33 protein-coding genes, 11 tRNA genes and 2 pseudogenes (1 of these 46 running past the window's edge) are annotated in these 57,671 nt (G+C 23.9%); 39 read left to right on the plus strand and 7 right to left on the minus strand.

The genetic code is table 4. The features are described 5' to 3' along the window. On the plus strand, positions 1-2,812 hold the 3' portion of the coding sequence (gene potCD / locus SGLAD_RS00815) for a spermidine/putrescine ABC transporter permease/substrate-binding protein (protein WP_134297157.1). It extends 323 nt beyond the left edge of the window; the window shows 2,812 of its 3,135 coding nt (coding positions 324-3,135); its start codon lies beyond the left edge, outside the window; its stop codon occupies positions 2,810-2,812. A 2,841-nt stretch (positions 2,813-5,653) separates the two neighbouring features. On the opposite strand, the gene SGLAD_RS00820 is transcribed toward potCD, so the two are convergent. Next, a complete protein-coding gene (locus tag SGLAD_RS00820) occupies positions 5,654-6,268 on the minus strand; it encodes a flavodoxin (protein ID WP_166739145.1) in 615 nt (204 codons plus the stop codon). 91 nt (positions 6,269-6,359) lie between these two features. Continuing rightward, positions 6,360-6,725, minus strand: coding sequence for a MerR family transcriptional regulator (locus tag SGLAD_RS00825; protein ID WP_134297159.1), 366 nt, complete (start codon positions 6,723-6,725; stop codon positions 6,360-6,362). A 122-nt stretch (positions 6,726-6,847) separates the two neighbouring features. Between SGLAD_RS00825 and SGLAD_RS00830 the strand changes: the two genes are divergently transcribed. The 17 genes from SGLAD_RS00830 to mgtA all read left to right on the plus strand — a co-directional run bounded on the left by SGLAD_RS00830 (position 6,848) and on the right by mgtA (position 18,062). Continuing rightward, complete coding sequence (locus SGLAD_RS00830; protein ID WP_134297160.1) at positions 6,848-7,717, plus strand: aldo/keto reductase; 870 nt, start codon at positions 6,848-6,850, stop codon at positions 7,715-7,717. Between the two features lie 665 nt (positions 7,718-8,382). Further along, positions 8,383-8,838, plus strand: coding sequence for a transposase (locus SGLAD_RS00835; protein ID WP_134297161.1), 456 nt, complete (start codon positions 8,383-8,385; stop codon positions 8,836-8,838). 519 nt (positions 8,839-9,357) lie between these two features. Continuing rightward, positions 9,358-9,540: an IS3 family transposase gene (locus SGLAD_RS05505; protein WP_134297162.1), complete on the plus strand. Its 183-nt coding sequence runs from the start codon at positions 9,358-9,360 to the stop codon at positions 9,538-9,540. 83 nt (positions 9,541-9,623) lie between these two features. Continuing rightward, a tRNA-Cys gene (locus tag SGLAD_RS00845) sits at positions 9,624-9,698 on the plus strand. 272 nt (positions 9,699-9,970) lie between these two features. After that, positions 9,971-10,047 (plus strand) — tRNA-Arg (locus SGLAD_RS00850). Positions 10,048-10,097: 50 nt separating this feature from the next. Beyond that, positions 10,098-10,174, plus strand: a tRNA-Pro gene (locus SGLAD_RS00855). A 31-nt stretch (positions 10,175-10,205) separates the two neighbouring features. Continuing rightward, positions 10,206-10,281 (plus strand) — tRNA-Ala (locus tag SGLAD_RS00860). 7 nt (positions 10,282-10,288) lie between these two features. Then, positions 10,289-10,365: transfer RNA gene (locus SGLAD_RS00865), tRNA-Met, on the plus strand. A gap of 17 nt (positions 10,366-10,382) precedes the next feature. Next, positions 10,383-10,459: transfer RNA gene (locus SGLAD_RS00870), tRNA-Ile, on the plus strand. Positions 10,460-10,515: 56 nt separating this feature from the next. Continuing rightward, positions 10,516-10,608, plus strand: a tRNA-Ser gene (locus SGLAD_RS00875). Between the two features lie 5 nt (positions 10,609-10,613). Further along, a tRNA-Met gene (locus tag SGLAD_RS00880) sits at positions 10,614-10,689 on the plus strand. A gap of 4 nt (positions 10,690-10,693) precedes the next feature. Next, positions 10,694-10,770: transfer RNA gene (locus tag SGLAD_RS00885), tRNA-Asp, on the plus strand. Between the two features lie 8 nt (positions 10,771-10,778). Next, positions 10,779-10,854: transfer RNA gene (locus SGLAD_RS00890), tRNA-Phe, on the plus strand. Positions 10,855-11,051: 197 nt separating this feature from the next. Next, on the plus strand, positions 11,052-12,905 hold the full coding sequence (locus SGLAD_RS00895) for a lipoprotein (protein WP_134297163.1): 1,854 nt from the start codon (positions 11,052-11,054) through the stop codon (positions 12,903-12,905). A 292-nt stretch (positions 12,906-13,197) separates the two neighbouring features. Continuing rightward, a tRNA-Ile gene (locus tag SGLAD_RS00900) sits at positions 13,198-13,274 on the plus strand. Between the two features lie 59 nt (positions 13,275-13,333). Further along, positions 13,334-15,145, plus strand: a complete 1,812-nt coding sequence (locus SGLAD_RS00905) for an MATE family efflux transporter (protein WP_134297164.1) — start codon at positions 13,334-13,336, stop codon at positions 15,143-15,145. 202 nt (positions 15,146-15,347) lie between these two features. Then, complete coding sequence (gene mgtA, locus SGLAD_RS00910) at positions 15,348-18,062, plus strand: magnesium-translocating P-type ATPase (protein ID WP_134297165.1); 2,715 nt, start codon at positions 15,348-15,350, stop codon at positions 18,060-18,062. Between the two features lie 19 nt (positions 18,063-18,081). Here the strand turns inward: mgtA and SGLAD_RS00915 are convergent, their stop codons facing one another. Further along, positions 18,082-18,492 (minus strand): hypothetical protein, encoded by a 411-nt coding sequence (locus SGLAD_RS00915; RefSeq protein ID WP_134297166.1) that lies wholly within the window; start codon positions 18,490-18,492, stop codon positions 18,082-18,084. Positions 18,493-18,667: 175 nt separating this feature from the next. Between SGLAD_RS00915 and leuS the strand changes: the two genes are divergently transcribed. From leuS to SGLAD_RS00980, 13 genes are all read left to right on the plus strand, one after another. After that, positions 18,668-21,085: a leucine--tRNA ligase gene (leuS, locus tag SGLAD_RS00920; RefSeq protein WP_134297167.1), complete on the plus strand. Its 2,418-nt coding sequence runs from the start codon at positions 18,668-18,670 to the stop codon at positions 21,083-21,085. Positions 21,086-21,262: 177 nt separating this feature from the next. Next, positions 21,263-21,676: a hypothetical protein gene (locus SGLAD_RS00925; protein ID WP_134297168.1), complete on the plus strand. Its 414-nt coding sequence runs from the start codon at positions 21,263-21,265 to the stop codon at positions 21,674-21,676. A gap of 191 nt (positions 21,677-21,867) precedes the next feature. Continuing rightward, positions 21,868-23,454, plus strand: a complete 1,587-nt coding sequence (locus SGLAD_RS00930; protein ID WP_166739146.1) for an ATP-binding cassette domain-containing protein — start codon at positions 21,868-21,870, stop codon at positions 23,452-23,454. An 11-nt stretch (positions 23,455-23,465) separates the two neighbouring features. After that, positions 23,466-25,076: an ATP-binding cassette domain-containing protein gene (locus SGLAD_RS00935; RefSeq protein ID WP_134297170.1), complete on the plus strand. Its 1,611-nt coding sequence runs from the start codon at positions 23,466-23,468 to the stop codon at positions 25,074-25,076. 3,667 nt (positions 25,077-28,743) lie between these two features. Next, positions 28,744-29,433 carry a hypothetical protein gene (locus SGLAD_RS00940; protein ID WP_134297171.1) on the plus strand — a complete coding sequence of 230 codons (690 nt, stop codon included), beginning with the start codon at positions 28,744-28,746 and terminating at the stop codon, positions 29,431-29,433. Between the two features lie 32 nt (positions 29,434-29,465). Next, a complete protein-coding gene (locus SGLAD_RS05290) occupies positions 29,466-31,292 on the plus strand; it encodes an ATP-binding cassette domain-containing protein (protein ID WP_166739147.1) in 1,827 nt (608 codons plus the stop codon). A 133-nt stretch (positions 31,293-31,425) separates the two neighbouring features. Continuing rightward, positions 31,426-35,274, plus strand: a complete 3,849-nt coding sequence (locus tag SGLAD_RS00950) for an AAA domain-containing protein (RefSeq protein ID WP_134297172.1) — start codon at positions 31,426-31,428, stop codon at positions 35,272-35,274. Between the two features lie 9 nt (positions 35,275-35,283). Continuing rightward, a complete protein-coding gene (locus SGLAD_RS00955; protein ID WP_134297173.1) occupies positions 35,284-37,551 on the plus strand; it encodes an RNA polymerase beta'' subunit family protein in 2,268 nt (755 codons plus the stop codon). A gap of 1 nt (position 37,552) precedes the next feature. Beyond that, positions 37,553-38,644 (plus strand): hypothetical protein, encoded by a 1,092-nt coding sequence (locus SGLAD_RS00960; protein ID WP_134297174.1) that lies wholly within the window; start codon positions 37,553-37,555, stop codon positions 38,642-38,644. A gap of 8 nt (positions 38,645-38,652) precedes the next feature. After that, positions 38,653-40,446, plus strand: coding sequence for an AAA family ATPase (locus tag SGLAD_RS00965; protein WP_134297175.1), 1,794 nt, complete (start codon positions 38,653-38,655; stop codon positions 40,444-40,446). Next, complete coding sequence (locus SGLAD_RS00970) at positions 40,446-41,042, plus strand: 4Fe-4S single cluster domain-containing protein (RefSeq protein WP_134297176.1); 597 nt, start codon at positions 40,446-40,448, stop codon at positions 41,040-41,042. Before SGLAD_RS00965 ends, SGLAD_RS00970 begins: the two co-directional genes overlap by 1 nt. Before the next feature lie 57 nt (positions 41,043-41,099). Further along, positions 41,100-41,747 carry a nitroreductase family protein gene (locus SGLAD_RS00975; protein ID WP_134297177.1) on the plus strand — a complete coding sequence of 216 codons (648 nt, stop codon included), beginning with the start codon at positions 41,100-41,102 and terminating at the stop codon, positions 41,745-41,747. An 11-nt stretch (positions 41,748-41,758) separates the two neighbouring features. Continuing rightward, positions 41,759-42,406 carry a nitroreductase family protein gene (locus SGLAD_RS00980; protein WP_134297178.1) on the plus strand — a complete coding sequence of 216 codons (648 nt, stop codon included), beginning with the start codon at positions 41,759-41,761 and terminating at the stop codon, positions 42,404-42,406. Between the two features lie 13 nt (positions 42,407-42,419). Here SGLAD_RS00980 and SGLAD_RS00985 read toward each other — a convergent pair whose 3' ends face one another. Further along, complete coding sequence (locus SGLAD_RS00985; RefSeq protein ID WP_134297179.1) at positions 42,420-43,259, minus strand: bifunctional 5,10-methylenetetrahydrofolate dehydrogenase/5,10-methenyltetrahydrofolate cyclohydrolase; 840 nt, start codon at positions 43,257-43,259, stop codon at positions 42,420-42,422. A gap of 67 nt (positions 43,260-43,326) precedes the next feature. Between SGLAD_RS00985 and SGLAD_RS00990 the strand changes: the two genes are divergently transcribed. The 4 genes and pseudogenes from SGLAD_RS00990 (at position 43,327) to SGLAD_RS05445 (ending at position 47,376) form a co-directional block, all read left to right on the plus strand. Further along, positions 43,327-44,892, plus strand: coding sequence for a formate--tetrahydrofolate ligase (locus SGLAD_RS00990; RefSeq protein WP_134297180.1), 1,566 nt, complete (start codon positions 43,327-43,329; stop codon positions 44,890-44,892). 34 nt (positions 44,893-44,926) lie between these two features. Then, on the plus strand, positions 44,927-46,456 hold the full coding sequence (locus tag SGLAD_RS00995; protein ID WP_166739148.1) for an APC family permease: 1,530 nt from the start codon (positions 44,927-44,929) through the stop codon (positions 46,454-46,456). 136 nt (positions 46,457-46,592) lie between these two features. Then, positions 46,593-47,135, plus strand: a pseudogene (locus SGLAD_RS01000) (class II fructose-bisphosphate aldolase). A gap of 85 nt (positions 47,136-47,220) precedes the next feature. Then, positions 47,221-47,376 carry a hypothetical protein gene (locus SGLAD_RS05445; protein ID WP_341785885.1) on the plus strand — a complete coding sequence of 52 codons (156 nt, stop codon included), beginning with the start codon at positions 47,221-47,223 and terminating at the stop codon, positions 47,374-47,376. Between the two features lie 44 nt (positions 47,377-47,420). On the opposite strand, the gene SGLAD_RS01005 is transcribed toward SGLAD_RS05445, so the two are convergent. Further along, on the minus strand, positions 47,421-48,779 hold the full coding sequence (locus tag SGLAD_RS01005) for an FAD-dependent oxidoreductase (RefSeq protein ID WP_134297182.1): 1,359 nt from the start codon (positions 48,777-48,779) through the stop codon (positions 47,421-47,423). A 133-nt stretch (positions 48,780-48,912) separates the two neighbouring features. Here SGLAD_RS01005 and SGLAD_RS01010 point away from each other — a divergent pair, with 133 nt between their 5' ends. From SGLAD_RS01010 to SGLAD_RS01025, 4 genes are all read left to right on the plus strand, one after another. Beyond that, complete coding sequence (locus SGLAD_RS01010) at positions 48,913-49,635, plus strand: hypothetical protein (RefSeq protein ID WP_134297183.1); 723 nt, start codon at positions 48,913-48,915, stop codon at positions 49,633-49,635. 14 nt (positions 49,636-49,649) lie between these two features. Next, positions 49,650-50,378 (plus strand): glucosamine-6-phosphate deaminase, encoded by a 729-nt coding sequence (gene nagB / locus SGLAD_RS01015; RefSeq protein WP_134297184.1) that lies wholly within the window; start codon positions 49,650-49,652, stop codon positions 50,376-50,378. 157 nt (positions 50,379-50,535) lie between these two features. Next, complete coding sequence (locus SGLAD_RS01020) at positions 50,536-53,085, plus strand: hypothetical protein (protein WP_134297185.1); 2,550 nt, start codon at positions 50,536-50,538, stop codon at positions 53,083-53,085. A gap of 182 nt (positions 53,086-53,267) precedes the next feature. Then, positions 53,268-55,847: a hypothetical protein gene (locus tag SGLAD_RS01025; RefSeq protein ID WP_134297186.1), complete on the plus strand. Its 2,580-nt coding sequence runs from the start codon at positions 53,268-53,270 to the stop codon at positions 55,845-55,847. A gap of 159 nt (positions 55,848-56,006) precedes the next feature. On the opposite strand, the gene SGLAD_RS05510 is transcribed toward SGLAD_RS01025, so the two are convergent. Both SGLAD_RS05510 and SGLAD_RS05515 read right to left on the minus strand, forming a co-directional pair. Next, positions 56,007-56,105 (minus strand): IS3 family transposase, encoded by a 99-nt coding sequence (locus tag SGLAD_RS05510; RefSeq protein ID WP_134298390.1) that lies wholly within the window; start codon positions 56,103-56,105, stop codon positions 56,007-56,009. A 398-nt stretch (positions 56,106-56,503) separates the two neighbouring features. Next, positions 56,504-56,662, minus strand: a pseudogene (locus tag SGLAD_RS05515) (IS3 family transposase); the annotation flags it as partial. Positions 56,663-57,671: the final 1,009 nt, after the last annotated feature.

Below are 57,671 nucleotides of genomic sequence, written 5' to 3' on the forward strand. Positions count from 1 at the left end.
AATTACAGCTGTTGGATTAATGTTATTTTTCATATTTGCAGGATTAAAGTTTGGAATATTTTCATTAATTTGTGCACACGTTTCATTTAACGTACCATATGTTATCATTACAGTTCTACCATTTATGAATAGAATTGATAAAAACTTAATTGATGCATCAAAAGACTTAGGAGCTGCAGGAACAAAAACTGTTAGAAAAATTGTTTTACCAATTTTACTACCTTCTATAATTACTGCAACTGCTATTTGTTTTGCAATGAGTTTTGATGATTTTATTATCTCTTATTTTACAGGTGGAGATCAAACTAACGTTTCTACATTTATCTATACAGCAAAAAGAATGCAACCATACATAAATGTATTTGGAGTGTTTTTAGTTTTAGTAACAGTTTTAGTTGTTTTACTTTGAAATGGTTATCAAATCATTAACAATAAAGCAAAAACTAATAAAGAACTTATTAAAAAAGGTGATTACAAAATTAAAATGAGAAATGCTTTACAAAATAAAATTAATATTTTGCAAGCATCAATTGAAACGGAATTAAAAACAAGAAAAAGTAAAAGTGTTGTAAAGTGAACTAAATTTAAAATACTAGATTTACATTTAAAAATTAAAAGAAATAGAAGTTTTAATTCCAAAATAAGTAAGTTAGAATGAAAAGTGGCTTTACTAAATGAAGAAATAGCAGAATCAAAACGTCTAACAACAATTATTACTAAATTGAATGAAAAAAAATTACAATTACAATCAAAAATAGAAAAAATTAATAATATTAAAAAGTCTGAAAAGCTTCAAGCTGTTATTTATAAAATCGATAAAAAACTTGATAAATATCAAAAAGAAGTTGATTGAATTAAAGAAAGAGAATTAGCTGACAAACAAAAAGCGATTGAAATAGGAAATGAAATTAATGTTCTTAATAAAGAATTCTTAGTTTTAACTCAAGAAGACAAAGATTATCAATGATATAAAGACAAAATTAATAGTTTAACAAAAAAACAACAAGAATTAAATGAAGGAAGAAATATTGCAAAACTTCGTGAAACAATTCAAAAATTACAATCAATGAAAGAAAAAAGTGTTGAAAGTATCGAAAAAACTTATCAAGAGTGATTAGCTCAAAAAAAATTAGTATTAAAACAAGTTTCAATCGTTGAAAGTTTAGATAAAAAACTAAATAATCTTAAAATAGCAAATGCAAGTGATGAACAAATCAATAATTTGGTTGCTTTAAGAAATCAAAAAGTAAGTGAAGTAAAAGAATTATATAGTGCAAAAATTCAAAAATTACAAACAAAACTTAATTCTTTAAATGATGAATTAAACAAAAAAAGAGAAAAATACTTTCCAGATGTTACAGCAGAAGGTTATGTTTCAAAGAGAGCAAGTTGATTTCAAAGAAGTTGAAAACGTCTTGGTTTAGGAGTTTTATTAGTAGGTTCATTTGGACTACTAACAACAGCTTATATTAAAAACAATGTTTATGACTTAGTAATTGGAAACTGAGGAAGTTATATTGATCCAACTCTAATTACTGATTTTGAAAAAGAAAATAATGTAAAAATTAATTATCAACAATTTGATTCTAATGAAACACTATATAATAAAACTTATACATTTAGTTATGACATGATGGTACCAAGTGACTATATGGTAAAAAAATTAGCACAAGAAAATAAATTACAAAAATTAGATTGATGTAAAATTGATGTGTTACAAACACCAAAAAATGTTCAAGGACTACCAAATAGTTGTCCAAAAGATCAAAGAACCGATTTTGACGAAAACTTTGATAAAATTGATGATACTTTAGTAGAAGTTTTAAATAAAACAGTTATTGCTCCAGATGATACTCCAATCTTAAATTATGGTATTCCATGAATTTGAGGTGATGTTAGAATGGTTTGAAATTTAAATAATGATAAAGTAGTAGAATTGTTAAAAAACAAAAATATTTATGATCAAGACGAACAAAAAGAAGGTCAAGAAAACTTAGTAACTCATGAAGAAAATTTAAGTTGAGGACTTTTATGAGAAGCTGCTAATGCTGGAATGGATGTAAAAGTAAATAGTGACCCAAAAAACGTATTTATGTTTGCTTTTGAAAAACTATTTGGACAAATTATGGCAATGCCCCCATCTGAAGAAAATGGAAAATTATCTAAACAAGAACAAATTGATAAAGCTGAAGTTGAAGTAAAAAGTTTAGTTTCACACAAAAATGTTGGACTTTATGGAGATGAAATTGTTGATAAAATTGCTAAAGGAGACTTTGACGTTGCTGTTGTTTATAATGGTGATGCACTTTATTCACATACAAGTGATTATGAGTCTGAAACTGAAGATGGAGAAGAAGATCAAGAAGAACCAAATTCAGAAGAATCTGATGGAAATGAATCAACTAGTGATGATTTAAAAATTACTCATAAAATTGATGGAGGTAATCCTGATTTAAACTCAATTTCACTAATACCTGGAGGTTTAGCAGAAGATAAAGTTTCAGAAGAAAAAGGTGTAAGACAAAGCACTAATATTTGAAGTGATAATTTAGTTTTGAGTGCCGATAATAGAAATTTAGATTTATCTTATAAATTTATTAACTTTATTTTTACAAGAGAGTCACAAGAAAGAATTGTTGAAGAAACAGCTTCATCAACACCTCTAAGTTACTTAATTGAAAATCCTCCATATGAGGGAGAATTAGCAAAATGGTTTAAACCTACAAATAAGGGAGAACCTTTTGATTTAGACAAAGTATGAGATAACTACATGGTTGATAAATTTAACAATATAATAGCAACAAAAAACTAGGTAACTTGAACATCTAAAATAAAATTGACAGTAAAAAAGTACTTTTATTGTTAAAATTTTATTGAAAGGTGTTCTTTTTATATGGCCACCTTCAAAGAGATATATCAATTTTTTTATATTTTGATACTTAAAAATGATAAATAAATGTTTTTAAAAATACTTATGTTATAAAGATTTATAAAATATGTATATTTTTTTATTTGGCAGTTTGAAGGTTGTGTATATATTTAGAAGCTTTTGGAAACAACTAACGCATTTAAAAAACTACAAACATAATAAGCACAATGGAAAATATGAATTAATTCAAAAAATTAATAGATAAAAAAATGCAAAGCTTAAAAAAATAACTGACCAAAAATAGAGAATTTGGTTTTAAAAAGTTTAATAAATTAATGGATAATTTATAAGAAAAATAATTAATCATAAATAAATATAATTATAAATGTAACGTTTTTTTTATGTAAATTTCTCTATATAACTCGAACTAGTAATTATTGTGATAAAAAGAAATAAATCTGATTATGACTCGAAAATATACATAAATAGGACTTATCTTATAAAAGATTTTTTTTAAATAATAATAAATTTATGGATGCCTAAAATAAAAAATATTTTTAATAATATAGAGATTATTGTAAGTCAAGCAAAAATCACTGGAATTATATGAATATTTAAATTTTATTCAATAATCACTATAAAAAAAATTTATGGAAAACAAAAAGAAAGTTAAACAATAACTAACGGTCTTGACCATGTTAATAGAAATTAATCTTTTTATCACAAAAATAAACTGTGAGTTATATATATTACTTACGTACCTTTCGATAAAAAAGTTCTTAATTAAGTGTTATAAAAAATGCTGGTATTAAATTTATATTAGGTGATTAAATATCTTTAAAAACGATTTAGATATTATAAAACAAGCACTTGAAAAAGCTTGTTTTATAGAATAGATATATTTAAAACTTATTATTAATTCTGATAATAGAAATCAAAATACTTCTATTGTTGTTAAAAGATGCGCTAAAAAAACGACATCATAGTATCAATATATAGACCAAGAAGTTCAATTGATAATGCAATACGCGAAACTTTTTCTCATTCTTTTTCGAAAAAGAATGAGAAAAAATTCTAAAACAAAACAGCTATGATTATTTAAAATTATAATTGAGAATTACATAAAATTTTACAATAATACAAGAACAATAATAAACATAATAGTTCTTCAGTATATCTTATTTAGATCGTATCGAAACAAATAATAAAGTTCATAAATATTGAAGTATTTTTATAAAATACATTTTGTATACTTGATAAAGTATATTTATTGTTAAATATATGTAATGTTTATTTTTATTTTAAATAGAATTTTAAATTTTTTGTAACTTGTTTTGCGATATTTGACAAATTGACAAAAAACTATAATTTTTTTATTTTAATTTAAAATTTTTTTACATTTATAAGATATTTATATCTAACAAACACCAACGATTGCAAAGTGAAATTTGTATATATTTTTTTTCTGCAAAAATTTTTGTTGTAGTTTGATTTATATTAAAAGCATTGACAAAATAAGTTATATGTTTTTTATTTTCGCGCTTGTAGTTTTTAAGTTTTTGAAGTTTTATTTAAATTTGGTATCATTTTTAATTGATATATAACAATCAATAATATAACCTGTTTTTACATTCTTTATAACACTCCAATAAGCAATTTGTTCATTTTCATATTGCAAATATCTGACATTTATTACATATAGTTCGCTTTAGTCATATTTAATTCATTGTCTATTTACAAAATTAGTTATTTTTTCTACTTTATTATCATTCGGTTTAATCATTCTTTTTAGTCCGACTTTTAATTTATCTACTAAAAAAACTCACATATTTATAAATCAATGAGTTTGTTGCTACACATCCGTACATCATTTCCCCTTATTTTCATATTCTAAGTTATTTATAACTATTGTTGGTATTAAAAGATATGTTTTGAATAAAATTAACAAATTTTTGATTAAACTTATAAATAAAAATAATTTCACTTTTTTACCAATCTATAATAATATATTGAATAGTTTGTAATACGCAGCTCAAAAAATCAGCTTATAAATTTTTTGTTATTTGCAATATATAAGTATTTTAAATCTTTCTTTTTCTAAACTATTATGAAAGCAAATTATTTTTTAAAATTTTGAAGTTCTTTTCTTAGAACTTCCAATTATTATCGACCAACTACACTTAATAGCACATTTGTCCAAATAATCCTTATTAAAGTCTTTTTAACTATTCTATCTCTTGTTCTTTATAACCTAAAACTTAATTTCTAGTTGCTGAGTATGATATTTATATTTTTTTGCTGATTTTTTTGAGTGTTTGTTTTTCAATCCATTTTTTACCGCTTATGCTTTTTTTAAAATATACTTTTTTTATTTATTCTTTTGTAATTTAGTATAAAAAATCACTTATGCTTAGATTATATTAGATTTCTTTATTTTAACTTTATTAATATTAGATTATAGTAAATTTATTTTTAATGTCTTTTTTACTATAAATATTAATCTCCCAAGGTAAATAGTATAATTCACTTTTTAATTATTATTATATTTTCTACTACTTTTATTGTTTGAACTTTTTGTCTTTGACTTTTGGTATATAAAAACAACCTTTATATAAAAACTAGTTATTTAAATTATTTTAAATAACTTGGTCTTTTAAAGGTTGTCTATTCTATTTCTTGTTTACATATTCTTTTTCAAACTCAAACTTATTTTTATTATTTTAATAAAGCTTTTTATTGTTTATAAAATTTTTTAAAGAAAATTATTAATTACAGCTTTAAGAACTATTCTAAAGTTTTAACTTTATCTAAATATGTGTTTGCAAGTCAATTGTCTACATCGTTTCTACTACTTGAATAAACTTCTTTTTCTATAATGGCATCTTTTGATGAATTATCTCTTAAAAAGTTTAAAGCTCTAGTTAAATGTTCACTTAAATAAGCAGAAGATCTAATAAATGGAAAAATACGTTTATTATCTAAGTTATAGTGCTCTAAAAATGAACCTATTATCATAGGTGCAACATGTCACCATATAGGAAAACCTAACAATATATAATCATAATTATTTATATATTCTGGATATTCTTTCATTTTTGGTCTTAAGTTATTTACCGCTTCATTTCTTGCATCTTTTGATAATTCTGAGTAATTTGAAGAATATGGTAATTCTCTTTCAATTTTAAATGTTTTTACATCAAGTTTGTTTGCGATATAATTTGCCATAGTTTCAGTGCCATTCGATCAAGAAAAATAAACCACAATTGTTTTTGATTTTGTATTTTCATTTATTTTGTTGTCAAATTCGTTATTTATATTAGATGTAGAACAACTAACGGTACCAATTGATAAATTGGAAATTAGCGCGATACTAAATACTCATTTTAAAATTTTTTTCAAAAATACCTCCTTATATATAAAGTTTAAATATTTTAACTTTATAATATAATGATAAAACATTAGAGCAACACTAATGCAATACAAATTTATATTAAATTAAAATTTTTTGAAAAATTTTAATTTTATTTTTTAAAAATTCTATTTGATCATCAATATCTTTTCGCATTTTTATTGCTAATTTTAATTGTTTATCTATTATTTTAAATCTTTCTAACATTGTAGTATCGCCTTGCTCTATAAGTTGCAAATATCTTTGAATATTTTTTAGGCTAAGTTTTGTTTTTTTTAAGCAAATTACAAGTTCTATAAATCTAAGATCTTTTTCTTCTACATAACGATATCCATTAGCATCTCTTTTAAAACAACTTAAAATATTTTTTTTATCATAATATCTGAGTGTATGTTCAGATATAGAATATCTTTTTGAAATATTATTTATATAATATTTTTTATTCATAAAATCACCTATTAAAAATATAGCATATAAAATAAATTTTTTTAATAAATTGTATTGACTTAGAGCAACTCTAATGATTTATTATATAAATAATTACAAATGCGTAATTAGGAGGAAAAATTATGAAAAAAATCAAATTAAATGATGGTAATGAAATGCCTTTTATATCTTTTGGTACATATCAAATAACAGATTTAGAACTATGTGAAAAAGTTGTTTTAAATGCTTTGGAAGTAGGATATAGGGCAATTGACACCGCACAAAGTTATTTCAACGAAGAGGCTATAGGTAATGCCCTAGAAAAAACAAATGTTGCAAGAAAGGACATATTTTTAACTACAAAAATATGAATTAGTAATTATAATTACAATAAAACAATTGAGTCATTTTATAATTCTTTAAAAAAATTGAAAACAAATTATATAGATTTAGTTTTAGTTCATCAACCTTTTGGTTATTATAGAGAAGCGTTATCTGCACTTTTAAGTCTTAAAAAGTTAGGTTATATAAAATCAATAGGTATATCAAATTTTTACGATGATAAATTGGCTGATTTATGCTTATTTAATAATAGCGATTTTATTCCAGTTATTAATCAAATAGAAGTGAATCCATTTTTTCAAAGAGACAAAACAATAGAAAATAACATAAAATATGGTGTAAAACCAATGGCATGAGCTCCATTTGCTGAGGGAAAAAATGATATATTTAATAACTCAGTATTAAAAAAAATTGCAAACAGACATAACAAATCAGTAGCACAAGTTATTTTAAGATGATTATACGAACAAGACATCCCATTTATCACAAAAAGTATTAATATCGAAAGAATGAAAGAAAATATTTCTATATTTGATTTTAGTTTATCTAACGAAGATAAAGAACAAATCAAGTCTTTAGATAAAGGGGTTTCTCAGTTTTTTAATCATAATGATATTGATGGTGTTGAAATGATATATTCGTTAGTGAAAAAGAGAAATGAAATTAAGTAGTTAAAATTGTTTTGTAAATTAAACATAAATGAATTAAAAAAGCAAATTGAGTAGGATTGTCGAAAATTAGTCTTTTATATTAGAAAAAAATTTAAAAATGATTCTCATAAGAAAATGAAAATTAAAATAATGCAAGTAAAAATACTTTAAAATATTTAATATACTTTGTAAACCTAAATTAGAGTTTAAATATCGATCTAGTTTTATAAGAACTAAAATTGAATAGAACTTTTAGATAAATAAAAAACTATAACAAAGTTAATACAAACAGCGTCAGGTTTTGATTTGATTAGAAAATAAATTTTGGTAAATAAAAGTATTAAGGTATCTAAAAAATACTTAGAAAAGATAGACATTTATCAAGCTATTCATTTTAAGGAAAATTTTTATAATAGTAATGATTTGATTAAATAACTTATTAAATATCTAATCTTATTGGTTTAATTTAACTAAATCTAAGTTTTTTATAATAAAAATATAATTGGATAGATAAATAAATTTTTTTTGCATTATATGTAGGTGAATTTTAAATTGAAAAAAGTTTTTACAATATATAATATATATTCCAAATATATAAAAAAAATTACTTTTGAACATCTAAAATAAAATTGACAGTAAAAAAGTACTTTTATTGTTAAAATTTTATTAAAAGGTGTTCTTTTCATATGGCAAAACAATGATCAAAAAACGAAAAAATTAATATTATTGAAGAATCTAAAAAAATTAGAATAACAGATGCTGCATTAAAATATGATGTTAGCACAAGTACAGTCAAAAGATGAAAAGCAGAACTTAAAACTAAAGGTGAAGGCTCTCTTGAATGAGGGAACAAAATTCAAATAAAAAGAAATATTAAGAAATTTAAATCTCATAATTGAATTTTTAAGGACCTTGACAATATGACAACAGAAGAATTAAGAGAAGCTTTAAAATTGGAACGAGCTCTAAAAAAGCATTTGGCGAAGACAACTAAGGAAAATTACTTCGCTATTTTTAATAGTTCAAAAAAGTTTACTTCAACATTAATTTGTAAATATTTAGGCGTTTCAAGATTTAGTTATTTAAAATGACTAAAAAGTGGAAAACCTATGAATAAAACTACAATCAAGTTCTTGCTATAAAAATCAAACTTATTTTTTATTTGTTTAAAAAACGTTTAGGTTACAACATGATAACTTTACTTTTAAACAAATATTTTAATCAAAACTTAAAACCATGAGTAGTTTATAGATATATGAAATTCAATAATTTAAAAGCAGTTTGAAAAAAAGAGTGCCAAAATATGACAAATCTGGCTTTGAGATATGAAAACTTATTGAATAGGAATTTCAATTCAGATTGTTTAAATCAAAAATGAGTTACAGATGTAACTTACATAAAGATAGCCTCAGGAAATGCATAATTATTTGTTATAAAAGATTTATATAATTCAGAAATTGTTGATTAAAAATTATCTAACAGTCCTAATGGTAAATTATGTTATAAAAACCTTATCTCCGCAGTCAAAAAGAGAGGTGCTCCTGATATTATTCATTCTGATCAAGGTAGTCCTTATACCAATGAAACTTGAAAAGTTTATGTGATGAAAACAAGATAAGTATATCCATGTCAAGAAGAGGTAACTCTCCTGATAACGGAGTGTGCGAATCTTTTTTTGAACAATAAAAAATGAATGTATTTATACTTATAAAATAAAAGAGTGAAATTATTCAAATATCTATACAGTAATTTCAGATTATATTGATTATTATAATTATGTTAGATTTATGTTGAAACATAAAAAAACTCCATACGAAATTCGTATGGAGAAAGTACCTTTTTAATGTCAATTTTAATTGACAAGTTCAAACTAGTTTTTTTTATTTGCATAAAAAAATATGTTTTTTGTTATAATTATTTTTGTAATGGTACCATAGCCAAGAGGCTAAGGCATGGGACTGCAACTCCCTGATCGTCGGTTCGACTCCGACTGGTACCTCCATTTAAAAAAACAATAGAGAATTAATTTCTCTCTTTTTTATTATTTTTAGCAAATGTTATTAAAGTGTTATATAATCAAACGGCAATTAGTTAGTTGTAAAGCCAATTATTAACTTTATTAACATTATTAAAGTATTTCTTGAAAAAAAATTTAAAATAAATAAAAAAGTTCAACAATTTTCAAATTTGTTGTTATAATAATAATTGTCAATTTTAAATTAATTGCCAAAAACAAAAAAACTATATTATAATAATTTTGGTTTTACTAGATATGCGCCTTTAGATCAATTGGATAGATCGTTTGACTACGGATCAAAAGGTTAGGGGTTCGAGTCCCTTAAGGCGCGCCAATATTAGAAAATCGAATATTATAATAAAAGTTGTAATATTCATTATATTTCGGGAAGTGGCTCAGCTTGGTAGAGCATTCGGTTTGGGACCGAAGGGTCGCAGGTTCGAATCCTGTCTTCCCGACCATTATTTTACAATTTTATATTTTATTATATATGGGCCCGTAGCTCAGCTGGGAGAGCACCTGCCTTGCACGCAGGGGGTCGACGGTTCGATCCCGTTCGGGTCCACCATATATATGGCGGGGTAGCTCAGCTGGTTAGAGCGCTCGGCTCATACCCGGGAGGTCAAGAGTTCAAGTCTCTTCCCCGCTACCATATATTATTTTATTAATGGACCTTTAGCTCAGTTGGTTAGAGCATCCGGCTCATAACCGGATGGTCATTGGTTCGAGTCCAATAAGGTCCACCATAATTTGACTCTAAGCGAATTCGCAAATTATGTGGGACAATTTGAAATTTAGTAACGGAAGATTACCCAAGCCTGGCTGAAGGGGTCGGTCTTGAAAACCGAGAGTCGGGGAAACCCGAGCGGGGGTTCGAATCCCTCATCTTCCGCCATTCACCGCGGGGTGGAGCAGTTGGTAGCTCGTCGGGCTCATAACCCGAAGGTCGTAGGTTCAAGTCCTGCCCCCGCAACCATTTTGGCCCCATAGCGAAGTTGGTTATCGCGCCTCCCTGTCACGGAGGAGACCACGGGTTCGAGTCCCGTTGGGGTCGCCATTTTTATTGGTTTTGTAGCTCAGTTGGTAGAGCAGTTGACTGAAGCTCAACGTGTCGGCGGTTCAATTCCGTCCAAAACCACCATCAATTTTAAAAAATAATAAATGTCGTAAAGGCATTTTTTTTATTATTTATTTAAATTTATAAAAACTTTTTTATTTTTTTAACACTATAAATAAACACTTTTTTTAACATTTTTTTATTAATAAAAATTTATAAACTTGTAATTAAAACCATCTAATATAAAATAATTAAAATAGTATTTTTAGTTAGGAGTATATATGAAAAGATTATTATCTATAATGGGTGGAGTTGGATTAATATTTTTTACATCAAGTAATGCAATATCATGTGGATTTAAAATAAGTAACAATAATTCTTCTAAAAATACAGATAATAACAAAAGTGATGATGGTTTTGATTATGGAGAAGTCAAACCAGGTGTTCCCAGTTCAGAAGATGATAATTTGGATCCAGGTAGTGGTGGAATCAAAGATGAAGATGATGAAACCAAAACTAGTAAAGAAAAATTTATTTTAAATAAAAACAAAGGTAATATCTATGTTGATACTTTCTCTTTAGAACAAATTGCATTAATTGATAATTATGCAAAAATTCAAAATTACCCAAATAGTATTCCAAAAAAAGTAATTTTTGATAATGAAGAAGATAAAGAAAAAGTAACAATTAAAATTGAAAAAGACATTATTAAAGCAAAAGTTCGTAAAGAACTTGATACAAAAACAATTTTACCTATTAAATTTAGTTTAAGCTGTGTTGATGGAAGTAAAGCTAGTTTTACTTTAAACGTACAAGCAAAGCAAGTTGATTTAAATGAATTACAAAATAAAACAAAAGTTAATTTTTTTGTTGGAGAATATGATGAATATAATCAACCTAAAAACATTGGTTATGATAGTAATTATTTTGGGGATATTAATAATTTTGATTATAAAAAATTTTTAAATAAATACATTGAATTTAATGGTATTAGTATCTTAGATGAAGATGTAATAACTCAAATTGTAGAAAACGAAACTTATAATAAAGGTAAAAATTTAGAAATTGTTATTGCAGCAAAACCAAATCAAGAAGTGCAAAGATTAAAACCAAACTCTGCTTTAAAATTATCAATTAATTCTAATGTTGATCCAATTGATTACTTTGCTAAAGATGAAATTGAAGTTAATGTTTTTAGAGGGACTTATGAAGAAATTTCTAAAAAAGGTATAAAAACCGGAGATGAACAAGGCATAAAAGCACTAATTTTTGAACAATTAATGAGTGGCAATACTCCTTATAAATTTTTACATAAATTAAGTTCTGATAAATATGCAAAAATGACTACAAGACTTTTATCTTCTGCTAAACTAGAAAAAACAGAAAATACAAAAGGAAAAATTATACTAGACATGTCTCAATTTGATAATGTTTTTAAAGGTAACTTAACAATAAATTACAAACTTATTGAAGAAACTAGAATAAGTTTATTTGAAGAAGTATATGATAGTAAAAACAAAAAATATAAAAAATATGACATTGATGAAGCTATATTGAAAAATCCAGATGAAGCAAAAATTAAAGAAGCTAAAAAACAAATTTATAATAAATTTAGCTCCAATTTTAGAGAAAGAGTCTCTTTAGAAGAATTTACTGAATTTACTAGATTTAGTAAACAAAAAAAAGAAACAGGATTTGAAAAGATATTTAAAAAACAGTTTAGTGAATATTGAGCGGGATATGGAAAATTTAATGGTGATCAAGAATACAAATTAGAAGTCCTACCTGGTTCAAAGGTTTTATATGGACATTATGCTAAAACATTTTGAAATTACATTAACACATATGACACAAAAAACGATAAAGGTAAATGAGAGGTTGTTGTAAAAGATCAAATCTCTGGTCTAGTGAATCAAGACAAATGGGTTAAACAAGGTGGTGGAACATCTGGGTCTGATTTTTATGGTTATGAAGGTGGATTTAATGATGAATATACCGAAGGTCTTGGATGATGAACAAAATCTTTATCAAATGAAGACCAAGAACCAAAAGAAGACAATGGTTGTGTACAAACAGGAGAATATAACGAAGGATTTCCAATACTGAAAATTAATTATTTAATAAAGCAATACTAATTTTTTATATATAAAAGAAGTTTAAAGGTAAGTTCTTTTATGTTTTTTTAAAACTTCTTAATTTATTTACATAATTTAAAATCCTAAATTATTTTAAAAAACTTACCATTTTTTTTATTTTTTACTATACAATAATTTAGGACATTATTTTTGTCACAAAGAAAGGTTATTCTGCAAATGTTAGACTATACAATATTTTATTTAAAAAATAAGTTAAATAAAAATACAATAAAAAAACTTTTAAAAAAAGATTGTAAATTCTTGGCAGATAACTTATAATAATTATTGTTTTCGGAGCATAGCTCAGTTGGTTAGAGCGCACCCCTGATAAGGGTGAGGTCGGTGGTTCAAGTCCACTTGTTCCGACCATTTATTGAAATTAATAAGCACTTTCTCCAAGAAAGTGCTTTTTTTATAAAGGAGTTATAATGAGTGTTAGTGAAGTAAATAATCTTGAAGATTTTAATACTAATAACGTCAAAAAAAAGAATAAAGTAAAGAGGCGGTTTTTTGCTACAGGTAAATGATATAAAATCGCTTTAACTTTAATCTTGTGATCTGTATTGCAAGAAATTTTAATGGCTTCAACAGATTTAATTGATAATGTATTTGTAAATCATTTATATGAACATCAAGTTGAAGGATTTCAAGATTTAATAGATTACATTAAGGGTACAGGATGAACTCAAAACATGACAACTGAAAAGCTTAATTCTGTAGGATTACAAAGTTTAGCAGGTTATGCATTGGATGGAATAAATTACACACCAGGTCAAATTGGTGTAAATGCAGTTAGTGCTAGTAACCAATTATATATAATAATGTTTGCAATGGTTTCTGGATTTTGTTATGGTTCTGGAATTTTTAGTGCTCAATATTTTGGAGCTGGTGAATATCAAAAACTAAAACATATAACATGTCTAAAAATGTACTTAACTTTATTTATTACTTTAATATTTGCAATAATTGGAATTGGTGGTATTACTAAGTATTTTATTGGCTTTACAACTCATCCTGATTATCAAAAAGATGCTTTACCACCAAAAACCAAATTGAACGAAACTTCTAGCTCACAAGAAATTAAAGAAGTATTTGAATATATTCAAAATAAAGTAGCTATTTTAGCAACAAAACAAGGAGATAAATATTATAAAATAGTATCTTTAAGTTATCCTTTACTTGTAATTAATCAAGTAGCAACAACTGCTTTGAGAGAAACTAGAAGACCATTTTATTCATTCTTTATGTCTTCAATATCTTTGGTTGCAAATGCTTTATGTAATGTATTTTTAACAGCACCAACTTTTATTCCAAATTTTACAGGTTATGGAGTTGTTGGAGCTGCTCTAGGAACTGTTAGTTCTAGAATCTTACAATCAATTTTTATACTTGTTTTATTAGGAATTAAAAAATTTGAATTTATTCCAAGTATAAAACACTTTAAAATTCCTAAATATATACTTAGAATTTCTTTAATTAAAAGTTTACCAATATTATTAAATGAAACTTTATTTGCATTAGCGCAAGTTGTTCAAGTTAAATTAAGAGCTCAATATTCTGCAGATTCATTATCAGCAAATGCAATGTATGAAACTATGTTGATGGCGTTTTTCTCACCAATGTATCATGGGCTTAACGCTGGTATTTCTACCTTAGTAGGAAATGAATTAGGAGCTCAAAACTTTAAAAAAGCTAAATATAATGCAAAACATTTAATGCGGCTAAGCTTTATGATTGCTTGTGGATTTTTAGTTATCTTTGCTGGTTTGTCATGAGTGATACCAAAATTAATATTTCCAAATACAACTCCAGAAGGAATTAAAATTGGAGAGTGAATGGTATTTATTTATTCAATGACTTATCCAGTAATATTAATGAATACTTGTGTATACTCCATACTTCGAGCCGGAGGTAATGTTGTTAGAGCCTTTTTAATGGATTCTGCTTTCAATTGAGTATTTCAAATTCCAGTATTATTTATATTAATTCATTACAATTTATTTAATAATCCAAATGGTTTTATAAATTTAAATATTATCTATATACATTTAATCGTATGTATGTTTGAAGTATTTAAGTTAGTTCCTTCAATGATATTTTATTTTAGAGGAAAATGACTAACAAGTATTATTGATGAAACTAAATTTAAACATAAAAATGTTCCAAAAGATTTAATTAATAAAGAATCTATAAACATTGAAAATAAAGAATTAAATAATAACAAAAAAATAGAAAAGTAAGATACTTTTCTATTTTTTTGTAATATTAAGATATAATAAAAAAAGATTTTAAATAGAAAAGAGGTGGTATTATGAGCATTCCTTCCGCCAGGGACAAAAAAACTTTTAAAAGCATTATATTTAAAAAGAGCGCTCATAATAGACACCCTTTATTTAATTGTTGTTAAATTACTAAAGAGCTCTCTTTAAGAAAGGGAGAACAATGGAAAAAGTTAATAAAAAGATTTCTAAAGAAGTTAGAAATAATACAATCAAAAATTCTTTGACAGTTTTTTCAAAACTAGATCAAGAAAAAATTTTAAATAAGTTTGAACTTGAACAGTTTGGGCTAAGAGAAGAAGAAGTTGAAAAACAAAAAACAAAATTTGGAGAAAATAAATTAAATTCAAAAAGATTTAATTTTCCAATTGTTTTTTTAAAATGTTTTTTTAGTCCTTTTAATCTAATTCTTATCATTATTGATATTTACAGTTTTTATAATTTTTTTAGCCAAGAAGTTGCAGAAAGAGATTCATTTGACCTTGCAGGAGCATTAATTGTTTTAATTATGATTCTATTAAGTGGAGGTATTACATTTTTACAAGAAATAAGATCTTTTTTTGTTATTAGAAAAATGACTTTTGATGATAAAAAATTAACTCATGTAATTAGAAATACTGATTTTAGTGTTAAAAAAATTGATAATGCTAACTCTGTTAAATTAATTAAAGAAGCAGAAGCTATTGATACAGAAGAATTGGTTCCAGGTGATTTAGTTTATTTATCAAATGGTGATTTAATACCAGCTGATATTAAAATTGTTTGATCAAACAATTTATATTTAAACCAATCATCACTAACAGGAGAATCTTTTCCAGTATTAAAAAAAGAAGATAACGCAAAAAAAGAATATTTAGAGTTTGAAAATATTTGTTTTACAGGAACTGATGTAATTTCTGGATCTGCACTTGGAGTAGTTATATCAACTGCAAAAGAAACTTATTTTTCAACAATAAACGATAGAGTTACTGAAAAAAGACCTAAGTCATCTTTTGATAAAGGTGTTAAAAAAATTACTTTATTATTAATATCATTTATGTTAGCAGTAACTCCAATTGTATTTTTAGTTTTTGGATTAAGAGGTTGAGGTCAAACAGGAGTTTGATTAGATGCTACATTATTTGCAATATCAATTGCTGTTGGTCTTACTCCTGAAATGTTACCAATTATAATTACTGCCAACTTATCTAAAGGTTATACAAAAATTAAAAAACAAGAAGTACTTGTTAAAAATTTAAATGCAGTTCAAAATATGGGAGCAATCGATATTCTTTGTACTGACAAAACAGGAACAATCACAAGTGGAGAAATTCATTTAGATCGTGTAATGGATTTTAACGGAAGCAAAAATCAAGTTGTTAATAATTTATTATATTTAAATAGTTATTTTCAAACAGGCTTTCAAAGTCCTATTGATCAAGCGGTATTGTTAACTGATAAAATCTTAAAACCAAATATAGAAGAATACACAAAGGAATGAGAAGTACCTTTTGATTTTAATAGAAAAATGTTATCAGTAATTTTATCTAAGAATGAACAAAAAGAAATATTTACAAAAGGTGCTATTGAAGAAGTAATGGCAATTTGTAATAGAGTCTCAATTCAAGGTGAAATTATTGAAATTACTGAAGAACACAAAAATAAAATTAGGAATCGTGTTACAGATTTAAATAAAGATGGATATCGAGTTGTTGGAATAGCTCATAACTATTTACAAGATGAAGATATTGAAGAAGATCTTGTTTTTATGGGATTTGCAACTTTCTTTGATGAACCAAAATCTACATCAAAAGAAATAATAAAAACTTTAAAAACTCGTGGAATTGATACAAAGATTTTAACAGGAGATAGTGAAATAATTACAAGAGCTATTTGTAAAAAAGTGGACTTTAGTATTTCAAAAATTTATACAGGTAAAGAAATTGAAGAAATGAATGATACACAATTACAAAGAGCTGTAAAAGATGCTAATGTTTTTGTGAAATTAAGCCCACTTCATAAATCTTTAATAATCTCAACTTTAAAAGAACAAGGACATGTTGTTGGATTTATGGGTGATGGAATAAACGATGCACCAGTTTTAAGAAATTCCGATGTTGCTATTTCATTTATTGATGCATCAAATATCGCACAAGATGCAGCAGACATTATCTTGGTAAACGACTCATTGATGGTTATTGATACAGCTGTTCATGAAGGAAGATCAAGTTTAGCAAATATTTTAAAATATATAAAAGTTACTATAGCATCAAACTTTGGTAATGTATTAAGTGTATTAGTTGCATTATTTCTAACTAACGTTGAACCAATGCAACCAATTCATTTGTTATTGCAAAACTTATTATATGATATTGTTATGTTTGCGTTTATTTTTGATAAAGTAGATAAAAAATTTACAGATTCACCAAGACCGCTTAAAACCAAAAACATAATTTGGTTTACCGTCATAAATGGACCTGTAAGTTCTATATTTGATATATCAACATTTTTAGTTCTTTTATTCGCATTCAAAGCACAAGTTGGAGTTCCATTTGGAATGCAAACAGACAAAGAAACACTAGAGCCTAATGCAATTGCAACATTTAATGCATCGTGGTTCTTAGTTGGATTAATGACACAAACTGCTGTTATGCAAATGTATAGAACAGAAAAAATACCATTTGTACAATCAAATGCGTCATGACAAGTAAATGTTTCAACCGTATTTGTTTGTAGTATGGCGATTGTTGTTCCTTACACTCCTATAAATCAATTAGTAAAAATGAATCAACCACCTTTAGCTTTCTTACCAGTGGGAGTTGGATTTGTTATTGCTTATGTATTTTTAGCTCAATGTGTAAAAATGTTATATATTAGAAGATTTAAAGAATGATTATAAAAAACCTTAAGTTTAAAACTTAAGGTTTTTGTTTATTTTTTTTAAAATAATAAATAATTATAAATTGAGAATCTGCAAAGTAACTTTCTAGTCAATTAATATAGTTATTCAATTTTTTATTATCTTTTTCAATTCAGTTTTTAAATATATCATTTTCATATCATTGGTCTTTTTCGTTATTAAATCTTCTTTCTAAGGCTTTTAATACGCGATCTTTTTCGTTGTATAATTCTAACCCTTCATAACTTGTAATTGTAACTTTTTGTTCATTGTTACTATTTTGCTCTAAAAAAGTCACTTCTATTTCTTTTACACTTCTAAATTGAATATAGATATCTATAAAATTTTGACCATACTTTCTTAGTTCTATAAATTTTTTATCCTTTTTTATTAATTCCATATTTTCTTTAGTAATAACAAACTTCAACATTTTTTTATCCCTTACTTTCTTATAAGTTAATTATAAAACTTTTATTATAGACAAAATAATTATCTTATATCTTTATTAAATTATTTAAAACTTAAACAAGGTTAATAATACCTTGTTTAACTAATGTTAAATATTATATAATTAACGAGACTTAAAAAATAGTAGGAGAATAGTTATGGAATATTCACATAAGAAAATTGAAAAAAAATGACAAAAGTATTGAGAAGAAAACAATACTTATAAAACAACTCAAGAAAGTGATAAAAAAGCTTATATTTTGGATATGTTTCCATACCCAAGTGGTTCTGGCTTACATGTCGGACACCCTAAAGGATATATAGCAACAGATGTTTTTGCTAGAATGAGAAAATTACAAGGTTATGATGTTCTACATCCGATTGGTTATGATGCTTTTGGTTTACCAGCAGAGCAATATGCAATCAAAACCGGAAATGATCCAAGAGAATTTACAGAACAAAATATAAATATTTTTAGAGAGCAATTAAAAATCTTAGGATTTAGTTATGATTATAATAAAGAAGTTAATACAAGTCATCCTGGTTATTACAAAACAACTCAGTGAATTTTTCAACAACTTTATAAACAAAATCTTGCTGAAATTAGATATGCAAATGTTAATTGATGTGAAGGATTAGGAACAGTTCTTGCTAATGAAGAAGTAGTTGTTAAAAATGGAAAAATGTATTCTGACATTGGAGATTTTGAAGTAATCAAAAAACCAATGAAACAATGAGTTTTAAAAATTACTCATTATGCAGATAAACTTTTAGAAGGTTTAGATGAACTAGATTGACCAAATTCTGTAAAAGAACTACAAAAAAATTGAATCGGAAGAAGTGAAGGGGTAATAATTAATTTTAAAATTAAAGGATCAAGTAAAACTTTACCTGTTTTTACAACAAGACCAGATACAATTTTTGGAATATCTTACTTAGTTTTAGCTCCTGAACATGAATTGTTAAAAGAACTTTGTTCAAATGAATTTAAAAAAGATGTAGAAGAATATGTACAATTAGCAAAAACAAAAACAGATATTCAAAGACAAGATGATTCAAAAGAAAAAACAGGAGCTTTTATTGGTTCATATGCAATAAATCCATTTAATAATGAAGAAATTCCTCTTTGAGTAGCAGACTATGTTTTAAATGATTATGGAACTGGAGCTGTAATGGGTGTTGCAGCACATGATAATAGAGATTTTGAATTTGCTAAAAAATATAATTTACCAATTAAATTTGTTATTGAAACAAAAGATACATCAAAAGCATTTATAGGAGAAGGAAAACATATTAACTCAGACTTTTTAAACGGACTTTTAAAAGATGAAGCAAAAGATTTAATTACAAAAAAAATATTAGAAAATAACTTTGGGCAAATAAAAGTTAATTATAAGTTAAGAGACTGATTGTTTTCAAGACAAAGATTTTATGGAGAACCATTTCCAGTTGTTTTTTTAGAAGATGGACAAATAGCTTTAGTTGATGAAAAAGATTTACCTTTAGAGTTGCCCAAAACAGATTATATTAAACCATCAGGAACTGGTGAATCACCACTTGCAAACATTTCTGAGTGAGTAAATATTGAGTTTAATGGAAAACCTGCAAAAAGAGAAACTAATACAATGCCTCAATGAGCTGGATCTTGTTGATATTATTTAGCATATATATTAACTACAAGTCCAAATAATTTAATAGACATTAACTCACAAGAAGCAAAAAAACTTTTTGAAAAATGATTACCTGTTGATCTTTATGTTGGTGGTCAAGAACATGCAACTTTACACTTACTTTATGCTAGATTTTGACATAAAGTTTTATATGATATTGGAATTGTCACAACTAAAGAACCATTTCAAAAACTAATTAATCAAGGAATGATATTAGCAGATAATGGTGAAAAAATGTCAAAATCTAAAGGAAATACAATCAATCCAGATGAAATTGTAGAATCACATGGTGCAGATACATTAAGATTATACGAAATGTTCATGGGACCAATTGAAGCTTCATTTCCGTGAGCTTTTAATGGATTAGACGGTTCTAGAAAATGGCTGGACAGAGTTTATCGTATTTTTGAAAAATTTGAATTTAGTCAAACAAACAATCATAATTTAGATTTTGTTTATAATGAAGTTGTAAAAAAAGTAACAACTATGATTGAAGAATGTAAATTAAATACAGCAGTTTCTCAATTAATGGTTTTTGTAAATGCGATTTATAAAGAAACTCAACCGATTTATATTGAATATATTAAAGGATTTTTAATAATGCTTTCAACTTATGCTCCGCATTTAGCAGAAGAATTATGAGAAAAAATTGGTCAAAAAGCAAGTGTATGTTTACAACAATGACCTAGTTATGACGAAACTAAATTAGTTAATGATAATACTATAATAGCTGTTCAAATTAATGGCAAATTAAGAGCAACATTTGAAACAAAAAAAGGAACAAGCAAAGAAGAATTATTAACAAAGGCAAAAAGCATTGAAAAAATAAGTGAATCCTTAAAAAACTCAACAGTATTAAAAGAAATTGCAGTTATTGATAAAATAGTAAGTTTTGTAACTAAATAATATTAAAAATTTATTCTTATAATAAGAATAAATTTTTTTATAATACAAAAAAATAGTTCTATAATAAATATGTAGAAGATAGAAAATGAGAAAAGTATTAGGAGTAATAGGGTTATAGACTCAAAAGCAACTATTATAAATTTTGCAATAGCTTGTAACATACAAAACCCTTCAGGTATGTTTGGTAATAATGGAGATAACACTATCAAAGATCTTACTTATGTTAAAGATTGTTCAAACTCAGATTTAGTAAAAATTCTTGAAGATGATATTATAGTAGATAAAGTTTTAAGTAAAGACTTTAGCAAAGATCAATTTAATAATTCAGTTATTAGTTTGAATGTACCAGGAACAATGTATGAAAGTATGGAACAGTATGATAGAATAAAAGTTTTATTTAAAGAAACACAAAATTATAATTTTAGCCATGATTTTAGTGATAAAACTTTTATTAATTTAAACATAATAACAATAAAAGGTAGTGTTGGAAATAAAGTTTTTGATTTATATTTTGTAAATTGTTATGTTGATATTAAAAATAAAAAATACAAATTAGGAGCAGATTATAAAGTAGAAGTTAGAGTTGAATAAAATTATTTAAAACTTTAAATCAAAAGGTATCAAAACCTTTTTTTTTTAAAAAAAGTATGTATTATAATTAAATTATTAGGATTAAATTAAATTCTAATAGTTAAAAAGAGTAATGAGAATATGAGTATAAATATAACGTATTAAAATATGTATTTTTTATTAGCAAATATTTTTATTATAGAAAGGAAATGATGAAAAAAATTATCAAAAAATATTGAATGCTTATTTTTTTATGCTTATTTTTTGAAGTAATTGGACAACTTTTATTTATAGGATCTAATTATTTTCAATATACAGTAGTAAATAAAGTAATTCAAGAAAACAAATCAATAAATGAAATTTGACTAGAAACATTATTTGCATTTGGTGGTGTTATAGTTTCACTTACTATAACTTATTTTTCTGATTTAATGAGATGTAGAATATCATATAAATTAAGAATTAATTTAAAACAAATTGTAAGCTTTAAAATTAATAGTTTAAGTGATGAAGAATATGAAAAAAATAAAAAAGGGGAATACATTTCATGATACAACAATGAAGTTGAAGCGATTAGTGCTGCTTTAGAAGCTAAACTAATATCGATTTATGTTAGTTTGGTATTAACAATTTTACCAATTACATTGTTATTTATTTTTGTTCATTGAATTGTTGGACTAGTAGCTTTATTTGGAGGATTACTAACAATATTTGTTCCTTCAATCGCTGGAATTTTTCTTTCCAAAAAATATCAAGAAATTGCAATGGAGCAAGGAGAATTTACTCAAGGTATAGAAAATTTAATTAATGGATATGCTGAATTTGCTTATCAAAATAAAAAAGGATTATTTAGATCTCTAATTGAAAAATTTTCAAACAAAATGGAATCTAAAGTAGCCAAAGTTAGTTACTTTACTTTTGGTATTTCTTTGTTAATTGGAATTTTACAAGTTGTTTTACAACAAAGTACATTTGTTGGATCAACTATTTTATATTACAATGGTATTGCTTCGCCAGGAGCTGTTATGGTTTCTATAAACTTTTCTGCTTACTTTATTGAAGGATTTTCAAGTTTAATTGAAAACATTACAAGTATTGGTAAAGGTAAAGGAATAATTAAAAAATATAAAAATATTAGAGAATATCAAGAGTATACAAAAAACTCAATTCCTTTTAAAGAATTAAATATAAATAAACTAAATTGTGAAATTGAACAAAAACAAATATTTAAAGACTTTAATTTGCAAATTGATGCAAATAAAAAATATTTAGTAGTTGGAGAGTCAGGTAAAGGAAAAACTACTTTATTTAAAATTATCTTTGGAATATTAAATAAATACTCAGGAGACTTAATTTTGAATAAAGAAATTAATTATAAAACTTTAGTTCCTGAGGATTTAAAAAATCTTTATTCATATGTACCGCAAGAAACTACAATATTTAATGATACTATTAGAAATAATATAAGTTTATGAAATAAAGAAATTGATGATAAAAAGATAATTGAAGCACTTAAAAAAGTAAATCTCTCAAGTTTATTAAAAGATAATACTTTAGATACTGTTATAAATTATGATAATAAAAACTTCTCTGGTGGAGAATTACAAAGAATAGCAATCGCAAGAGCGCTTGTTGATGAAAAACAAGTCATGATAATGGATGAGATAACAGCAAGTTTAGATAAAGAAAATCGTCAAAATATAGAAAATTTAGTTGGAGAACTAGACAAAACAGTCTTATATATTTCTCATACAACTAGTACAAATGACAAAAACTTTGATGTTGTTGTTAAATTATAGAAAGGTTTAATATGAAAAAATATTATTTTAAACTCTGGTATTTATATTTATTTATATTTATATTTGCTACAATCGCTAGTGGTTTAACAGCTTATTCTGTATTATCTCTTGGAAAAAGCATTGATTATGTTATATCTAAAGAAACTAATAAACTTATATTTGCATTATCTTTTTCAGTGGGAGGATTTGTTCTAGGAGTTTCTATTTCACAATTTAATAATTATGTATTAAGAGCAGCTTTATCAAAAAAACTTAATAATAGTTTAAGACAATTAATAGCAAAAAAAATAAATGCAATGTCTTATTCTGAGTATATTAAAAACAAAAAAGGTAACTATATATATTGATTAACAAATGATGTTAACACTATGGAACAATTAGTTTTTGGTTCAACTTTTGAAATTTTTGAAGTAATACCAACACTTATTATTATTGGTTATAGTTACTACACAATGCATTGAATGTTAGGTGTAGTTGCATTTTTAGCAACATGCTTTTTAATATTAATTCCTTATATTTTTGCAAAAAGAAAATCAAAAATTGAAAACAACCTTTCAAAACTATCTGAAGAGTTAAATTCAGAATCACTTTCTTTGATTAGAGGGTATAAAGAATTTTCTTATAGAAATAAAAAACCTTTATTTACTAAAATGATGCAAAATAGTTATATAGATTTTGAAAATCAAAAGTTTGGTCAAAATAAATTGTTAAAAACTCAAAAGTGAACAAGCAATTTATTATCAGTTGGGTCACAAGCTTTATTATCGTTTTTAGGAATATTATTTTATTCAATTAGCGTTAAAGATAGCAATAGTATATTTGCAGCAAGCGCCGGATCTGCTTTATCTGCTCCAGCTATGGCTTATCAACTTTTTATGATAGGAAGAACAACAATAAATATTTTTATAAATATGTACTCTGCAAAAGATGTAAGTAAAAAATTTAATACAAAAATAAAAAATGATATTGAAAATTATAGTCCTAAAGATTTAAATTTTGAAAATTTAGTAATAAATAATTTAAGTTATACAATTTCAAATAAACAAATTTTTAAAAATTTCAATCTTGAAATTGATAATAAGAAAAAATATTTACTGGTTGGAGAATCTGGAAAAGGAAAAACTACTTTATTTAAAATTATTTTTGGCTTAATTGAAAACTATCAAGGAGAAATTAAAATAAATAAAGAACTTGATTATAAAAAGACAGACAAAAGAGATATATGAAATTTAATAGCATATGTTCCACAAGAAAATATAATATATAATGCAAGCTTAAGAGATAATTTAACTTTATTTGATGACTCAATAAAGGATGAAAAATTATTAGAAATTATAAAACAAGTCAACTTATCAAAACTTCTAGAAAGTATTTCTTTAGATACTATTTTAAATAATGATGCAAAAAACTTATCTGGAGGAGAAGTTCAAAGAGTTGCAATTGCAAGAGCTTTGGTGCAAAATAAACCTTTTATGATTATGGATGAAATAACAGCTAGTTTAGATTTTGATAACAGACAAATTATTGAAAACTTAGTTGGGAAATTAGATAAAACAATTTTATATATTTCTCATACAACTGATTTTAATAATAAAAACTTTGACAAAACAATTCAGTTATAAAAATAAAAACTTTTAAAACTTATTTCATTTGTCTTCATTACAAAGTATTACTATATTTATTAATTATAACTCTCCAGATAATCTATTAAATTGCGTTTAAATTATAAACACGGTTGATCTAAAACTATTTTTACGTTTTAAAAACACAAAGCATTTTAATACTAGCTATCTAATATTTATTATGTTGAAAAAGTAATAAACTAATTTAAATTTTATTATGTTTTAATAAATATAGTTTTATAAACACGAGTAAACTAATGAACATAAAACAAATATTAAATATTTAAAAATTAAATATGATAAATAAAAAACTATAACAACTTATTTTTTAATATTTAATTTTAATTATTTACAAAAGTTTGAGTTTCACTAAAGTAAAGATTATTTCCTAAAACTATTCCTTTTTTTCAAACGAATACTCTTAATTATAAAACATAATGTTCAAAAAAAGTAGTGAGCGAATGGAATGTAGTTTGCCGCTTTACACAAATTGTGCAATTTAAAATCAAAACTTTCTTTCAAATCAACTTTAAAAAAATAAATCAGTTTACTATTTATATATAGTGTATTAAATTCTAATAAAACTAAAACTAAAATATAAGCTATAAATAAATAATTACCCAAGCTAAAAACATTTTGATTTATGATTATTGACTAAACAAGTCCTAACTCTATAATTAAAATTAACAAATAATTTAAATAGAATAAAAGGAGAAAGTTTTTAACTTTTAAATTTGCTTTTAAATTTTGAGTATTAGTTTTATTTTCTTCAAAGTCATTATTTTTTAGATAATTAACTTCATCTGATTTTTTAATTATTTTTTCTTTATAAATAAATATTATAGATAGTATAGCAAAGAAGTAAACAAAAATTAATGAACCCCATGTGTTGTTGTTAAAAATGAAAATGCAAATAATATAAATCCTAAACAGAAACTAAACCTATAATTTCTGAAAGCAAATTAATTTTTTTAAAATGCATAATTATTATAGCAACCGCGTTAATTAGTGTATAACCAATAGCAAATGAATATAGTATTATTTCTTCTGTAAAATTTTTAGTAATGCTAGGTTTGTAATTATTTAATATGTTATAAATAATAGTACCAATAGAAGATATTATATAAAGTAATCATATTAATGATATAAATATTTTATAATTTTTATATTTATATTAACTCACCTCTTTTTAAATTATTATTATAAATATAATACTATTTTACTTATCAAAATGTTTTTCATTATACAAAAAATATTTATTTGATTTGTTTTTAATAATTACTCTAAAGATTTACATAAATTTAACAAAACTATTTTAATAGAGAATTAAAGTATAATTTTTCTATTAAATTTTTGTTTATTAATAAGAGATTTTGTTATACATAACAATGTCATTCAAATAAAATAATATCTAAACTAATTACATTTAAATATACGCTTAATTTTATTTATTTTTATAAGTTTAATAAGTTATTAAATAAAAACTAAAAAAGTAAAATTTAATTTACTATATTTATAATTAAAGTATTTCACTAATGAATAATGAATGAGTATTTTAAATGTTTAGATAAAAATTTTATGTTAGTAGTATATACGCCATTATTTAAACACCTTTTTTTACCAAAGCTTGTTCTTAATTATGATTTAAATGAAGTTGTATTTTACAAGTGTTAATATAAGAGATATATAAGACGGTAGCTAAGTGATAATATTGAGTTTGACTTTAGCAAATATAGTATTTATAAAGCCAAGCAATTTATAATAAAATTGCATATGCACAAATTAATTATGATTTTATGCAGGAAGATAATTCCGGATATAGTGGTGGAGTTATTAAGGAAATTTCTAATCGTTATTATCAAAACATATGCTTATATAGCGTATAAAAATATTTACATATGATATTGAGAAAATAAGAAGTATAAATGCATAAAGCGTTTATGACAATAGTGGTTTATATAATCAAAACATAGTATTTTTTAAAATATAATATAATTTTTTTATACGTTTGATATTAAACTAGAATGTAATAAAATTCATATAAGAACTTCAACAATTGCTGGTAAATGAAAAAGTGATAAAAATTGATCTAATGTTAACTCTAAAGTTACTATTAGAGTTATAAGTATCAAATTAATTAATAAATAAAAGATAAAATCAGTTATTTGAACAACTATTAGTTTTCTATATTAATTTTTTAATATAAAGAACTTTTCAATGTTTCTAACAATTTTTTGCTAAAAATATTTTTGGGTTAATACATTATGTTGGAAGTTAATAATTTACAAAAACCTATGATAAAAAATAACTTTAGTATTTTTATTGATTTCTTAATGTTCTTGATGTTTCAATAATTGCGTTTGTTAACGCTAATGATTCTGAAAAACAAAAAATACAAAATGCATAGTTAATTAGTTAATATAAAAGAGTAAAAAATAAAATTTAATTTAGAGAGTTGTTATAAAAATAAAAACTTAAAAAAATTTGATTTAAATAATATCAAAATCATAAATTTAGGAGACATTAAAAGTTATGAAACAGATTATTCAAAAAAAGGTTTAGCCGACACCATTAAAAAAATTAATGATGTAATATTAAATCTAAATGATTTACAATAAAAAATAACGCGATTATTCATTGCAAAAAACAACAATCTTATTAGTAATGAAAATGAAAATCTATACAAGGAATTATAAAACTATTATATAAATACACGCATAATGAAAATTTTTCAAAAAGCTTAATTAATAATTTTAAGTCTAATACATATTTTGGTATAATATATGTAGTAAATGCAAATATTATAGATAATAATATTTATAAAAGTAAAATTAAATTGTAGGACTTTACTAATAATAGCAAGTTTTTAATTTTGAACTTATCAAAAAGTAAATTAGAAAATAAATATTAAATATTTTTACGTCTTTAAATTATAAAAATGATTTAGAAGTATGATTTTATTACGAGTTTTATATTAATAAAAGTAGTTACAATGTAAAAGAAAAAAGTTGATAAATATTAATAAATTAAATATATCAAATTTCATCAATGAAAATACTAGGTTTTGTGTTCATAACTTATCAAAAAAAGATTGCAAAAAGCTGTAATTAATTATTTAAAAAATATCTTAAAAAATAATATTTATATATTAAAATCTACTGATTATATTTTAATAATTACTCATTAGATAAAAATACAGATATATCAACAATTAGTTTGGTGGTTTTAGAAACAAGTAATAATTTAATGGAATCTAAAACATTTTTTTAAATATTAAGTAATAAAAATTTCTTTATAAAAAATTATTAGAATCAACGATTATAATTAATATTAATTATTTATTTTATATATTATTTATTCATTTTGTCTTTTAATTTTGGTTTATTAAAAACTTAGCTTAAATTTATTTACAGCCAAGTTTTTTTAAATACTAATGATGATTTAAAAAAACTTATTAATATTTATAATCATTATTATTTTAAAACTATGAACATATATTATTATTTGTAACATAATTTATTACCAATAAATTGTTATATAATTCACCTAAATATATTAATCTACTTTTTTGTACATAATCACGAGTAACTCATGCTTTTACATACAATAATATATTTTAAAAAAAATTTAAAAATATTATGTATAATATAATATTAAAGGTGAAAAAATGAGTTTAAAAGTAAAAAAAAATATTGCAAAAAAAAGACGGTATTATATTTTTATATTTATTCTGTTAATTTTTAAATTATCTATTCATGGGATATTTTCTTTTGAAATTATAAGTCAACTATTAGTAGATATTTTATTTAAATCAAACTTAATAATTTTATTAATAAGATTTCTAATTTTTTTAGGAATAGCCTTTATTTTTAAAAAAATAATTAACCAGGACTACTCAAACTCTAGAAAAAAAATTTTAAAAAAATCTAATTATTTTATAGTATTTTCAATAATGTTAATTGAGTATATATTTAATTTACAAAAAGTATTCTTTAAAAATAAAACAAGTTTTAGTTTGATTTGATATGAAGAATTTTTTATGTTTATTAAATGAAATTTGAGTTTATTTTTTATTTTAGTTCTTTTATTTATTAGTTATCTTATTTCTTATGATTTAAACTTTTTTGTTTATTCTATAGAAGAAGTGTTTAAAAAAATTTTTAAAAAAATTTTTAAGTTTTTAAAATGAGTAAAACTAATAAATAGTTTACTAATAAATTACTTAAATAAAATAATTTTAAATTTAATTTTAAAATTTAGATTATTATTTAATTTTATTTTATCTAATTTTATCAAAACTAAACAAATTACATTTTTAAAAACAATTTATGGTGATAATTTCTCAAAAAACTTTTAGAATAAGAAAAATTTTAAAAGAAGGAGAAAAAAATGTCAAATAATATGAAAGTAAAAAAACATTTAGAACTAAAAACAAATCAAAGTGGAATAGTAGTAGAAAATTTAGAAAAAAAATTTAAATCAGGTTATGGTATTGAAAATATTAATTTTATTGTTAAACCTGGAAAAGTTTTTGGTTATTTAGGACCAAACGGCGCTGGTAAGTCAACAACTATAAGATCTTTAATGGGTTTTATAAAACCAAATAAAGGTCATTCTGTTATTGAAAGTAAAAAAGAAAATAATATAGAAGAAATAATATCTTATGATTCATGAAATGATAAAGACCATACTCAAAAACTAATAGGATATGTTCCAGGAGAAATTGCTTTTCCTGAAAATATGACAGGTTTAAACTTATTAAAAATGGTTTACAAACTAAGAAACATGTCTAATTGAGAAGATGTCAAAAAATACATTTTTTATTGAGAGTTTGATCCAAACATGAAAATTAAAAAAATGTCTAAAGGAATGAAGCAAAAACTAGCCTTAGTTATTGCTTGAATGCATAATCCAGACATAATAATTTTAGACGAACCAACTACTGGTTTAGACCCTTTAATGCAAGAAAAGTTTGTTTCATTAGTTAAAAAGTCAAAAGATGAAGGTAAAGCAATTATTATGTCTTCTCATATTTTTTCTGAAATTGAAAAAACATGTGATACAGTTGCTATTATAAAAAAAGGACAAATAGTATCTTTAATTGATGTAAAAGATATTCATTATAATGAAGAAAAAACTTATGAAATTAAGTTTAATGAAAAGTTAGATAAAAAAGAATTAGAATCTGAATTTTGAAGTGTTGAATCAATTAAAGATAAAACAGCGTTTATAATTGTAAAAAATCAGCATGTAAATGAATTTTTATCATTTGTAACAAAACAAAAAGTGGAATTCTTAAAAGAGCACCCTTTAGATTTAGAACAATATTTTATGAAATACTATGAAAATGAAATTTCTACAGTAGTTAAAGAAAATATTGATAATTTTAATCAAAATATAAAACCTGCTTCAAAACATCAAGCTAAGTTAGAATTTATAAAAAGAAGTTATAAAAGAATGTCGCCACTATGGTTATTCTTAACAATACTACCAGTTGCAATGTTAGTGGCTTTCTTTTTAACTTTAAAATTCAATGGAAGTTTTGATATTGATAGTAATTTAACAGGATTAGAATTGTTAACTAAAAAAGTACAAATGAAAGTTAAATTTGATCAGATATTGAATATGATGTTTTTTGGTAATATGGGATATTTACTAGCTGTTGTATTCGTTGTAGTAACTTCTGGATCTATAATATCTGGTGAAGTAGAAAAAGGTACAATGTCAAACTTATTAACTACTAACTTAACAAGAAAAAGCATTGTAATAACAAAAATCTTAGTATTTATAAGTTTAATAACTATAGCAGTATTAGTAGAATGAGTTGTTACAATTATATTAATTTATGGAATAAACGAACAAGAGTTTTTTGATATAAAAAAATTAACTATTAAATTTTTAGGATTATTTTTATTACTATTATTAATAAGTTCTATTGGTTTTTTAGCAAGTACTTATTTCAATAGAGGAGTTCACACTTTATCTGTTATTGGTGTAATTGTTATAATTTCATTAGTATTATCAATAGTATCGGCATCTGATGAGTCATTAGAGTGAATGAAGTATTTATCAATCAACACTTTATTTGACTACTCAAAGATTGATGTAGATAAATTATCAACGTTTTTAGGTCAATACATTTTTATGGGATTAGCTTCAATTGGTCTATATACAGGTTCTTATTTTATATTTACAAAAAAAGACTTACCTTTATAAAATATTACTCATTATTACAAACTCTAAATAATTATTTATTTAGAGTTTTTTTATTTTGATATAACTCAAAAACCTTGTTAAATAGTAATAAAATCTATAAATGATATAATATTAATTATGGGTAGGTGAGTTTATGGCTAATGTGATAGAAAATGATGGCACTAAAGAAATATTTCTAGATTTTTCTTATCTTCAAAATGTTATGTTCAAAGATAATGTTTTGGAATTAGACAATATTATTTCAAAATTAGATATAGAAAACATAAACTCTTATCAAGAACTGCAGCTTTTTTTAAGAAACTCTATGATTAAACAAGCTTTTATTTGCTTAATTGATGATAAAACTAGAAAAATTAATAAAAAAGATAAAAATAGTATTGTATATGATGCAATTATAAGAGTGGAATTAAACACAACAAGTCAATCAAAAATGCCAAAAGATACTTATCTTGGGTTTTTTGTAAATATAGATCCTCAAAAACCATATTTAACAATTGCTTCAATCTTTCAAACAAGATTAAAACCAATTGCTCAAGAATTTGAATCACTAGTACAAGAATCAAGAATTCAGATAATAAAGTATCAAGGACAAATTACTCCTGAAGAAGTTTTAAGAAGAAATGTTTTTAACTCTTCTAATATTGCTTCGATTGGAAAATTAGTTTCTAAATTTGAAGAAGAAAAAAATAAATGATTAAACTATTTAGAATTTAGTTATGATTTATTGCAATCTCAAAGAAAATTTTCTTTACCTTATCTTAATTCAAAAATTATTAAAGTTATAAAAATAGAAAGAAACAATTTTTATAATGACTCTATAAAAAAAGTAAAAATATTATTAACTAATTATAATAATTTTTTTGTAGATTTTAAATATTTAGATTTAGTTAAAGATTTAAATATTGAATTTGAAACTTCAAATTTAATAATACTAGATGTTTTATTTAATAATTACAAAGTTTTAGAAAGTTTGAAAAAGCTTAAAGAATTATCAATAGTACCTTTAAATACAAACGTTAATCTACCAGCTCTTTATGATTTAACAAAAAATATAGCTGAAATTTTTGATTTTAGCTTTGATAAAATTTTAGATAATTCAAAAATGATCAATTTAAATAATCTAATTTTAGAAAAAGAGGATAAAGTTACACTTATTGATTATTGAAAAGAAAAAAAAGAAATTTTATTCGGAGGAGAAGTAGAATTAAAAGAATTAGCTAAAGAAAATGAAGATTTTTTAAATCAATTACAAGTTACACAATTAGTATATGAAATAGATCAAGAGATTAATACAAACTTGTTTTCGAAAAATATTAATTATGAAAACTTAGATTCTGGTTATCTTGCTTATGTTGGATTTGGTGATGATGTATTGATTGAAAGAGGAAGACAAGTTTTAAAAAGAATATCAGAAGGAAATATAAAAAATCCATATTTAATTAATTACTTATTCAATACCAAATTAATTGACTTATCACAAGAAAATCAAAATTGAGAAATTAAAAAAGAAGAGTATTATTATTCTTTAAATTACGAACAAAAAGAAGCTGTAAAAAAAGCAATAAATTCTAAAGATGTATTTTTACTTCAAGGTCCACCAGGAACTGGAAAAACACAAGTAATTTGTGAGATTATTTATCAACTGACAAGACAAAATAGAAAAATTTTAATTTCTAGTCAAAATCATGAAGCTATAAAAAATGTTGTAGATAGATTGCCGTATGAACCAAACATAAACAGAATAAGATTAACTAATCAAATTAATGTCAAATCTAAAACTAGTAATAATTTTTCACCAGAAAGATGTGTATACAATTATTATAAATCTTTAACCAAGTCAATGTTTGACGATATGAGCTTTGAACAAAATCAAATTGAACATTTAAATGAAATTGAAAATAATTTAGAAAAATTAATTATAAATAATAAAGGTTATCATCAAAATAATAATCAACTTAGAGAAATTCAAAATCAAATTGAAAGCATTAATGAAGAGATAAATTTTATTAAGTCAAAAGAAATCGAAAACATACACAAAAAAAATGAAGTTAAAGAAGAATTATTAAATATAGAAAATTTAATTTCAGTATTAAGTGATTTTAATTTTAACGTAGCTATAAATATTTCTGATTCAATTAATAAAGTTTTTAATCATGAAATAAAATTTATGTTTGAAGAGTTTGTTTTAAATAATATCAAAGAAAATATTTTAGAAACAAACTTATTTTTAAAAATAAAAAAAGTTTGTGAAGCAATATTATTTAAAGATGATGTTTTTGTTTCCATAAAAGAATCTAAGCAAAGAATATTAAATTTAAAAAGAGATGCAGAATTTGATCTAGCCAATAAAGAAGAAGAAACTTTAATAGGTTTAGAAAAATTATTGTTAAATAATTTAGTTATTAGTAATTTAATTGAAATTTTATCTACTTTTAGAAAAAGTCTTTTAAATTTAAAAACAGATCTTATTTATAAATTAGAAAATCTAAATCAACATGAAAGCTCTGAAGAAATACTAAATACTTTGGAAGTTAAAAAAAATGAATTATATGTAAATAGAGAAAAGTTAATTGAAACAACAGGGAATAATTCAAAAGAAATTAGAGAATTAATTAAGTATGCAAATAATAAATTTAAACTTAACTTAGGATTAATGGATGTAGATTTAGAAATTCAGATAAAAGAACAATTAAATAAATTAAGAAAAAAATTAGAAATAAGTAAACAAAAAAATGAAAGTTTAAAAGATTTTTACAATATGGTTTCTGGTTATGTTAGTGAAAATTATAATATTGATAATGATTGATCAAAAGAATTATCAACGCAAGAGTTTACTAGGCAAATGGTGCAAGACTCAAGAAGATACACTAACTCTGTTTTAAATAATTTAATCAATGTATATGCAATGACATTAACTTCTACTAACATGTTTAGATTTAATAAAGATGAAAATGCAAAAAAATTAGGACTTGAAGAAATTAATTTAAGAACAATGGATGTAGATGTAGTTATAATTGATGAAGCCTCAAAAGCAACATTATTAGAAATTTTAATGCCTTTAATATATGGAAAAACATTAATTTTAGTTGGAGACTATCGTCAACTACCGCCAATCTTAAAATTAAAACAAAGTGATGTTGATTTAGTTAATAATATGACTAATAAAAATTATAACTATCAAGAATTATTTGAGTTATTAGATAAATCTGCTTTTAAAAATTTAATAGCCGCAAGAAATAAATCTATCACTACAATGTTAAAAACCCAGTACAGAAGCCATAGACAAATTATGGAAGTTGTTAATAAATTTTATGATAATGAATTAAGAGTCGAACAGCAAGTTAGTGATCAAAAAAAACATGATTTAATTGTAAACTCAACTCATTGTAATGAAATAATAAACTCAAAAAGTTCTGTTTATTGAGTTGATTCAACTTATGATATTAATAATGAAATTTACTATGAACAAGGAGAAGAGTATTCAACAAGTTTGTTTAACGAATTAGAAGTTAAAATTACATGTCAACTAATTAAAGATATAGATAAATCTATTAAAAATAAAAAAATTTCTTATAAACCAAGTTTAGCTATTATTAGTTTTTATGGACTACATGTTGAAAAGCTTAAAAAAAGTATAAAAAAAATTAATATAAAAAATATAGATTTAATAATAAGTACTGTTGATGATTTTCAAGGAAAAGAAGCAGATTATGTTATTGTGAATATGGTCAGAAACCCAAAAAGATTATCATCACAAAACGGAAGAGAGTTTTTAAAAAAATATGAGAGAATCAACGTAGCCTTTAGTAGAGCTAAGGAATTACTTTTAATTATTGGTGCGCAAAGAGCTGTTGGAGATATTGTCGTACAAATACCAACTGTTGCTGATCCAAATATTTCAAACACATATGAAGTTTATTCTGATATTATTGCAAAAATTTATCATGAAGGTGGGCTTTTAACAACAAAAGATATTTTGTAGGAGGAAAAAATGGTATTTGATAAAGTTGAATTTATTTACAGTAAAGATATATTGCCATTAAAAATTATATATTCAGAAATTAGAAAACCAACTCTAATTGAATTTTTAGTTTTATCAATTATCTTAGAACATCCTAATAAGCAAAATAGTTTACAAGAAATTCTTCAAGAAGATTTTAAAATTATTAATACAGAATTATTTGAAAGAGCATTAAAAGATTTAATAACTTATAAAATAGTTGATTTAAATAAATCAAAAGCTGGTTGAAGTACATTAGGTATGGATATAGAAATCGAAAAATTACAAATCGAAAAAAATATTATAAATAGCTTTTTAAAAAAAGATTTCATAATTTCTCAAAGTAACAAAGGTTATGATATAAAGTGAGCTTTTGATCAAATTAATAATAGTTGCGAATTAATAAATGAAGTTTATTGAGATAAACGAGTCAATGATGTTAAGTATTCTTTTAAGTATGAAAAAGATTATGAGAATGAAAATTTTTGAAATAGTAAAATAATAATGGAAAAATTAAATGATTTTATAAAAAATAATGTTGAAATTTTTGGAACTAACTTTGTTTTTGAAAGTTTAAAAATCAATAATGAATTTGACATTGAAAATATAAAGATAGCAAAACCTTTATTGGTAAAGTCTGCATGTGCAATTGAACTTAAAGTTAAAATTATAAAAAATAAATTTGAAGTTCAAACAGATGATATTGATTTAAAAACTTTTTTAAATCAAAATACTACCTTGCAAAAAGATATTGTAGAAAGTGTTATAATACAATATAACAAAAAAATATTAGACACATTGGTTCCTAAAAGAGATTTTATTTCTAATGAAGATTTTGAAAAAGAGGAAATTAACATTGGAAGTATAAATATAAAGACTAGTCAAAATTTATTATTAATCAATAATCAAGATATAAAAAGTTTTGATAAACTTTTAAACATAAAACATTTACTTTCAAGTGCTAAAACAATAATTTTTTATAATACAAAAGCAAACAATAAAACAATAGAAACAAAAAACGGTAGAATAATTTCTTATGTAGAAAGTACAAATGATGAAATATTAAACAAAAATTCTTTAATATATATTGATTCAGAAAATAATTTAACTGGTTTTGCTATCACCAATTATGAAATTGACTTTTTAAAAATTAAAACTCCAGTTGCTTATAAATTTAAGTATAAAAATAAAATTAATTTAAAACAAGTATTTGAAAATAATTTAGAACGTGTTTTAGAAAGTTATAAAGAAGAACTATTAACTGATGAAATAGATAAATCTACAATTACATTTTTATTTTTAAAACGTCTAGGTTTAGAGCAAAAACTTAATGATATATTGTTTGACTATTTAAAAAAAGATATTGATCAAGGAAAAAAATTTAAAAGTTTGATAAGTATATTTTCTAAAGAAAATAATAAAGAAGCTATAAATTTTTTAGAAAATATTTTAAAAAACGTTTTTATAGAGCTTTCTAAAAAAAGAAATTCACAAAATATTATAGATCTATTAGAAAGATATAATTTTGAAAATAAAAATATTTTTATTGAACTTATTATTAATATTAATTTAGATGACGAATTAGATAATATTTTGAGAATAAATACTTTATTAGAAAATAAAAATTTAGACGGATGAAAAATTAATATAAGAAATTGTTTAACTTCACTTTTTAAGTATGCCAAAAATAAAAATATCCCAAGTTTACTTGATGAAAATAATTTTACTTCAGTAATCTACAAACAACATGCAAACATAATAAATAGTATAGGGAAAATTACTAAATATTTATATCAAGAAAATTTTGATAAAGTTAAAGATAGTTATTTTAGTTTACTAAATAAAATTTTAGACCTGATTAAATCATTTAGCTACATAAATAATTTTAAAGACTATTTAATTGCAGTTTCTGAATGCTTAACCCCTTTTTATAAAGCATATTATGATTATAAAATTAAAGAAATTCAATATATGGATAAAGAGTCAAACGAATATATTTTAGAAACTAAATCAGCAAACTTTATAAATCATATTGAAGAACAATTAGATTTAATAATCTCTAATGAAGCAATAACTTTTCCGATTGAGATTAAAATAGAGTGAGCAAAACATATCAATAAAAAAATTAATGAAGTTGAAAATATTTTAAATAACGATAGTGCTATTTTATATTTAGCCCTTAATATTGTTTTTGGAAAAAAAGAAGTTTACTCAAAAGAAAGTTTAATAAACTTTCAAAATAGAATAAGAGGTATTTAATATGAGCATGACAGCAGAAGAAGTGTTGTTAAATTGTAAAAAACAATTTGACTTTATTAATACTGAAATTAACACATTATTAAAATACATACAAGAGCTTATTTTGGAATGCAAAGATATCGATAATTCAAACTTTTTTTTAGAACAATTTAAAGAGTTAGAAAAAAAAGTTAAATACGAATTAGAAGATTTTAAAAAGGCACAAGATTATGTTGATGAAGTTCAAGAAGATACACATGTTAAAACAGAAAGATATCATGAAATTCAAAGATTTGCAGAAAGGAAAAGAAATAGTTTAGCAGACTTTAAAGCAGAAGTATTAGCTTTAAGAAAAGATATAGTAAAAAAAGAACAAAACACAATTGCTAAAAAATTAAATGACTCTCTATTTAAAAATTATGAAGATTTAAAAATAAGTTTGATACAACAACAAAAAGATGTGGATACAAAAACATTGGTAAAAAATTATTTTGAAAATAATGAAGAAATTTTAAAAAACAAAAATCATGATCAAATAGTTGAAATTATAAATAACTACATCATAAACGAAAAACAAGATGTAACTGTTTTGGCAAAAGAAGTCATTAGTAATACAATAAAAGAGTATAAAGAAGATAACGATATATTAAATTCATTCAAAAATGATGCGCTTGAACTTCTAAAGGATTTAAACCAAGACAACTTCTTTAAAAAAATTAAAAGATTTTATTCCAATTCTTTAAAGAATATTGAAAATGAAATAGTTAGAAAAGATAATGTTAAAAAAATAATTCAAGCTATTGAAGATATAGGCTATCATGTTAACGAAAATAATGTGAGAAAAATAGAAGAAAAAAACTTGATTATTATTCATGCTCAAAAAGAAACTGGCGAGTCAGCTGATTTTGCTGTAAAATTAGACGGAAGTATTGTTTATAATTATGAAGGCTTCGAAGGACATGAACATGATGTTGATGCTAATGATTTTTTAAATAAATTAAAAGAGTATGGAATTAACTCTAGTGAAGCATTCAATAAACAATATAGAGAACCAAAATATGTAGCTAAACATAAAGAATTAATCAAAAACAAAAAAACAAATCAAAATAATTAGGAGAATTTATGAGTGTAAAAAGAGAAATGCAACAACTAAAAAATTTAGTTGGAATTAAAAAAGCTTTAATTATTGAAGGGAATGTTGATGATATTTATTTTTCAGAAGGTAAGTTTATAAATATTCATGAGTTTATAAGTAATATTTTTAAAGAAAAACTTTTTGCTGATAATTTTATTTATGATATAAACTCTGGCATTAGAGGAAGTAAGTTAAAAAACTTAATAATAAATAATGAAAAACAAAGTAAAGAACAAGATATTAATGACATGTTTGGTCAAAATGATAATCAAAAATCAGATAATGATAATAAAATGTCTTTGAAAAAAATTATTGATTTTTATAAAATATTAAATTCTAATATCAATAGAGAAGATGAAAGAAAAATAGGATTTTTAGTAGATTATACTAATTTTGTATTTAGTGATCAAAGTTTAGACGCAGAAGATAGAATGGTTCTAACAGAATTTAGTAAAACTTTAAAAGAATCAAAATTTATTTTATCAAAAGTTGATGAATTAACAAATTGCGTTATATTTTTAACTCAAAAAATTAATCAATTGCCACCAAGTCTTTATTTAGATAACCCAGAAATTTCAATTTTAACAATACCAAAACCTAATAGAGAGGAAAGAAAAGAATTTTTATATTCAATTAAATCAATGATAAAAGTTATTGATATAGAATTAGAATTTGAAAATATAGTTGATGCAACAGAAGGTTGAACATTAAAAGAACTATCACATTTTGTAAAATTTAGTTGTAACTTTAAACAATCTTTAACTTTTAATAAAATGTTTAACATTTATAAATACGGAGAAAAAGTTTCTCCTTGAGAAGATCTTGATTATGAAAAAATGAAGAAAATCAAAGAAGATTTAAAATCTAAGGTTATAGGACAAGATGATGCAATTGATAAAGTATCTAAAGTTATTTATAAAGCTTTTACAGGATTAACAGGAATTACTTACTCTTCTAAAAGGTCTAAACCAAAAGGAACATTATTTTTTGTAGGTCCAACAGGTACTGGTAAAACTGAATTAGCAAAAGCGATTACAAAGTTTTTATTTAATGATGAAGCTAATTTAATTAGATTTGATATGTCAGAATATGGTCAAGACAATGCAGATCAAAAATTAATTGGAGCGCCTCCCGGATATGTTGGTTTTGAAGGTGGGGGGCAATTAACTAATGCTATTAAAGAAAAACCGTTTTCAGTAATATTGTTTGACGAAATTGAAAAAGCTAGTCCAAAAATATTTGATAAGTTTTTACAAATTTTAGAAGACGGAAGATTAACAGATAATACTGGTCAAACTGTAAGTTTTAGTGAAAGTTTTATAATCTTTACTTCAAATATTGGTGCATCAGAAGTTGAACCAAATGAAAATAAAGAAATAGTTTATAAACAATTTATTAAAAAAGTTCAAAATCATTTTACTAATGAATTAAATAGACCTGAATTATTAGGAAGATTTGGCAATAATATTGTTCCATTTAATTTTATTAGAGATGAAAAATTAAAGGCAAAAATTGTTGCTCAAAAAGTAAAACCACTACAAATAGCAATTTATGAAAAATACAAAGTAGAATTACACATAAACTTAAATGATACAAATATTCTAAACATAATCTTAAAGGATGCAAATGAAAGAAGAGGAGGAAGAGATGTTCTAAACTCTCTTGAAACCAATCTTGTAGATCCACTTTCTGAATATATTTTTGAAAACTTAATACTTATGAAACCTAATACAAAAATATTTGTAGAAGCAAATATAAATAAATTAAGTTTTAAAATTTAATGGCAAATATAAATATCGCAAAAATATTAATGGTAAGTGAGATTGAAGGTCCTGGAAAAAGGTTTGTAGTGTGATTTCAAGGATGTAATATTGGTTGTAAAGGTTGCTGCAATAAAGAATTACTTGAATTAAAACCAAAAATTTTTATTCCAATTGAAATTTTGCTTGAAAAAATATTAGAAGCAAAAATAGATTTTAATATTGAAGGTATAACAATTTTGGGTGGTGAACCTTTTTTACAACCCGATGCTTTAAAAGAATTAGTAGAATTTTGTGCAAAAAATTCTTTAACAATAGTTTGTTTTACAGGATATATTTATGAAAAGCTATTAGAAGAATATGATAGTATTCTAAAATATATTGATATATTAATTGACGGACCTTTTATAATGAGTCAATTAGATATTAAAAGAAGACTTATAGGAAGTAAAAACCAAAGAGTTATAAAAATAACAAAAAATTATAAAGATTGTGATTATTTCGAAAAGCCTTATTCTCAAGTAGAAATACAATTATATAAAAGCAGAGTTTCTATTAATGGAGATGGTGTTGTCTTTGATAATGAAAAAGGAGAGTTTATTTTTAAATTAAAATAAATCTTTTTTTATATTTTTTTATATAATTTAAACATACGAAAGAATGGAGATAATAATATGCCAAAAAGTTTAGAGTTATTAAAAACAAGAAGATCTGCAAAACGTTGACAAGAACATATAAGTTTAACAGATGAACAAAAAAAATCAGTTCTAGAAGCAATTAGATTTGCACCTTCTTCAAATGGAATGGAACCATATAGAACTTTATTTATTGAAAATATGAGTTTAAGAAAAGAACTTAACCAAGCTTTTTTTGGACAAGCAGGCGTTTTAACTGCTTCTGGATTAATTATTTGAATAACACCTAGCGAAAATTTACTTGAAACAAAAATAGTTCCTGAACAATCAAAAAGAAATATACCAGATGAACATGCAAGTTTAAGGGAAGGTAAAATAAATGGTTTAAGAGCTACATGAAAAAATCATAACGTTTCAGCTAATGAATGATGCGCAAGACAAGCATACATTTCTTTAGGGGGTATGGTCATTGTTGCAGCAGAATTAGGATTGAACACTTGTCCTTTAGAAGGTTTTGTTCCATTAGAGGTTGAGGAAGTTTTATCTAAAAACGGTTTAATAGATATTAATAATGAAAAAGTTAGTTTAGCTTGTTTTATTGGTAAAGTTAATGAGAATTCAGAAATGCATTATTATTTTGAAAAAACAAGAAAACCAAAAGAAGAAGCATATAGAATTATTGACTAGGTAAGGATTAGATGACAAATACACATAAATTTATGATCGAAAGAAGATCTGCTAAAAGATATCAAGAAAATTTTAAAATAGAAAAATCGCAAATTAAAGAGTTGTTAGAAATAATTAGATACTCTCCAACGTCATATGGAATGGAAGCTTATAAAGTTTATTGCATATTAAATCAAGAAATTAAAGAAGAAATGTTTAGTGCTTTTAAAAACCAACCAGCAGTTAAGGAGTGCAGTGCATTAATAATTTGAACGGTTTTTAAAGAAGAATATATGAAAAACTTTCATATTGAAAAACAAGCAAGAACAATAACTAATCCTGAAAATGATAAAGGTTACAACTATATTCAAGAAGGTATTAAAGGTTTTTTAGTTTATCAAAATGTGAGCATGGAAAACTGGTTGGCTAGACAAGTTTATATTTCATTAGGAGCATTAACAATAGCTATTAAAGAAATGAATCTAGATTGTTGTCCTGTTGAAGGTTTTGTTCGTGAAGAATTAGACAATATTTTAAGTAAACATAATATCATAGATAATAAAATTGAAACATCAACAGTATGTTTATTTTTAGGAAAAATTGATGATACTAAAAAAAATCATTATAGTTATAAAAGACATAAAAAAACTCCAGAAGAAACATACAAAATTATTGAATAAAAAAAATACAAAACTAAATGTTTTGTAAATATAATTCATAAACATTTTCTAATAGACAAGCGATAGTCATTGGCCCAACACCACCTGGAACTGGAGTGATTAATTTTACGTTATCTTGTACTTCATTAAAATTGACATCTCCACAGTATTTCCCATCAACAAAGTTGGCACCAACATCGATAATCGTCATATTTTTATTTACAAATTCACTTGTAACTAAATTAGCACAACCTGCAGCAGATATTAAAATATCTGCTTTTTTTGCTATATTTGCAGTATTTTTAGTTTGTGTATTACAAACTGTAACTGTTGCTGATTTATTAATTAACATGTTAGCTAAAGGTTTTCCTACAATATTGCTTCTACCAATTATTACAACATTTGAACCTTTAATTTCAACATTTTTTCACTCCAATAATTTTATAATTCCATTTGGTGTTGCTGGAAATATTTTTGATGTTCCCAACATTACATTACCAAGAGTTATTGGGTTAAAACCATCAGCATCTTTTTTATAAGATATAACACTATTTACAACTGTTGAGTCAATATGATTTGGAAGTGGTAATTGAACAATAATTCCATCAACTATGTGATCATTGTTTAAATTTTCTATAATTTCTAATAAATCTTTTTGAGTTATATTTTCATCAAGCTTTTTAAAATCACAAAGCATACCAATTTTTTCAACTGATTTAATTTTATGTTTAATGTATTTGTTGCTTGCTAAGTTATTACCAACTTGTATAATAACTATTTTTGGTAATCTTTTATCTTTTAATTCTTTAATTTTTTCTTTCAACTTATTTAATAAAATATTTGAATATTCTTTTCCGTCAATTAAGTTTTGCATATTTTTTTTCCTTTTATTTTTTCATTATATAATTAAAATGATAAATTACAATGAAAAGGATTAAGAAATGAAAAAAATAGCAAGTATTTTAGAAAGTTTTAATATTGATAAAGATGATTATGAATTTTATGGCAAAGATATTGTAAAAATAGATTTTACAAAATATCAAAACTTAAAGAAAAAAGGAAATCTTATTTTAATAACCTCTATTAACCCAAAACCTTCTGGAGAAGGAAAAACAACAACAGCAATTGCTATAACCGATGGATTAAACTTAATTGGTAAAAAAGCAATGATAGCTTTAAGAGAACCAAGTTTAGGTCCTGTTTTTGGAGCTAAAGGTACGGCAACTGGCGGAGGAGAAAGTGAAGTTTTACCTGTGGAAAGAATTAATATGCATTTTACAGGTGACTTGCACGCAATAACTTCAGCAAATAACTTAATTTCAGCTGTTATTGATAATGAAATATATTGAGGGACAAAATTGAATATCGATATAAACAGAATTGTTTGAAAAAGATGTATGGATTTAAATGATAGAGCACTAAGAAATGTAGAAGTGCAAATTAAAAAAAATATAAAAAGAAAAGATAAATTTACCATTACAGCAGCAAGTGACATGATGACAATATTGTGTCTATCAAAAAATATGGAAGATCTAAAAACGAGATTGGAAAATACAATTGTTGCTTATGATGTTGAAGGTAAAGAAATTTTTTTGAAAGACTTGAATGTTGTTGGATCTGTTTTAGCTTTATTAGTAGATGCAATAAAACCAAATCTAGTATTATCAAAATATAACTCTCCCAGTCTTATTCACCTAGGTCCATTTGCGAATATTGCAATTGGTACAAATTCAATAATATCTTCTCAATTAGCTTTAAAATTAGCAGATTATGCTATAGTTGAGTCTGGTTTTGGTAGTGACTTGGGATTTGAAAAATTCATGAATGTTGTTAATTATGATAAGGATTTAATTCCTGATTGTGTTGTGATGGTAGTCACGATAGCTTCATTAAGATTGCATGATGATTTTATAAACAACTTTTATCATTTAGAACAACATTTAAAACATGTTGAATTATACAATTTAAATTTAGTTGTGGCAATTAATGTAATGAATGGAGATTCACAAGAAGAAGTTGATCTTCTAACAAAGTGATTAACCAAAAACAATTACAGCTTTGAACGAAATAATGGTTATCTAGAAGGGCCGCAAGGTTCAAAAAAATTAGCACAAAAAATTGTAGAAATTTGTGATAATAAAAAAAATATAAAATGATTAATTAATAAAGAAGACTCATTAGAAACAAAAATAAAAAAAGTAATAAATAATTTTTATTATTTAAAAGATTATGATTTTTCTGAAAATGTATTAAACAAATTAAAAATTTTAAATAATTCTAAATATGCAAATCTTCCAATTTGTATGGTAAAAGAACATAGTAAAATTGATGGAAACATAGCTAATTTAGAAAATTACAAAATAATGATTCGAGACATTGAATTAAACAGTGGAGCACAATTTATTTTGGTTTACACAAACTCAGTTTTTAGTATGCCTGGTTTATCAAAAGAGGCTAACTTTAAAGATATTAATGTTGATAATAATAAAATCACTGGTTTGAAATAAACAACCACTTTTAAAAAAGCAAAGAAAGGAAATTATGCTAAATATTAACAAAAAAAATAAAGTAAAAAATAAAATTTTTGAGTTTCTAACAATTTTTTCAATGGTTATTGGGTTAGTTGTTGGTTCTGGAATTTATTTAAAAAATAGAAGTGCAGAAGGTGGAGTTTTAAATGCAGCAAAAGATAATCCTTATCTTGCAATAATAATTTGAATTTTTATAGGAATTGTATGTACTTTAATGATTGTTTCTTTTTTAGAAATATCTTCAGCAATCAAAAAAGATCAACATAATACATTATTATCTTGATCTTCTAAATTTATTTCAAGAAGAGCTGCTTCAGCATTTTCAATATTTTATGTGACATTTTATATGCCAATATTAGCGGCATTAGGGGCAGTTTTTACAATAAGTGTTACATTTGAATATGGACTTAATCCATTTTTAACAGCAATAGGAAAGTCAAAACTTTCAGAAGCTTTTAGCAATACTTCATATAATGCTTTAAAAATTACACTAGCTTCAATTATATTAATAGGATTTCAATTATTAAATTATTTTAGTGAAAAACCTAGTCAAATCATTCAAACAATTTGTACTTTTACAAAGTTTCTACCATTAATAGTAGTTTTGATAGGAGGATTTGTATTATACTTAACAAACAATGTAGCGGATATAAATGGTGACCCAGGAGGACAAAATAGTTTTCAAAGTTCGTCCAATCAGTGAAAATTTTGATCGTTTTTTGCAACAGTTGTTCCAGTTATTTTTGCTTTTGATGGATTTATTCATGCAGTTACTCTACAAAAAGATGTAGAACATAAAAAAGTTGTAGAACCAGCTTTATATGCAGGAATTCTTGCAATAACATTGTTTTATATATTGATAACTATTGCTATATTTATTGGTGCAAATGACGGAAATATTTTTAAATTATTTGATAATTTATTTGTCAAGACTCCAATTATAAGCTTTTTATTTAAACTTATAATCGCATTTACAGTAGCGACATTATGTAATGGATATACAAACTTATTACCTAAAACTATTCAATCAGCTGCTCATGAAGGTTTTTTATACTTTGGAAAAGATAGTTTAAATTTGAGCAAGAAAAAAGCTTCAATTATTGCGATATTAATTACATTAGTTTTATTTTATATAACAATTATATTATCTTTAAGTGTTAATCCTCTAAGAGACAATACTCCTCCAGACTATGCTTTTATAAGTGAAACTCTATCAACTTCAACAGTAATATATGCATTTATTATTTACTATACTTTAATAGTTGGTGTTGTACATAATAGAAGAACAAAAAAAATAGAAACAAAAAAAGTAAAAGGTGGTTTTACAATAGGAATAATAAACTTAGTCGTATTATCTTTAATACTGCCTTACGTATATTTTGAGTATTTAATAAGACCATTTATAACATTAAATCAAGATTCAATGATATGTGCGGTCGCTTCTTTTATAATTTTAATTCCAATAGCTATTTTTTATTTTGTAAACGAATTCAAAATTAAAAAATCTACTGTAAATGATTCAAAAAACAAAGTTGTTTAAACTTTGTTTTTTTTCTAAAAAATATCTATTTTTTTAGAAAAATTTTTATATATATGATTAACTTGTAAGGAGTAATAATGAAAGCGAGTTTAAAAAAATAATTAATCAAAGCAAGAAATGGAAATATGCAGTTCCAGTGTTTAACTTTAATAACTTAGAAATGATAAAAGGAATATTTGAAGCAGCAGAAGAAGAAAATTCACCCGTTATACTTATGGCCACCGAAAGCGCGGCATTATATATGGGGTTAGATAATGTTTTTGCATTTGCTTTGTTAGCTACAAATAAAGCAAAAACACCTGTTGTATTACATTGAAATCATGTTTTAACATTAAACTTATAAAAAAGCAGTTGATGTAGGTTTTTCATGTGTGATGTTGGACTCATCTTTAAACCATTTAATCAAAATGTTAAAGAAACTTTAGAAGTTGTAGAGTATGTAAAAAAACATGGGGTTGAAGTAGAATCGGAAATTGGACACGTTGGAGTTAAAGAAGATTATAGAAACTCTTCTTCCAATGGTTATACAGATGTTAAAGAAGCATTAGATTTTAATAAATTAACACAAATTGATGCACTAGCAATAGCAATTTGAACAAATCATGGTTTATTTAAAGGCAAAATAAAATTGCAATTTGAACTTTTAGAACAATTAAAACAAAAAATTAAAACCCTTTAGTTTTACATATATCAAGTCAAGTTCCTTTAGAAGATTTAAAAAACCAATTAGTTTAGGAATCACAAAAATTAATATAGGAACCGATTTGAAGATTGCTTGCTCAAATGGAATTAAATCTTGTTTTGAAAAAAACTATACAGGTTATGATGCTAGAAAATATGGCAAAAGTGCTATTGATTTTGTAAAAGCAGAAGCAATAAAAAAAATTAGAGCATTCAGTTCAAACAATAAAGGTAGTTAAATAAAACAGCAAAAAAACGTTAGATATCTAACGTTTTTAAAACTTTATTTTTTAAAATAGTTTAAACCAATTACTTCTAATGCAGGTAGAGTTATAAAGTTATATGGTTTATTAAAATGAGGTAAAAAGAATATATCTACTAAAGGTAATTCGTCAATAGTTAATTCTTTTTGAATTGCAAGAGCAAACATATACATTACTTCTGTATGATTATTTAAAGAAGCAACTTGTGCACCAATTATTTTTCTTGTTTTTTTGTCTCAAATAATTTTTATAAACACATCTTTATATGTTGACATAAATTCTGGACGATCTGAATCCTTAAACATAATTTCTTCAACATCTAACCCGAAGTTTTTTGCAGCTGTCATTGAAATACCAACTGATGCCATTTTCCACCCAAAAACATCAATCCCATTAGCGCCTGTAAAACCAGGACTTTTTAAAGTATTGCTTGAAGCGATATTTACAGCAGCAAGTATTCCTGTTCTTACAGCTGTTGTTGCAAGCGCTATTTGTGTATCTTGTTTTAATGAAATATTATAAACTTGTGCACAATCTCCAACTGCATAAATATCTTGATTTGATGATTGCATAAATTCATTTGTAATAATTGCGCCTTTTTTATCTAATTCTACAACTCCTTTTAATAACTCAGTTTGAGGTTTTACACCAACTGAAAAAATTACATAATCTGCATCTATTTGTTCTTTATCAGTAACAACTTTTGTTACCTTACCGTTTTCTCCAATAAATTTAACTACTTTTTGTCTTAAAGCCAAATTTACTTTATTATTTAACATCTCTTCTTCAACAAGGCTAGTAAATTCGTGATCATAATAAGAAGGCATGATGCGATCTGCAATATCCACAAGACTTACATTTTTTCCAGCTTTTACAAACGCATCAACTAATTCTACTCCAATATATCCTGCCCCAACTACTACAACATTTTTGATGTCTTTATTTTCATTTGCTGCTTTAATTTTTTGAGCATGATAGTAGTTTTTACATATTTGAATATTTTCTAAATGTATTCCTTCGATTTCAGGGACAATTGGTCATGTTCCTGTGGCAATAATTAATTTATCATAATTATCATCAAACTCTTCTTGTGTAACTAAATTTTTTAATCTAATTGTTTTATTTTTTACATCAATTCCAATTCAATCGTGTTGCATTTTATTTGTTATTCCTTCATTAGTTAAAATTTCAGGAGATGCATAAAATAATCCGTTTGGATCTTTTACTTCACCTTGAACTCATAAGGCTATTCCACACCCTAAAAATGATATATTATCGTTTCTTTCGTATGTAACAACTTCCATTTCAGGATTTAGTCTTTTAAGTGTTCTTACAGCTGTTGTTCCAGCATGGTTTGTTCCAATTACTATAGTTTTCATAAAAATTCCTCTTTCATCTTGATATTATTAATATCTACATTTATTTTAGTATTTTTTTTACAAAATAGAAGGATTATATTAAATTAGTAAAAAGTAAAGTTTTTTAGTAAAATCAATCTAATGAGGTGCGAAAATGTTTTTAAGAAATACTGGTGATATTAGTTATTATTTAAAAAGAACTAGTTGAATCAAATATCTTGACGAAGGAAATTTAAATTATCGATCAAAAATGTATATTAAAAAAATAGGAAAAAAGATAAATGATCAAAATGTTTATAATTCTTTTAAGTATTGAGTATTATGAAGATGAATTAATAAAAATTTTGAATTTAGTGAAACGTTTGTAAGTCGTTTAAGAAGAAATATTAAAAAACTAAGTTTAAATATCGATTCAAAAGAAGAAACATTCTTATATGAACTTGATGAACTTGTTTTTAATGCTTGAAGACCACTTAAAGAAGTTCCAGTTAGGTTTGAACTAGATAAAAAAGAAAAAATTAATTTATTACAAACAGAAATTAATGTGCATAAACTAATAGATTTAAAAGAAACAAAATTAAAAATGTTAGGAAATTTTAATGCATATTTTTCAAGTCAAGCTATATATTTAACTGATTATGATCAAAATCTAAAACATCAAATACCATATAATCAAATAATTAATGTTAATCCAAAGCGATATGGAATTGTTATTGAAACAATGTCTACAAATTATTTATTTAGAGGAAGAAATAAATTATTAACATTTGTAATTTTACAAAGAATGTTACCAAAACTAAAGTTAGATATTAGTAAAATTGAAAATTTATATGATTATTTTGATTTTTGAAACAGATTATTTAGTAGAATAAACTAAGGAGGAATTTATTTATGAATTTAATTATTGTAGAAAATGACCAAGAACTTGGGCAAAAAACAGGGGATTTAATTTTAAATAAAATTAAAGCAAACAAAAATATTGTTTTAGGTTTAGCAACTGGTAGTTCACCAATTACAACTTATAAATATATAATTGAAAAAACTAACCAAGAAAATATAGATTGATCAAATGTTAGAACTTTTAACTTAGACGAATATAAAGGTTTAGAACCAACTCACGAACAATCTTATCGTTATTTTATGAATCAAAATCTATTTGATCATGTTAACATTGACAAAAATAACACATTAGTTCCAAGTGGAAGTGTTAAAGATAATGAAAAAGCAAAAGAATATGATAAATTAATTGAAAAAGCGGGTGGAATTGATTTGCAATTACTAGGAATTGGAATCAATGGACATATTGGGTTCAACGAACCAGGATCAAGTTTTGATTCTCTAACTTCAGTAGTAGATTTAACAGATTTAACAATCGAAGCAAACTCAAGATTTTTTGAAAATAAAAATGATGTGCCAACAAAAGCTATATCAATGGGATTAAAATCAATTATGAAGGCAAAAGAAATAGTTTTAATTGCTTTTGGTAAAAATAAAGCAGAAGCAATAAAACATTTAGTTGAGGGACCAGTTGATGTTCAATGACCTTGTAGTGTTTTATTAAACCACAATAACGTTACAGTAATTGTTGATAAAGAAGCTGCATCAATGCTAAATTCATAAAAAATAATTTAAAATTATAAAAATTTATTTAATTTTTTAAGTTATATAAACATTATCTTAAAAAAAGTACTACAAGACCTTGTGTCTTGTTTTTTTTTTTTATATAAATTAAAATCAATACAATAGTTATTTATTTAAATAAAATAAAGGAGTTAAAATGAAAAAATTATTAAAATTTTTGATGTCATTTGCACTTAGTACAACAGTAATTGGTGAAACAACTATTTATTTTATTGATAAAGATAAAAATAATGTGTCAAATAATGACCAAAACGGTGCTCCTGATGGAGATAATTCAGAAACAAATGGAGTAAAAGATTTAAGAAAGGTAATTAAGCAAAGAGTTTTTAAAGATTTAAAAAATCCAACTGAAATTAATATCTTAACAATAATATCACCATACATTCCATCTTTAATGATGAGTGATATTGAACTTAAAGACTTTAAAATGAATGAAGATAATAACTCAGGATCATTTGGATTAAAAGCAAAAAACGATTCTACATTATATTATGGAGAAGTAAAAAATATTGTTTTTACTGTATATAAATATGTTCATGAAGATTTTGAATTGGAAAAATACGAAATCTCAATTAGACCTAAAGAGTATGGCGAAATTAAAGTTAAGAATTTATCTAGCTTAGGTGATTATCCTGAAAACTTACCAACTGTATTTACAGGATATGATGAAAAATACATTGATGTTAGTTTTGATAATGAAAAAAAAGTTATAAAAATAGCAGGAAGAGGTTTGATATATAAAGAAGATATTAAAGTTACTGTTCAATCTGAAGACAAGTTATTTTCAAAAGAAATCACAGTTAAAATAAAACCTTTTAAATTTAACTTTATTTTAGCAAAAGAAGAAGTTAATATGAGAGTTAATGACACTGAAACAATAGCAGTTACAAATTGATCTGAACTTGGTGACGAGCAAAATCAACCAGATGAAGTTGTTGTAAATGAAAAAAATGTTGTTGATGCAGAAATTGTAAAAAATGGCAACTATGGAGCTAATTTAGTAATAAGGTCAAAGGGAGTTAAATTATTTGACAATGTTTTAGAGCTTAAAGTATACTCTAAAGATAAAGATTATTATGTAAAAGTTTATGTCAACTTCACAACAACTATCGATAATACTCCAACTTTTGGATTTGAAAAAGCAAACTTTAATATGCTAGTGGAAAGTGAATTAAAAATAAGAGTTCAAAAAATGAATACAGATGAATATAAACCTAAAAAAGTATCATCTAAATCAGGTAATTTGAAATTTTTAAATTACTCAGAAGATGAAACAAGCGAATTTGGTTATTTAACCTTTAAAGCTGGTAATATAAACGAAGAAAATATTAAAGTTGAAGTATCTTCTGAAAAAAATATAAAACCTCAAGAAATTTATTTTAATATAAAACCTAAAAAAATGGATTTTAAACTTTCAACTACAACTATTGATATGAAAATCAATAAAGAAGCAACTATTAATGTTACTAATTTTGATGAATTATTAGAAGAAAATAATTATCCAAGTAAATTTGAGAATGCTAGTTCTGAAAATAACTATGAAAATTATTTAAACATTAAACTTGATCGTAGCAAAAAAGCAATAGTTATCAAAGCAAAAGAAAGTCCAAAAAAAGATATTCAAATAGAGGTTCGTTCAGAAAATGGTTTTAAGGCATTATTAAACATTGGCATAAGTGTTGATTATGTTCCTTTTAACTTAGAACGTCCAACTGACATGTTAGCGTTAGGTGAACAAAAGCTAAAAATCAAAAACTTTAGTAGTTTAAAACATAAAGACAATTATCCGAGTATATTTAGCTTCAATAAAGATATGAAGGGAAAAATTGATGTTAAGTTAGATGAAAATGAGGGATGCATCATAATCAATTCTTTAAAAGATGAGTATGAAACAAATTTAATTTTAGAAATTAAATCAAACACAGGGAACTCTTCTAAATATAAATTTAATGTCATTAAACCAATTAAATTAGAAGATATGCAAAATTTTGGAGGCCATGTTAGTGAAAATTCAATCGGAGAAATATTGTTGGCATTTAAAAATGCAAATCTAGGTTATTTACACATTGACAGTTCAGAATGAAATTTATTAAATGTTAGTGATATAACTTACAATAGTGCAAAAATTAGTACTTCATCTAGTAATAAGTGACTTGTTGGTGGACCAATAATATTTAACTTCTCTTCAGATTATGAGTTAAGTGATGTTGAATTTCAAACTCAACTAGCGGATGAATATTCTTCTCACAGTGAAAGCAATACTTCATGAGATAATAGTAAAGACATTTTGTTACCAAAAAAATTGAGTGAATTAAAAACAGAATTTGAAAAACTTGAACTTGAGTTTAATTCTTACACAGCAATTACAAATAGTCAGTATAACCCACCGTCAAACGACTCAGATTTTGATAAAAAACAAGAAAAAGTTAAGATTTCAATAAAATTAGGAAGTGATTTAGAAGATCAAATTATTAGTAAAAGTGAGTCTACTTTTGAAATTGATAGTGATTTGACTGGTATTGTTTTAGCTTCAAATACTTATTCAATTAAATTTAATGAAAACTCTATATCTATTAAGCTTGTTTCAAGAGCCTATGCTTATAGAAAAGGTGGAAACTGAGGAGCGACAAAAAGAGTTGCAGCTCAAGCGCAAGTCGGTTTGTTAAGTGCAAAATTAACAAAGTAAACATTTAATAAACTAAAATTTATTTTATTTAATAAAATAAATTTTAGTTTATTAAGCTAATTAAAATCTATACTTTTTAGGTATTAATAATGTTTCAAACTTGCTAATTTTTATAACTTCAAATACTATATTGATATATAAGTAATTTTAAAATTAATTCGTTATTTAAAAGGAGGTTCAAAATGAAACGCTTATTAGTTATTCTATCTTCACTATGTGTTAGTACAACATCTATAGGAACAGTTACAAATTTTGTAATTCAAAAAGATAACGAACAAAAAAGCAATAATTATGCAGATCCAAGCGAAAAAGAACCCGAACCCGAACCAAATAGTGGTGAAGGCCAAAATAATGATAAAGAAACAATTGTTGATTTAAAAACAGTTATAAAAAACACTAATTTTGATGACTTAAGCATAGATCAAAATGACTATAATAAATATGAAAAAACAATTTTAGAAGAAGTTAAAGAAAGTAATCCAAAACTTTTAGAAGAAGAAGTTTTAATTAAAGACTTTATAACAGACTCTGATTTTAAAAATGGTACAGCTATTATTTATGCAAAAGAAAACTCAAAAGTATATTTTGGAGAAGTAAAAATTACATTTAGTATTTATAGTTATGAAAAAAAAGACTTTGAATTAAGCGATTATTTTTTAAGCATGAAAATAGGTGATACAAAAGATGTTTTTGTAACTAATTTTGATGGTGCAACAGATGAAAAAAATTATCCAAATAATTTTGAATATGATACAAATTATTTTAAAGTCGGATATGACAGTGTTAGAAAAGCAATTACAATTTCATCATTAGACAATATTACAACTCCTCCTCAGGAATCTTTAAAAATAATTGTAAGATCTAACGATAAAAGAGCAGGTAACAAAAAAGTTATTTCTGTAAAATTATTAGCAAAAGCAAAAAATTTTCAATTAGCAACAAATTCTATATCTCTAGATGCAATTGCAGATCAAACTGTATCAATAAAAATTACTAATTGAGATGATTTAATAGATTCTTCAAATAGACCGACAAACGATAAAATTAGTTATGACAAAACTGGTTTTGTATCAGCAAAAGTTGATATTAATAATAAGTCAATAGTGTTTAAAGCAACAGGTAACTTAACAGATAAAATTAAAGTTACTATTAAATCATTAAATCATAGTGAAGAAGTTATAGTTTCGTTAATAAGACCTAAAAAAGTAGCAGTTTTAGAAAAAACAAAAATTGTTATGACTACAAATTCATATGAATATATTAAAGTTTTAAACTATGATGAGTTAGATAAACAAAACGAACTACCAGATCAATTTAGTTATGAATTAGAAAATGCAGTTTATGTATCTTTTGATACTTCTAATAAATCTATTCAAATTAAAGCAAAAAACATATTAACAAAAAACACAGAAATTAAAGTTTGATCTAAATCAAATCCAACATTTAAACAAACAATTACGCTTACAATAGAAGCTGAAAATGTGCCTTTTAAATTAAAAGAAACAAACATAAGAAGTCAAGTTTATTCTACAAACTATGTTCAAATTTCAAATTATCCATTATTATTTGATGATCCAAAAAACCTACCTTCAAAATTTGAATATGACAAAAATTATGCTGATATTAGCTTGGATATAGAACGAAACTCTATAAAAATAGTAACTAAAGGACTAGAATGTTATAGATTGGAAGTAAAAATAAGCTCACAAGTTACTAGTGAAAAGTTATATTTAACTGTTTATGCACCAGAAATTCAATTTGAGATTGAAGAAGTTAAAGACATGGATTCTGGAAGCAATCAAATAATTAAAGTGAAAAACGCAGACAGTTTAGTGCATAAAAATAACTATCCATCTAAATTTACTTTCAGTGAAGATGGAATAGTTGATGCAAGTTTTGATATCACTTCAGGTTCAATTGTTATTAAATCTCTTTCATTTAACATATTTAAAAGAGATTTAAGTATGACTATAAAATCTGAAAGTGGTATATTCTCAAAAACAGTTGTATTTAGTGTAATTAAGAAACAAGAACTTGATGGAATGATAAATAATCTTGGAAATTTAAGTGATAAAGAAGATGAAACATTAATTGAAAACTTTTATCAAAAAAATAAAAACTTAGGATTTGATCGTGAAATATTTGATGGTCTAGAAGTTACAAATAAAAGTTATAAAGGTGCTAACTTGTCAGCAAAATCAGATCTTGCAAAAAAATGATTCTCTAATTCAGTATATGTAGATTATTATGTTCCAATAAAAAATAATCATGATTCAACAACTGATTGAAAAGATGACCCAGACTTTTCAAATAGAGACAAAGCAACAAACACAGTTTCACAAAGCGATTCTAAAACTTTGGACATTAAACTAAGTGATTTAAAACAAATATATACTAAAGTGATAATAAACTTAGAACTTGAATATAAATGGACAAATGAGTATACTGGTAAATGATATAACAATATAAGAGGTAACGAAAAGAAAAATGTAACCTTAAAATATGATATTAATAATTTATCAAATGAACTGTTTGAAAAAATTGATAAAACTTACATGGATGGTGGAGTAAAAGATGAAGTTCTTTTCTTCTTCTATATTGGAGTTTCGTATTCTGAATCAAACGAAAACAAAACTACTTACAGAATTGATTTTAAAACAACAGCTCAAACCGATAGATATTATGCGAGTTGGGCAAGTGTTAATAAAATTCTAGCTGTTTCAAAAATAAATTTAACTAGTGTAGAATTTGAAAAAATATAAAAACTTGTTAATAAAACTGTACTTATTAAAAAATAAAAAAAATTTACACTATTCATAGTAAATATGCTTTGTCAAGTATACAAAATGTTTTTTATAAAAATACTTCAAAATTATTTGAAGTATTTTTTTATGTGAAATAAAACCGGTATAAGCATATTCCTAAGGTCAATTATGTTTAATCGTTATTCTTGTATTGTTATAAAACTCTACATAATTATCTATTACCTTTTTTAGATTGATAAAACTATTTTGTTTTAATTTAGTTTTTTATAATTCTTTTAATGAAGATAAAAAAGTTTCACACATTGCATTATCAATAGAGTTATCAGGTCTAGATAATGATATTATTGTGTTAATTATTTAGCGTATCGTCTTGCAAATACAGATGTGTACTGAACTCCATTATCGGAATGAATAATTAGTTTTTTAGATATATCTTTTCTATGTAGTGAAGCTTTCCCTAGTGATTTTTTATAAATATTTATATCGTTTTTTTAAAGATACTCATGACCGAATATAAAGCCAGTATTTGCATCTGTTATAACACTTAAATATGCAAACTTTTTGTTAAACGGTATATAAGTAACGTCTGTAACTCATAACTCCATTTTCTGAGTATAAAGTTCAGTTTCTATTAACATGATTAGGACCGTGTGTTATTGTTTGACTTCTTTAGGCTTTCTATTCATTTTTTTAATTCTTATAACTGAATATAATTTTAATATTTTCATAATTCTAGCTATCTTAGTTTGACTTGCCACAATGCCATTATTATTTAAAACTATTTTTATTCTTGGTTCCCCATATATTCCATTATTTTTACAAAAATCTCTTTTATTTTAGAAACTAATTCATATCTACTTTTAAGCTAAATTCTGACTTATTTTTTTTACATCAGTGATAATAACTAGTCTAGTAATTTTAAGTAATTTACATAAAGCAAAAATAGTGCATTTATTTTTATAATTATCTATGATTTTGTAATAATTTATTGTTTTTTTCTGATTCCTCTATTAGTTTGTTGAACTTTTTTAAAACCTCGTTCTCCATCTCTAATCACTTAGGTTTTTTGTTAAGTTCCGCGATTTTTTTATCTACTGTATCTTTTGAATTAGTTTTAATTTTTCCGTTATGTTTATTGTGTTTTTCCATTTTTTATATAATTGATTCATCACCATAAACTTCTCAATTTAAACACATTCTTCTAACTGTTGAGTATGATAGGTTGTAAACTTTTGATAATTCTTCAAAAGAGAAATTTTGATCAAAATGCTTATTAATTAATTCCTTTTTAGTATCAAAATCTAGAATATTTGATTTTTTCTTTTAAATTTGTCATATAAAAAATTCTCCTTGTATAATTTTATGTTTTTTTAACATAATGAATTCTTAGAAAATTATATTTACACTTATTTATAGTGTAAATATTTTTAAATTTTTATTGTTAAAAAACTAATAATTTACTATATGTAAAATATAATCTAAATATTTATGCAACCAATTTATTTTTAAAATAAATTGGTTGCATAAATACAGTGATTATCCTATTGTTACTTGTTATGACTATATATTTTATTAATTGTAAATTTTTTACTAATAAAACTTTCAGCATTAAAAACATTTTCATATAAAAAGTAATGATTAACTAAAATATTTTATAAAACACTTTTTATAAATCCTAAAAAAAAATTAAGTTTATAAAAAAGAATAACCCTTTTTAAAGGCACTATTTAAAGTGTTTGAAGACTATCTACAAAAAACATAAGTTTGCTATATTTAATTTAATAAAATATTATAATAATATAATATTTAAAAAAGGAGTTA

Source organism: Spiroplasma gladiatoris, from assembly GCF_004379335.1.
Lineage (GTDB): Bacteria > Bacillota_I > Bacilli_A > Mycoplasmatales > Mycoplasmataceae > Spiroplasma_A > Spiroplasma_A gladiatoris.